This is a genomic window from Gelidibacter salicanalis (genome assembly GCF_016469035.1).
Classification (GTDB): Bacteria; Bacteroidota; Bacteroidia; order Flavobacteriales; family Flavobacteriaceae; genus Gelidibacter; species Gelidibacter salicanalis_A.
In genome coordinates this window covers 57,672-115,342 of the sequence record NZ_JAEHJZ010000029.1, presented here as the reverse complement: position 1 = coordinate 115,342, position 57,671 = coordinate 57,672, and the positions used below count along the sequence as shown (strand labels likewise).

Genomic DNA, 57,671 nt, shown 5'->3' with positions numbered 1-57,671 from the left:
ATCTTTGATACCACCTGAAGCTTTTATTTTGGCATTGTCCTTAACAATCTTTTTGATGATCTTAACCGCTGTAAGTGTGGCACCGCTTTTAGAAAAACCGGTAGATGTTTTGATAAAATCAACCTTAGCATCCATACAAATTTCACATGCTTTTACGATTTCGTTTTTAGAAAGTTCACTAATTTCGAGAATGACTTTAAGCGGTACGTTACCGATAGCCCTTTTAACTCCAGAAAGATCCTTAAATACGGCAACATGGTTTTGGCTTCTAAGCAACCCAATATTAATAACCATATCTATTTCATCTGCCCCGTCATAAATGGCATTCTTAGCTTCAAAAATTTTAGCTTCTGTAGCCATAGCCCCTAAAGGAAATCCAATTACCGACACAATTTTAACCCCTGTTTGTGAAAGCAACTGTTTTGCCAAAGAAATATAGCAACTATTAACACAGACCCCGTAGAATTTGTGTTTTTTGGCATCGTTGCATAAATCGATGATTTCTCTTTCAGTGGTGCTTGGTTTTAAAAGCGTATGCTCAATATAATTATTGATATCCATGACATTTTCTTAGGTTAAGTGTCGCGAAAATACGATAAGCGGTTGTTTTATTGAAGCTTATTTTCACTTTTTAGATGAATGGTAGTATATAGCATGCTGACGCCATTAACCATCTTTGAATGAGGTTTATAGCTTATTTGATTTTATCAAAATAAGATCTCGGCCACTGTATTTTGGCGCGATGAGAACAAAATGAACACTATCAATCGAGTGTCAGGCTACATTTTTTGATAGAGACCTAGAGCTTGTCCGATTGGAGTGTTGTACCGCATTTTCGAAGTTCTAAAGTGGTGGGGCAATCCATTTGGCATAGTCTGATTCAACATTGCCCTTATAGAGAATCCTAATTGGCTTTTCCTAACCTTAAAGTTGTGTCAAGAGACTGTGCGACCACTCTATAGCACTACTCAAATTATCAAAGATCTCGTAGGGTTTGTCATAAAATTCTCGTTCATATTCGGCGTTTTTTCGCATCATCTGCGTTTTCGGAATTAATGCGATGGCCACCAAATTAGGGATTTTTTCAGCTTCTGGATAAATAAGAGGGTTCACAGAGTAAGACTTCGCCCGGTTTGAAATATAGACCATTTTTTTTCCGATAAAATGTTTTTTTATACAATCGTTTAGCAAATCATTGTGCTGTGGTTCAATAACAACCCCTTCTTTAACCTGATTGATGATGAATTCATCAAAAACAAAAGCTTCACTATCTTTAAAATTATAATATTTTACAATGCCCATATGTTTTGTCGTTTTGATATCAAGGATTAAATTATCCTTTAGAAAGTATTCGTGTTAACCCGATCAATAATAACCCTATCACAAAAAGAAACAGCACACATCTTTTTCAAGATTTGTGCTGTTTCTTTCCATCCAAACTAACGATAAAATCCTCTCAGGTTTTTAAAAGACCTGAACATCTCAACATTTGTTATTTTTCTACGTCGTCTACCAATTGACCTTGGTTTCTAAACACCAACTTATCATTGAAAGAATCTAATAGTACAATACTGTCTGTACTAATTTTGCCAGAAAGTAGTTCTTTACTGAGTTCATTCAATACTTCCTTCTGAATGACTCTTTTTACAGGTCGTGCACCATACTCAGGATTATAACCTTTTTCAGCTAAATAAGCTGTTGCTTCATTGGTGGCATCGAAGGTGATGCCTTGTTTTGCGAGCATACGTGTCAATCCTTTTAATTGTAGACCGACAATCTCAATAATATTTTCTTTAGATAATGGTGTAAACATAATGATGTCGTCAATCCGGTTTAAAAACTCAGGTCTCACACTTTGTTTTAACAAGCCTAACACGTCTACTTTTGCAGATTCCAATGCCGATTCGATATCTTTTGTAGCTTCAAAACGCTCTTGAATAATTGCACTTCCCATATTGGACGTCATGATGATGATGGTGTTTTTAAAATCGGCAACACGACCTTTATTATCTGTTAAACGTCCTTCATCCAACACTTGTAGTAAAATGTTAAAGGTGTCCGGATGGGCTTTCTCTATTTCATCAAGCAACACCACTGAATAGGGTTTTCTTCTAACGGCTTCAGTTAACTGCCCACCTTCATCATATCCTACATATCCTGGAGGTGCTCCAACCAAACGGCTCACACTATGACGTTCTTGATACTCACTCATGTCAATACGCGTCATCGAGTTTTCATCGTCAAAAAGATATTCAGCCAAAGCTTTGGCCAATTCTGTTTTACCGACACCTGTAGTTCCTAAAAACAGGAACGTACCAATAGGTTTTTGGGCGTTTTGCAATCCTGCGCGACTTCTTCTCACCGCATCACTTACCGCAATAATAGCCTCTTCTTGTCCTACCACACGTTTGTGCAATTGGTCTTCTAGTTTTAAGAGTTTTTCTCTATCACTTTGAAGCATCTTGGTAATAGGGATCCCTGTCCATTTTGCTACAACTTCCGCTATGTCCTCATAGGTTACTTCCTCTTTGATTAAGGAATTTCCTGATTGATTTTGTTGCAATTCTTTTTGGAGCTTCTCAAGTTGCTCTTGGGCTTCCTTGATTTTTCCGTAGCGTATCTCAGCTACTTTACCGTAATCGCCATCGCGTTCCGCGCGTTCTGCTTCGAGTTTAAACTCTTCAATGCTCGATTTGGCGGTTTGGATATTGTCCACCACTTCTTTTTCGCTTTTCCATTTCGCATTGATTTCGTTGCGTTCTTCTTTGATATTGGCCAGTTCAGAACGTAAGGTTTTGAGTTTGGTTTCATCTTTTTCACGTTTTATGGCTTCAATCTCAATTTCCAACTGCATGACTTTTCTGTCCAAAACGTCCAATTCTTCTGGTTTAGAGTTGATTTCCATACGCAATTTGGAAGCGGCCTCATCCATTAAATCAATGGCTTTGTCCGGTAGGAACCTATTGGTAATATAACGCTCAGACAACTCTACGGCGCCAATAATGGCTTCATCTTTAATTCGAACTTTATGGTGGGTTTCATATTTTTCTTTAATTCCACGGAGTATGGAGATTGCGCTTTCTGTATCCGGCTCGTCCACCATCACTTTTTGGAAACGACGCTCTAAGGCTTTGTCTTTTTCAAAATACTTTTGATACTCATCAAGGGTTGTTGCGCCAATAGCACGGAGCTCACCTCTAGCCAATGCTGGTTTTAAAATGTTGGCCGCGTCCATTGCGCCCTGTCCGCCACCGGCACCAACAAGAGTGTGAATTTCATCAATGAACAATACAATATCACCTTCACTAGACGTTACTTCTTTAATGACCGCTTTTAGACGCTCTTCAAATTCTCCTTTGTATTTGGCGCCTGCAATAAGGGCGCCCATATCTAAGGCAAACACTTGTTTCTCTTTGAGGTTTTCAGGTACATCACCATCTACAATACGGTGTGCCAATCCTTCGGCAATGGCAGTTTTACCTGTGCCAGGCTCTCCTACCAAAATAGGGTTGTTTTTGGTACGACGCGATAAAATTTGAAGAATCCGTCTGATTTCTTCGTCGCGACCAATCACCGGATCCAGTTTGCCATCCTTGGCCATTTGGTTGAGGTTTTTGGCGTATTTGTTTAAGGAGTTATAGGTGTCTTCCTGACTTTGAGAGGTAACGCGATCACCTTGACGTAATTCATCAATGCCAGCAGTCAACGCTTTTTCCGTGACTCCTTGGTCTTTCAACATCTGTGCGATCTTACTATTGGATTTAAAAACAGCTAAGATCAAATGTTCAATAGACACATAATCATCCTTCATTTTTTTTGCAATAATCGCTGCTTCATTGAGCGCCTTATTTGCTTCTCTAGACAGCATGATATCGCCTCCTGAAACCTTTGGGTAACTTTCAAGTTGTTTATCTAGAGTTTGTTGTAATAAATTGATATTGACATTCAATTTTTTAAGAAGGAACGGCAATACGTTTTCGTCAACTTCAAAAATGGCTTTAAAAATATGCTCATTTTCTATTTGTTGGTGGCCAAGACTCTGAGCAAGTTGCTGTGCTTGCTGAATGGCCTCTTGTGATTTTATGGTATAATCGTTAAAATTCATAATTGTGCCCCAATTATGGGTATGTTTTTATGGGTTAATAACTAGTTTGTATCTTATCTTATCTTTTCTATTCTTTTCTATGATTAACCACAACGTTGCTGTACATGTGTATGTGATTATACTATACAAGTCAATTACCCTACCAATTGGAGTGGGTCGACAAAAAGTCAGCTGAACGCAGTGATAGCAAGACATTTAGTCAGTTTGTAAGATTTGAAAAACGTTGCGACTGATGTTATAAAGATAGTAATAATCGGAATGGCGTTCCGTTAATCTATTTATAAAATATAACTTTGAAATTAAGGAATTCCGACATTACGGAACAAAAAATAAAATACTATGGGATTATTGGATAAATTATTTAACACCTCATCACATACTGCTAAAAGTGGTGACTCGTCAAAAACTAATAGCGATTTACCTTGGATTACTCTAAATAACCTAGAGCAATTGGACCTCATTAAAGAGCGTTCCAAGACCAAAACACAGTTTATTTTTAAACACTCCACGCGCTGTGGGGTTAGTAGGATGGTGATCAGCCAGTTTAAAAAAGAGTATCAGTTGGACGAAAGCGAAGCAGATCTGTATTATTTAGATTTGTTAAGTCACCGAGACATTTCAAATGCTATTGCTGACCAATTTAAGGTGATGCACCAATCGCCTCAATTATTAGTCGTAAAAAATGGAGCCGTAGTAAAGCATGATAGTCATAGCGGCATCAATAGTTTGCAATTAGATACATTTATTTAAGCACTGTTTGCTGCTACTTAAATTCAACTAGGGTATAATAATTCCCAAGTATAGGCCAAATATGAATGAGGCTTCATTGCGAAATCCCTTGAGGGCCCTCCAAATAAAAAGCACGACGATCAGTATATACCAATCGTCGTGCCTCTAACTTTAAATATTTCAGAGTATTATTTTTTCTTTTTTGGATTATAGATCGGTAACAATTGGGTAGAAACCTCACCAAATCCTATTCTGGTACCGTCTTTTTCACAATGGCCTCTCATAATTACCGTATCGTAATCGTCGATAAATTTACGTTCAGTGCCGTCCTTCATGGTCAAAGGTTTTTCGCCTTTCCAGGTCAATTCTAACATAGACCCAAAAGAATCTTCTGTAGGGCCAGAGATGGTACCACTTCCCATCATGTCTCCTGAGTTTACAGGACAGCCGTTAACCGTGTGATGCGCCAATTGTTGCGCCATATTCCAATACATATATTTGAAATTGGACTTGCTGACAATGGCTTCCTTCGCGTTTTTTGGACGTATGGCTACTTCTAAATTAATATCATAGCCTTTTTTTCCTTTAGATTGAAGGTAGGGTAAAAGCGGTTTTAGAGGTTTTGGACTCTCAACCTTAAACGGTTCAAGGGCGTCTAGGGTTACGATCCAAGGCGACATAGACGAAGCAAAGTTTTTAGCCAAGAACGGTCCTAAAGGCACATATTCCCATTTTTGAATATCACGTGCTGACCAATCGTTAAACAAGACCAGTCCAAAAATATATTCTTCCGCTTCGTTAACTGGAATAGATTCGCCTAAATCGTTGGCATCTGTAGTAATAAATGCCATTTCCAACTCAAAATCCACCAACTTAGAAGGACCGAAAATTGGTTCAGTGGCACCATCGGGCAAGGTTTGTCCTTTTGGTCTGTGCACTGGAATTCCCGAAGGAATAATTGATGAACTCCTACCGTGGTATCCTACAGGAATGTGTAACCAGTTTGGCATTAACGCATTTTCAGGGTCCCTGAACATCGTGCCCACATTGGTGGCGTGTTCTATGCTCGAGTAGAAATCAGTGTAATCACCTACTTGAACAGGCAATTGCATTTCAATCTCGTCCAATCTAAAAAGAACGATTTCCTTATGTTTGGTATTGTTTTTTAAAGAGCTGTTATTGCTGTCAAAAATTTCAGTAATCCTGTCTCTAACGGCACGCCATGTTTTGCGACCATCAGCTATAAAATCGTTTAAGGTATCCTGAAGAAAGATATCGTCAGTAAGGGGTATACCTTCAAAATAACCCAGCTGATGCAATGCACCAAGGTCAATGGCGGTATCGCCAATACGTGTACCAATGGTAATGATGTCATCTCGTGTTAAGAAAACACCAAATGGAATGTTCTGTATTGGAAAATCAGAGTTCTTTCCCACGTGAAGCCACGATGTTCTATCGGGGTTATTTGCTGCTAAAGGCATAGTGTTATGATTAATTAGTTTGTGTTTAAATGTAGTCAAACCTACATATTTTTTTTAACTAAAAACCAAAAAAATACTTAAAATTACGTTGCTTCTACTCAAATACAATTCAGTTATGTTCAGATGAAAAATCCTTTTTTATGTCTGAAATACGTATTGTATTTAGTACTTTTGGCTAAATTTAAAACATTCATTAAACCTTCTTTTTAAGAGGACTAAAAAACACAACATTTATGCAACGCGACCAACAAATATTTGAGCTTATAGAAGCTGAAAAAGAGAGACAATTACACGGTTTAGAACTCATTGCTTCAGAGAATTTTGTGAGCGATCAGGTGATGGAAGCCGCAGGATCAGTTTTGACCAATAAATACGCTGAGGGCTACCCAGGAAAGCGCTATTATGGTGGTTGTGAAGTTGTAGATGAGGTGGAACAATTAGCCATTGATCGCGCTAAAGCGTTGTTTGGCGCTGCCTATGCAAACGTGCAACCACACTCTGGAAGTCAAGCCAATACTGCCGTATATTCTATGTGTTTAAAGCCTGGCGATAAAATTCTTGGTTTTGATTTGTCCCATGGTGGCCATTTGACCCACGGATCTCCGGTTAATTTCTCAGGAAAGCTTTACAATCCTTCGTTTTATGGAGTAGACAAAGCAACGGGGCTAATTGACTATAATAAATTAGAGGAAACTGCTAAAAAAGAAAAGCCAAAAATGATAATTGCCGGAGCATCGGCCTATTCTCGTGATATGGATTTTGAAGCTTTTAGACAGGTTGCTGACCAGGTAGGGGCAGTGTTAATGGCAGATATTTCCCATCCCGCAGGTTTGATAGCCAAGGGGATTCTGAATGACCCAATGCCGCATTGCCATATTGTAACCACTACTACTCATAAGACCTTAAGAGGACCACGAGGCGGAATGATTTTAATGGGCGAAGATTTTGAAAATCCATTCGGGATGAAAGCTCCAAAAGGCAATTTAAGAATGATGTCTTCTGTTTTAGATTCCGGTGTGTTCCCAGGAAACCAAGGGGGACCATTAGAACACATTATTGCTGCAAAAGCAATTGCGTTTGGTGAAGCATTGACCGATGAGTTTATGCACTATATGTTGCAAGTTAAAAACAATGCCGCTGCTATGGCAAAAGCGTTTGTTGATAGAGATTACCACATTATTTCTGGTGGTACTGATAACCATATGATGTTGATCGATTTAAGAAATAAGAATATTACTGGTAAAGACGCTGAACAAGCGTTGGTAAAAGCAGATATTACGGTAAATAAAAACATGGTGCCGTTTGATGATAAATCGCCATTTGTAACCTCTGGAATCCGCATTGGAACACCAGCAATTACTACCAGAGGCTTGAAAGAAACTGATATGGATGCTATTGTTGGACTGATTGATGAAGTCCTTAGCAATTACGATAACCAGGCTACGCTAGATGCTGTTGGAGAAAAAGTGAACGCAATGATGAAAGGCAAGCCGTTGTTTGTATAATTAATCGACAACTTATAACGCTTAAGGGCCTCACTGGTTATCAAAACAAGTGAGGCTTTTTTAGTTATGGTCGTTTCGATTCGGAAGTGTAGGCAAAAAATAATTACTCTTCAAAAATAATATGTTGGTAAGCTCCCAAATCTGGGGCAGCAGTTCTTGAAACCCTTAAAATATCAAACGGTACTCGGTTTGAAAATTCATTGTTCCCAATCACATTTATTGCTGCTGATTCTTCCCTAATCATCAGTTTGTTTTTTAAAGGTTCTTTGAAATCAGGGTCTTCATTAAATACTACATTATCATATAGTGCAGGATTATTAAAATCATAATTTGCATCTGCTCCAAACTTGTTATTAGGATCATCAAACTTGATCAGACAATTGGTGAATTTAAAATTGAAGTCAGCGCCTTGTTCTTGTTCTAGAAAAAACTCCGGGTTGTAATTTCCATAGATGATACAATTGTTGAAATTGGCAGCAGTAAGCGGATTGGTGGTGATGGTGTCATCTTCCGAAACCTCAAAATTATTAAGGTAAAGTGCAGGAAACTGTCTAAAACTATTGGTCCAATAGTTGGCTATGGTACAATGGGTAAAATTGTAAACGCCTCCGTAAATGCCTGCAAACGATGATTGCCCAGCATTATTAAAAACCACATTTTCTGCAGTTATGGAAGTGGCACGTCCTAAAATACCATAATTGCTCGAGTTGTAGACTTTTGAATTCTTAATGGTCAATTTTGGAATGCTCGTATTCGGATTGTTCTCTGATATAATTCCGATAGTAGCATTTTTAATCGTTGCAAAATTGATTTCATTTTCTTTGCTGCCCTGAAACAGCCAAATCGTTCCCCATTGACCAGGAATGTTTTCATACAATGGCTCCAACCGGTCACTTTCAAAAATGACTTCGTTTGCCATGGTGGTTTGGTTAGGACTGTATTGCCCCTGCACCTTTAGAGATGCATTATTGGTGATTAATAAGCCTGAATTAGAATGGAAATGCACCCGCGCACCCGCATTGATGGTCAGCGTTTTATTCTCGCCAACCGCTGCATAGCCATAAATTACGTAAGGTCTATCGTTTGTAAACGTAAGTTCAGCATCCGTTAAAAATCGGCCTTGAATATCTGTTCTGTCTTCCGAGCCATCGCCATCAACATCAAAATTTAAGGTCTCTATGATGCCTTCTGAATCTTTATTGGGGTAAATAAAAACGGCATCCTTCACTAAAGTGACCAAATCTACTTTTTGAAAATTCGCACCACTGTCAAATTCAATGGCATCTGTATATAAAAATTGATTTTCTGCGGTGACTACGCTTTGAATGTCAAAAGTTGTCTCAATGAAGATGTACAAACTGTCCTTTGCTAAAAGCTCTACATTCTGAAATTCCTTACCAGCAATCCCGTCTACATTGAGTCTATAGTTGGAGGCTTGCCCTTGGCTAAGACGCAGCGTAGGGATGGAGATGTCAGTATTAGTCCGATTATAGACCTTTAAATTATAGGTACTTGAGCCAATATTAGTAAAAACCGTATCTAGGTAGACCGTGTCTTTAGAAAAGGTCAATCCGCCTTGACTGGGTTGGAAGTCAAAATCCTTTCGGCAGGAACTCCATAAGATCAAAGTAATAACAGTAAGACTAAAGTAAAGGCTTCGTTTCATTGCGAGGGTGAATTCAGATCCGTTTCAAAAATATACCTTTTGAAATTATGAAGCCACTTGTGGCCTTTAATTAATTTGCTGGAAGTTGTATGATGGCTCATAGGTTTCGACATCCTATTATTTTTGACTTGCTTCGAGAATCCCTCTAAAGTCTTTACTGTACTCCAAAAATGTATCAATAAGGTAGATTTTATTGTCCGGAAGTAAAAGAAAAGACGATAGATCTTTCGTTTCGCAATACGTAAAAAAGAGGTGTTTATAATCTTTGGTGATGTTCAAGTCCAAGACTAAAAACGTGTCATTAAAAAAGGGATCTGTTTTGAAAAGAGTGTCAAGATGTGCGGCTGTAAGGGAGGTTTCGACCATTTTTTCTTCTTTCGGAGTTTTTCGCTTGAAAAGTTTTGCGACACGCCGTCCAATTTCCATAAAATCTATAGGCCCACTGTTTGCGTTGGGCCTTCTGTATAAGTGCGGATTTTTCTCAACATCCGTTTTAAATTGTTTATTTACGCGACTTGTTTCTTCTTTCTCGTTCATTTCCTTTACAGAAATGGGACCTTTAAGATCGACTTCATCCAATTCATTCAGGATTTTTTTGAGCTCGACTACTTGAGACTCTTCTAAATGCGCCTTTGTAATTACCAATTGTTTGGTATGATGAAACAGCGAGCTAAACACGAGTGTATCATGAAGTTTCGCATAGATTTCAAAATGGCCAGTTCCATCCGTTGAGGTGATGCTCTTTGACGTCATATTCATGATTTTTGCACCAGAGATAGGTGCTTCCGTATCATAAAGTGTCCCTGACATACGTTGCGAAAACATCAGTGTGGTACACAAGCAGAACAGAAGGGTAATTTTGATCACTAAGCTTATGGATTGGTTGCCATCAAATTAAAACAATTAAAACTTTGTGAAATGTTTTGTTAAGAGACTTTAACAGCAAATTTAATCTAACTTTAACTAAATAAAGTTTTGATTTCTTCAGTAATTCGAGTTGGTTTCATGTTGTGTTGGGAAATCAAGCACCATTTGGTTTCTGAAGAGGCCAATAATTTCTCGGTCTCTGTATTGTAGATTTCAACAATACGTATGCAGGTGACGCCGCCAGACTCTTTGATGTAGGTCTTAATCGTCAGTCCATCGCCCAAAACAGCTGGATTTTCATAAGCAATAGTATGGTTTAAAAGGACCCAAAAATAATCAGACAGGATTTTACCTGTTGCTTTGGCGTGCCAATGTTGCTCTGCAATATCTTGCACCCATTGTACATAGCGCACATTATTAACATGGTTGAGGTGGTCTAGATCTTCTTGTGCTACAATAATCTGTATATCGAAGGTTTGCATAGGGATTTTTAATTGTGGATTAATTAAGGGACGTGTAGTATGTGTTTAGGTGTAACAACAAATCTATTTGACAAATACTTCTACCTCAAACAACTTGTCCCAATCTTTACCCGTCACAAAAATGGTATTGGTAGCAGGGTTGTAGGCAATACCGTTCAATACATCCAATTCTGGATGTTGCTTGACGAGTTTTTGAAGTGGCGAAAAGTCGATGACACCTTCCACAGCGCCATTTTGAGGATTGATAATCAAGACCCCGTTGCGCTGATAGATATTGGCGTAAATTTTGCCATCAATATATTCCAGTTCGTTTAAACTATCAATTTTGCCCGTATTGGTGTAAATTTGGATATAATCTTCTTCAGCCAAGGTTTCTGGGTTGAGTTTCCATATTTTGTTGGTGCCTTCTGATTTATAAATCACTTTCCCGTCATTACATAAGCCCCAGCCTTCTTTACTTTTGCCATAATTAAAACTGCCAGTTTTTTCTAATGTTTCAGCATTATAGACAAACCCGATATTTTCTTTCCACGTAAGTTGGTAAACCTTGTTATTCAAAACGGTAAGTCCTTCACCAAAAAACTGACTGCCCAAATTGATGCTTTTTAAGACTTCACCTGTTTCATGGTTTACTTTTCGGAGTTTTGATTCTCCGTACTGTCCGGTACTTTCATAAAGTATCCCGTTATAAAATTCTAAGCCTTGAGTGTAGGAGGTAATGTCGTGAGGATATTCATTAAGGATCTTATAACTGTAAATTACGGGCGCCACATTGTTTAAAATGGTCAGTTTGGTAGAGGTCTCTTCAGTAACATCTTCATAAGCTACCTTGGCGGTCAATGTATGTATTCCTAACGGTAGATCTGTAGCTGTAAAATTTTCATCAATGGTGGTGGTGTTAAAGTGATAAGTAATGCTGTTGATGTTTTTGTTTTTTGGGTTGTTTATGGACAGTTTGATGGTTTCACCAAGTGCAATGGTGTTATTTTTGGCATCGGTAGTAATAGAAAAGTTGCTTTTTTTACCATTCGGATTATCACCACAGGTCCATAAGAAAAGACCTAAGACCATGATTATAAAAAGTTTAGTTGAAGACATAGCTGTTATATATTTTAGGGCAAGGTATTTAATTAAATTCAGTTTAAAAAATCATTGCAAAAGTAGTAAAAGATTGTATCTTTGCAGTTGGCAAGTCCTACACAACCAGCTCCTGCTGAATCCTCCAGGGCGGGAACGCAGCAAAGGTAAGTGGTCGTAGCGGTGTGATGTAGGTAGCTTGCCTTTTTTTATGCGCTATAGCGAAATCCTTTCTACAGGAAACTTCTTTTAAATATCTTCTTCCTATTTTAGCCTTCAGAAACGTATTTACGCTCAAATTTTTCATTTTTTAATTATTTATTGAACATGTCTAAAGTTGTATTAATTACAGGTGGTTCTTCAGGAATTGGTAAATCTGTTGGCGAATATTTGTCACAAAAAGGCTTTGCCGTTTATGGAACTAGCAGAAATCCTGAGCGTTATCCGGAAAGTAAATTTACCCTTGTAAAATTAGACGTGTCTGATGCCGTGTCTATAGCAGCAGCAATCAATACAGTAATGCGAGAAGCTGGTCGTTTGGATGTCCTGATCAATAATGCAGGCGCTGGTATTACTGGACCAATTGAAGAAATTCCTGATGCTGAAATACAGCGTAATTTTGATACTAATTTATTTGGGCCCATTCGCGTTATTAAAGCGGTGCTGCCACTAATGAGAATACAAAACTCAGGGCTGATCATTAATATAACCTCGATAGCAGGGTATATGGGCTTACCGTACAGAGGTGTTTACAGTGCCAGTAAAGGTGCTCTGGAATTAATTACGGAAGCTTTCAGAATGGAAATCAAAGATTTCAATATCCATATGACCAACGTGGCGCCGGGAGATTTTGCAACAAATATTGCGGCTGGACGCTACCATGCACCAATTTTGGAGCATTCTCCTTACAAAAAGCCTTACGGAGACACTCTAAAGCTCATGGATACGCATGTGAGCAGTGGAAAAGATCCGCAGCTTATGGCGGACGCCATCTACAAGGTCATTACTACCGAACATCCTAAGATTCATTATAAGGTAGGGGAGTTCATGCAAAAATTCTCTATTGTTTTAAAACGGATTTTACCAGATAAAGTCTATGAGAAAATGCTGATGAACCATTATAAACTATAGCATTTGCCAATTAAAACACCAATGAAAATCTTAAAGCTGCTCTTTTTAGTTGGTTTATTCGTCTTTATTAGTTGTGATACTATTGTAGAGTGTGTTATTAATAAACGACCTGAAATTGAGGATAAATCTTTTGATGTAGGCAATGTTAATGGTTATTATTATCAGAAACTGACTTCAGAAATTAAAAACGAAACTGGTGATGATAATTATATCTACAATTACGAAATTTACGGAGATTTACCTGGCGGATTGGAAATGTCTACCGACAATAGGATCCTTATAATTGAAGGTATGCCAAACGCTTCCGGGACCTTCTCCTTCACCATTTATCTCTATGTTGATGCACCAGAATATTATGATGAAGATTCTGGACAGTATAAAGATGGGATGTGTTCAAATTCTACATCTAAAAAAATCACCATCATCATTAATTGAGTATTGTTAATACATTCTGAAAAATTAGTCCTTTTAAAGCGCGTTAAATGTTGTAAATTCGCGCTAAATATAACACAACAGAACCCCTTTTACGAAGGGGATTTTAAAAACAGTATTTCTATGAAATTTTTTATCGATACCGCTAATTTAGAGCAAATTAAGGATGCCCAAGACATGGGTATTTTAGATGGTGTTACCACCAACCCGTCATTGATGGCCAAAGAAGGTATTACAGGCACGGATAATATCATGAAACATTATGTTAGCATCTGCAATTTGGTAGATGGCGATGTCAGTGCAGAAGTTATTTCTACTGATTTTGATGGCATGGTGAGAGAAGGAGAGGCCTTGGCTGAACTTCATGAGCAAATTGTGGTCAAATTACCAATGATTAAAGACGGTGTAAAGGCATGTAAATATTTTAGCGATAAAGGCATCAAAACAAATATGACTTTAGTGTTTTCTGCCGGTCAGGCCTTATTGGCTGCCAAAGCAGGAGCTACTTATGTTTCCCCTTTTATTGGTCGTTTGGATGATATTTCTACAGATGGTTTAAATCTAATTGCTGAAATCAGAATGATCTACGATAACTATGGTTTCGAAACAGAAATTTTAGCCGCTTCGGTACGCCACACCATGCACGTCATTGATTGTGCAAAATTAGGTGCTGATGTGATGACTGGTCCTTTGAGTTCTATTACAGGCTTATTGAATCACCCCTTAACGGATATTGGGTTGGCAAAATTTTTAGAAGATTATAAAAAAGGAAACTAATCCTTTTAACAGTTACAGTTATGAAAAAGGCTCCTTTATGGAGCCTTTTTCTATTGATTGAGTTCTTTTAATTTGTTTTGAAACGTGCTGTGAAACATGTTGTAGTAAGAATCCACAATGCGCATGTCTTTATCTATAACGATCATCTTATACACCGTGTTGAGTACCAGAGTCTGTTTGGCTGCAATAGGATCTTTAAATTGGTATTCGCTATCACTGGAAAACTTAAATTCATCTAAAGTCTTTTTCCAATATTTCTTGTCATTATCGTTGATGTTAATCGCAATGAAATTAATGTTTGGATACTTCTTTTTAAAATCCATTATTTTATAATGGCTATTTTTATAATGGATTTTTAAATTGGAGGACCAAAAATAAATAACTGTAGGTTTGTTGATGATGGTGCTCAGTTTATGTACCTCGTTATTGTAATCGACCAACTCTACTTCAGGAATGATTTTCCCCGGTTTTAACTTATTGATTGCGCTAGACAATCCTTTTATATAATTTTTATCTTCTGGATTGCTGCTTTTGTCAAGATAGGAGGCCACAATTTCTTTTACGGCTGTAGAGTCCTCACACATCGATATAAAATCGCGTGCCGTACTTTTTAAGAGTTTGTTTTTTATTGTATCGTTGGATATGCGATCATTCATCAATTTTAGCTTCTCCAAATTGTAAACAACCGAGTTTTTGTTGAAGATTGCATCCTCAGGGGAGTTAGCGTAAAACTCTTCTAAAGCCATATTGTTGAAATGGGAATATAAGAACCGGTTGTAAATAAAGAAATTGCTCAATGATCCAATATTGTAATCAATATCATTTCTATAATCATAAAATTGCGATGGCAACTCTTTGTAATTTCTTAGATTTCTATAACCATAGTAGGCAAAAGGATACATTTCCTTGGTGCTGTAATAGCTGTAGTTGATACTGGTTTCTGCAATTTTGTCAAACATATCAGACAGCTCTTTTTTATCCGAAAAATCAGCAAGTTCATTCAGACGTTCTGTTCGTACAGAATCGATATACTTTTCAAATCGTTCGGGTTGCAGTTGAGAAATGTTCATGAAATTGCTCTGATCGGCTTCGTTTTCTAAAAAAATCTTGACCAGAAAATTGTTCTTTTTCGCGCCAGACCCTGTAAATACAAGAGATTCGTCAAAATCTATAGTGTTCAATCGTAACATCACACTGTCTTGTGGTTCTAGAAGGACCATTTGGTACTGGCCGCCGTGAATAAATGTATAGAGTCCTGATTTTAATGGGTCTAACTTTTTGAAAAACCGATTGTTTTCATTTAAGTAAAGCGTGTCAGAAGTTTCTGTTTGCGCGTTCGGAGAGAACAACAGCACATAATCATTGGTAGGATTGATAATCTCACCTCCAAAATACGCACTTGAATCAGCTTCATTAGCATTTTGTTTGCAACACAAGAGCGTTGGCAAAAACAGTAATGACATAATGTAGATTCTCATAAACGTTAAGATTTTTGGTGCAGGGTGTCTTGCAAACAAAAATAAAACTTGTTTATGCATCATGTTGTTAAGGCGCTGTTAAATGTTTTTCCATACCGTAGTGTAAAGGTAGTTGATGTCAGATAAATACTGATGTTTTTAGAAATGTGATAGTCTTGTAGAGCAGCTTAAATATAGGTCTATAAGTTTCATAAAATGATAGTAATTTTTTACTTTTGCAGCTTATTTAAAACCTATAAAATGTTATCAGTTTCTAATCTTTCAGTTCAGTTTGGCAAACGCATCCTTTTTGATGAAGTAAACACTTCTTTCAACCAAGGCAATTGCTACGGTATTATTGGCGCCAATGGCGCAGGAAAGTCGACTTTCTTGAAAATTTTAGCGGGCAAAATGGACCCAACTTCTGGTCGTGTCCACTTAGAAGCTGGAAAACGTATGTCAGTTTTGGAGCAAGACCATAATTTGTATGATGAACATACGGTTTTGGAAACCATTATTATGGGTAACAAACCCTTGTTTGATCTGAAAAGTCAGATTGATGCACTTTATGCCGATTACACCGACGAAAATGCGGACAAAATTGGAGAGTTGCAAGTACAGTTTGAAGAGATGAACGGATGGAATGCTGACAGTAACGCTGCAGCAATGCTATCAAACTTAGGTATTAAAGAAGAGTATCACTATACCTTAATGAAGGATTTGGATGGTAAACAAAAAGTACGTGTATTATTGGCACAGGCTTTATTTGGAAATCCTGATGTGCTGATTATGGATGAGCCTACCAACGACCTGGATTATGAAACCATTTCTTGGTTGGAGAACTTTTTGGCGAATTATGAAAACTGCGTGATTGTAGTGTCTCACGATAGACACTTTTTGGATTCAGTGTGTACTCATATCTCTGATATTGATTTTTCAAAAATCAACCATTACTCAGGAAACTATACCTTTTGGTATGAGTCTTCTCAATTGGCCGCCAGACAGCGTTCTCAACAAAACAAGAAAGCGGAAGAGAAGAAAAAGGAATTGGAAGAATTTATCCGTCGTTTTTCAGCAAACGTTGCCAAATCGAAACAGGCGACCAGTAGAAAAAAAATGATTGAGAAATTGAATATTTCTGATATTAAACCGTCTAGCCGTCGTTATCCTGCCATCATTTTTGAGCGCGATAGAGAAGCTGGAGATCAAATATTGAATATTACAGGTCTTGCCGCATCTTTAGATGGTGATGTACTGTTCCAAAATGTAGATATCAATTTGGCCAAAGGCGATAAAGTAGTGGTCTATTCAAAAGACTCTAGAGCTACAACGGCTTTTTACCAAATTCTTAATGGCAAGGAAAAAGCAGATAAAGGTGAATATAACTGGGGTATTACAACAACCCAATCTTATTTGCCATTGGACAACAGTGAATTTTTTGACAATAATTTGACCTTGGTTGATTGGTTACGTCAATGGGCCACGACAGAAGAAGAGCGTGAAGAAGTGCATATTAGAGGGTTTTTGGGTAAAATGATCTTTAGTGGAGAAGAGGCTTTAAAAACTTCAAATGTACTTTCTGGAGGAGAAAAAGTGCGTTGTATGTTGAGTAGAATGATGATGATGAGAGCTAACGTGTTAATGTTGGACGAGCCTACCAACCATTTGGATCTTGAAAGCATTACAGCCTTTAACAATTCGTTAGCTAATTTTAAAGGAACTGTGTTGTTTACCACTCATGATCATGAGTTTGCACAAACTGTAGCAAACCGTGTCATTGAATTGACCCCAAATGGAGCTATTGATCGTTATATGACTTTTGATGAGTATATGGACGACAAAAAAATTAAGGAATTGAGAGATAAAATGTATGCGGTAAACGCATAATTGAAACACCCATAAAAAAAACCTGAATTTATTCAGGGTTTTTTTTTGCTTCCAATTCAGATTTTGCTCGTTCTATAATCGGGGCCGCTTTGATTAGTTCTTCTTCAGAAATATAAATGTCTTGAAATCCTTGAATGGGAGATCCAAATCCTGCCAATCTTGCAGATTCAGATTCATCCTTTACGATGGCATTAATTCCAACAGTTTCCAAACGGTTGACAATCATTTGCGCATAGATAAATGTTCCTGAGAATACTTTAATATAATTAGTGTCTGACATAGTTTAAAGCAGTTAAGTGTAGTGAATAGGGAAGATACAAAAAAAATAGAACTGTCATACAATGGGGTTGTTCATTGTTAAATGAGTGAAACTCAATTTTTAAAAATTGCGAAGCAATGAATTAAAATTGTTAGTTGAACTAATCCCGCTTTTTAGCGGGATNNTAAAAAAGGAACTTCTACTTGATACCTCGTACCCTTGGGTCGAGGTTGTTCATTTGAGTTTTGTTATTGTTTGCCCAAATACTTTTCCGTACTAAAGGTTACAGTAACAAATTTAAATGCTTTATTGACAACGCATCAAGTCTTAATAAAAAAACCACTTCGGATGAAGTGGTTTTTTTATTCTAAAATAGTGTTGTGTTATTTGTCTATAGATCCTAATACGCGAGACATGAAGTTGTTTAAAGCTTCCTTTTTAGGCGTGCCTTCCTTAACCATTTTATGGACTTCTAAAGCGCCATACATATTTGATATCAACTCTCCAATAACATCCAATTCTTCATCTTTTAAAGAAGGTACTTCTGTAAGATGCTCTAAAGTTTCAATAGTCTCTACTACAAAATCTTCATCATTGTCCTCAATAAATTGAGTCAGATGTTTAATTACTGATAACTTCATTGACTAAATCTTTTAAAACTTCATATTTGTTGGTTTGTACCTGATTTACAAAAGTTCCATTTCTAAAAATAGCAAATGTAGGTAAATTGTCTACGGTAGCTAATTTTCTAGATTCTGGAAATTTCTCAGCATCAGCCATTACAAAAGTCATGTTTTCGTTTTCTGTTGCCAGCTTTTTAAATTTTGGTTTCATAATTCTACAATTACCACACCAAGTAGCAGAATATTGAACAACTACTGTATCGTTGTCCGATACTAATTGTCCTAAATTATCTTGTTCTAATTCCTTCACCATAATACATGTTTTTTAAAAAGTTAATTGAGCAGAATGAAGCAATCTTAATCTTTATAAGATTGCCTCTCTGTACTTTCAATAACAAGTTATATTAGTTCAAATGTGCTTTTAAGTACTCAGCAGTACCTTTTGCATTGGCTTGCATAGCATCTTTACCTTCTTCCCAGTTTGCTGGACAAACTTCTCCTTTTTCTTGGACGTGTGTGTAAGCATCAATCAAGCGTAAAAACTCATTTACGTTTCTGCCCAATGGCATATGGTTGATGCTTTCGTGAACTACAGTTCCTTCTTCATCAATAATATAAGTAGCTCTGTAAGTCACATTATCTCCATCAACAGTAACAACTCCCGTATCTTCATTATACGTTTCATTGGTAATGTCTAAAATGTCTAATGTTGACGCCAGGTTTCTATTAGAGTCCGCTAAAATTGGATACGTTACACCTTCAATGCCACCGTTATCTTTAGCTGTGCTTAACCATGCAAAGTGAACTTCAGCAGTATCACAAGATGCACCAATAACAATCGTGTTACGTTTTTCAAATTCGCCTAAAGCTGCCTGAAATGCATGCAATTCTGTTGGGCATACAAATGTAAAATCTTTTGGATACCAGAATAAAACTACCTTTTTTTTGTTTTTTGTTGCTTCTTCAAGAATGTTAAGGCTGAATGTATCACCCATTTCATTCATTGCGTTTACGTTTAAATTTGGAAATTTTTTTCCTACAAATGCCATATTAAATATAATTTTTAGATTACTATTATTTCTAGTGCAAATCTATCCGTTTACTTCTTAAATAATCATAGTTATTTATTATATAAAATTATATTGACATAGGTTTTAGCTATAGCTTTAAGGCTTGAAGTATAAATTACTGAATTGCCTCTGAAGATGCCGTTTTGTTCTCGGTAGTGAGTTGTCTGATTTTTATTCTGAACGCCGCAAATAGAAGGGTCATGAATGGACTCAACCAGTTAAAAATAGCATACCCCGCATAATGCATCGTATCAACACCTAAAACACCACTGTGGTAGGCTCCACAAGTATTCCAAGGGACTAATACAGAAGTCACGGTACCACTATCTTCTAAAGTTCTCGAAAGGTTTTCAGGCGCTAGTCCTTTATCCTTATAAGCTTGTGAATACATTTTTCCAGGAACAACAATCGCCAAATATTGATCGCTCGCTGTTAGGTTTAATGCCAAACAACTGGCCACGGTGCTGGCGAAAAGTCCGAATGTCGTATGAAACATTTTTAAAAGCGCTTTACTGATTGCTGACAAAGCACCAATACCGTCCATAATACCTCCAAAAACCATGGCGCAAAGAATCAACCATACGGTTCCCAGCATGCTAGACATGCCTCCAGAAGAGAAAAGTCCTTTTAAAGCTTCATGGTCTGTTGGAATTGCAGTGTCTATTGTAATGGCATCCATAAGCCCCTTATACCCCGTGTAAAAGGTTAGGGAGTCTCCACCGCCAATTGCAGCAACAATATTGGGCTGAAAGATCAGTGCGGTTACTGCGGCCAATAGGGTACCTATTAAAAGCGCTACCAAGGGCGGCGTTTTCTTAATGATTAAAACAATGACTACTAGGGGTACAATAAATAGCCATGGGCTTACATTGACGGCTTCATCTACAGCTTTGATAATGCCTTCAGTATTTGCTGATCCCGTCGTGTCTAAATTTAAGCCTATAATAATAAAGACGATTAAGGTAACAATTAACGTAGGAACCGTAGTGTAGAGCATGTATCTGATATGGGTAAACAAATCAGTTCCTGCCATTGCTGGTGCTAAGTTGGTAGTATCACTCATTGGTGAAATTTTATCTCCAAAATAGGCACCTGAAAGAATGGCCCCAGCGGTCATCCCTAATGGAACACCTAAGGCTTCCGCAATACCTATGAGGGCAATACCCACAGTGGCTGAAGTGGTCCAGCTGCTTCCGGTAGCTACAGAGATAATAGCGCAAATGACAACAGAGGCCGCTAAAAATATGGTAGGGTTTAATATTTGTAAACCATAGTAAATCATTGTGGGAATAATCCCGCTGATAAGCCATGTACCCGCAAGCGCACCAACCATGAGGAGAATGAGTATGGCGCCTCCGGTTGATTTGATATTCTCTGAAACCTCTTCGAGCATCTGCTCAAATGAAACGTTGTTAAAAACTCCAACTATCGCCGCCACAGCGCCACCTAACAACAATATAAACTGATTGGAGCCACCTAAAGCATCACCGCCATAAACATATACATTATACGCCAGCATCGCTACCAGTACAAACACAGGAATTAGGGCTTCCCAAATATTAAGTTCTTTATTTTCAATTATAGGTTCATCCTGAGGTTCTCTGGGTTTAATGTTTTGGCTTTCCATTAAGAAGGGCGTTATGTGGTTTGGTTGTTATTCAAGTACGTAATGTTACGATTTTAGACAAACCTATGCAAATCAAATTAAGCCAGAACCAGATTGGGTTTGGGTTTTATCAATGCAATGCTTTTATTCTTAACCTCGGATGTATGCTATTATTTGAACAGGTTTTTTAGAAACAGAGGTCATACCTTAAGAAAAAGCGTCGGTTTTTTTGTGGAGTTCGATCCCTATAAACAAGAAAAACCAGTGCTTAAAACACTGGTTTGTTTTTAGCCATTCAGGGTGATGTATAATTAAGTTTTGATTGAGCCTACTTTCCTAAATGATTGAAGATTGCAAAAATTCCTATTATAGGATATCCAGTTCCTTCATGCAGGTATTCATCATTGTGTAGGTGCGTTCAATATCTGCATCCAATCCGATAGAAAAACGAATCAAACCATCACTCAGACCCATTTCTTTTTGTTCTTCTACTGGAATCTCTGAAGATGTTGAACTTCCAGGTGCGCTGAACAAGGTTTTATAAAATCCTAAACTTACCGCGAGGTAGCCAAGGTTTTGTTTTTGCATTAATTCCATTAATGCATTTGCTTTATCTAAAGAACCTATATCAACAGTTAGCATGCCTCCAAAACCGTATTTTTCATTCATCATTGATTTGAACAACTCGTGAGATGTATGAGACTCCAATCCCGGATAAACCGTTTTTAGACCGTCTTTTTCAAATCTTTCAGCCAAATACTTCGCGTTAAGACTGTGTTGTTGCATCCTGATGTGTAATGTGCGTAAGTTCTTTAAAATAGAAGCAGCTCTTAAACTGTCCATAGTAGAGCCCAATAACATACACGCACCGTCATTCACATTTCTTAAATTGTCAATAAACTCCTGTGTACCACAAACAACACCACCAACAGTGTCACTTGAGCCATTGATAAACTTTGTTAAACTATGGATCACAATATCAGCGCCCAATTGTGTTGGAGAGATGGATAGTGGCGAGAACGTATTGTCCACAACCAATTTGAGATTGTGTTTTTTAGCCAATTTTGAGAGTGCGGCAATATCAGCAACTTCCAATAGTGGATTGCTGACAGATTCACAATAAAGTACTTTTGTCTTTGGAGTAATGGCTGCTTCAACGGTTTCCAATTTTGTGATGTCTACAAAAGACGTCTCAATATTAAACCGTGGCGTAAAGTTTTTTAGAAAGGCATATGTGCCTCCATAAATAGTTCTGCTTGACACTATATGGTCTCCTGCACTGCAAAGCTGCATCAATACAGCGGTAATAGCACCCATTCCAGAAGCCGTTACGGTTGCAGTCTCAGTACCTTCCATGGCTGCTAACGCTTGTCCTAAGTAAAGATTGGAAGGTGTGGAGTGGCGGGAATATAAATAACACCCGTCTGCATTTCCTTCAAAAGTATCGAACATTGTTTTCGCTGATAGAAAGGTATACGTTGATGAATCAGAAATAGAAGGATTAACGCCTCCAAATTCTCCAAAATATTGTAAATCCTGTATATTATTTGCTGGTTTAAATGCCATAACTGTGGTTTAAATAAGTTAAAATATATTCAAATGTCCTATATTTTAGATGAATTATCAATAGATATGAGTAAAGTTAGATTATAAATCTAAATAGAGTTATTTTTGCAGATGTTAATTCTGTTTTTGATCATTTTATATTGTTTCTCTAGAAAATTTTTCATTTATGAATTTTGATGCCATCGATACAAAGCTCCTAAAACTACTTCAAGCCAATAGTAAACAGACTAACAAGGAACTGTCCAATAAGTTGAATCTTTCTGTTACGGCAGTTTATGAACGCATAAAGAAACTCGAGAAAGAAGGCGTAATTTCAAATTACGTGGCCTTAATTCAAAAGGAAAAAGCGAACAAAAATTTTGTAGCCTTCTGTCATATTAAATTAGTGCAACATACACAGGATTACGTCATTAAGTTTGAAAAAGAGGTCGCTAATCTTGCAGAAGTGATGGAATGTTACCATATTAGTGGAGATTATGACTATCTCTTAAAGGTTATTGTGTCAGATATGGAAGCTTTTAGAGAATTTATGGTCAATAAATTAACGTCTATCAATCATATTGGCAGCACCCATAGTATGTTTGTCATTAATGAAGTGAAGCATACTACGGCCATAAGTTTGTAAGGTCATGCAATCGGTCACCTATAAACTTACTGAATTTTTCTTGATTTTTATAATCTTGCCCGTGAGTTTTATATTGAATTATCCTTTTTTAGTAAAGGCACTTCTTGCTGTCAGCGGATTTGTCTATGTGGTGTATATCTTAGTAAAAGTAGAAGGGAATGAGTTTAAGGTTGCCCCAAACCTCCGTTGGAAATCCTTTTGTACGGGCGTTTTTGTAAAATTTATCATTATCGCCGTCCTGACTATTGCTTATATGCTGTTAACCGCCAAATCTGATTTATTCCATGTGCTTTATCAAAAACCAAAACTCTGGGTGATTATTTTGTTTGCATACGCCATGTTTTCAGTTTATCCACAAGAACTGATCTATCGCACCTTATATTTTCAACGATATGCCTCATTTTTTAAAAGTAAATCGCTTTTCGTATTTATAAATGCTTCTGTTTTTTCTATGGCACATCTATTTTATAGAAATCCCTTGGTGCTTTTAATGACCTTTTTGGGCGGTATTCTTTTCGCCATGACTTATGACAGAACAAAATCGACGCTGCTGGTCTCCATTGAGCATGCTATTTATGGTTTTTGGTTATTTACAGTGGGAATGGGGCACATGTTAGGATTTCCAGATTGAGGGTTCCACTTAGGATCAAAGTTTTTTAAAATCCTAGGAGGTAATTCGTAAATCGTAAATCAAAATCGTATTTTTGTGGTTGAATTTAACAAACATCAAAAAATAATTTTATGAATTCATATGATGTAGCCATTATTGGCTCTGGTCCTGGAGGATACGTAGCCGCAATTCGTTGCGCACAATTAGGCATGAAAACTGCAATTATTGAAAAATATACAACCCTTGGAGGTACCTGCCTTAATGTGGGGTGCATTCCTAGCAAGGCGCTTCTTGATTCATCACATCATTATGAAGATGCTGTAAAGCATTTTAAAGAGCACGGCATTGACATTCCTGGCGATATTAAGGTGAATATAAAACAAATGATTGCACGTAAACAATCAGTTGTAGATCAAACTACCGGTGGTATCGATTTCTTGATGAAGAAAAACAAAATTGATGTGTATCAAGGATTGGGAGCTTTTAAAGACGCGACCCATATCACTATTACTGGAGAGAAAACGGAAGAAATTGAAGCGAAAAACATCATCATCGCTACAGGTAGTAAACCGTCTAGCTTACCTTTTATTACTCTAGATAAAGAACGGGTCATTACATCAACTGAGGCATTAAAGCTCAAAGAAATTCCCAAACACCTTATCGTTATTGGTGGTGGTGTGATTGGGCTGGAGCTTGGTCAGGTTTACAGAAGATTAGGTTCTGAAGTGACCGTTATTGAATATATGGATCGCATCATCCCAACCATGGATGCAGGATTGTCCAAAGAGTTGACAAAAGTTTTCAAGAAAGCCAAATTCAACATGAACGTGTCCCACAAAGTAAAATCTGTGGAGCGTAATGGCGATGAGGTGATTGTTAAAGCAGACAATAAGAAAGGGGAGGAAGTTGAGTTTAAAGGGGACTATTGTTTAGTTTCTGTGGGTCGTCGTCCTTATACCGATGGATTGAATGCTGAAGCTGCGGGAGTAAAACTTACAGACAGAGGGCAAATTGAAGTGAATGAGCAGTTACAAACCAACGTTAAGAACATTTATGCTATTGGAGATGTTGTTAAAGGCCCAATGTTAGCACATAAAGCTTCTGAAGAAGGTACTTTAGTGGCTGAGGTTCTTGCAGGTCAGAAACCTCATATTGATTATAATTTAATTCCGGGTGTGGTTTACACATGGCCAGAAGTGGCAGCTGTAGGTAAAACAGAAGAAGAATTAAAAGAAGCTGGTGTTGCCTATAAAACCGGCCAATTCCCAATGCGTGCGTTGGGTAGAAGTAGAGCAAGTATGGATTTGGATGGCTTTGTAAAGATTCTTGCCGATAAAACAACAGATGAAATTCTTGGCGTCCATATGATCGGGGCCCGTGCAGCAGATATGATTGCTGAGGTTGTGGTTGCCATGGAATATAGAGCCTCTGCAGAAGATATTGCGCGTATGTCTCATGCACATCCTACGTTTGCTGAAGCCACAAAAGAAGCAGCTTTAGCCGCCACGGAAGATAGAGCGTTGCACATTTAAAGAGGAAAATATTTAAGAATATAGAAAAAGGCAAACATGAAAATGTTTGCTTTTTTTATTTAAAGCTCCTGTATTAAATCTTTAATACGGAGTTTCTTGGTATAATCAGAGTCATTCACATCTCTCACCAAGCAATAGGCGTTGACTGCCTTATTTTTGACCTTCTTTAAGAGGTCTTTCATAGTAAAGGGACCATACTCCTTAAATCGTTGGATATAATAAAACTGATGTTCTGAAATAAGGTCGGCTGCTTTTTTTAAATATTTATCCTTGAAATACGCTTGAAGATCTTCTTTTGTATCAATGGTAGTGTCATAAACACTGGAATTGATGAAGAAGGCATAGTCTTCTGATGCTTTTTGATTTAAGACCAACATATCCTTGTCCTTATAAAATGCTTTAATAAGTACAATCCCATCTTCAGTAGTAATGGAAAGGAAGTTGGAATTAATAAAACTCCAACGCGTCTTGGTGACCTGATGGTTTTCAGAAATCAACAATTCATTGTTAGGTTTAAAAAGATACATTGCCTTGGCATCTTCAATGCCGTTAATGAGTACCCATTCTTGGTTTATAAATTGCGTATCGTGATGCAATGAATAATCGAAGGGTTCTAATTTTGGGACAATATGATATAAAATATCTCTCAATTTAAAAAAATGCAGGTTAAGTATAACACCATAAATGAGCTTTATGCTTTCAACTTAAAACTACATCATTTATTTCATATAACCGCATTTGAACGACTTAGGGAAGTTTTTTTAGATGAAATGACTGTTTTTGTAGTTATGTTTAACTTTTATCACGTCAAATGTTTATAAATAACAAAGGGAACAACAATAGTTATATCGTTTGTTCCCTTTGCCTGTTGTATTCCTGTTACTAGCATTATCTAGCAAGTTCAATGGGTATGTTCTCAGCTCATTAAATGGGCACCCCAATACGTTTATTAAAGATAGTAAAAAACAGTATACAAACTATCTCGTGTTCAAAACTTTAACAATTATTTCACTTCCGCTTTATCTACGGTAATACGTTCTGCTCTATTGGCCAATTCCCAAGCCGTGTAAAATACGAGTTTCGCTCTGTTTTCCAACAAATCATATTCAATCTTGTCTGGTGTATCAGATGGCTTATGGTAATCATCATGGGTCCCATTAAAATAGAAGATAACAGGTATGTTGTTTTTTGCAAAGTTATAATGATCTGATCTGTAATAAAAACGGTTAGGATCATTTTCGTCATTGTACTTATAATCTAAAGTAACGTTTGTAAACTTTTTGTTTACTGCTTCTGAGATATTGTGAAGTTCCGTGCTTAACTTATCTGAACCAATTAAATAGATATAATTTCTATCGCCTTCACGCTTCGGATCTATTCTTCCAATCATATCAATATTAAGATTAGCAACCGTATTTTCTAAAGGAAATATTGGATCAATATCGGCGTAGTAGCTCGATCCTAAGAGACCTTTTTCTTCACCTGTAACATGTAAAAATAAAATAGAACGCTTTGGACTATGACCTGCTTCTTGGGCCATTTTAAAGGCTTCTGCAATTTCTAAAATAGCAACGGTACCTGAACCGTCGTCATCAGCACCATTATATATTTCACCGTTTTTAACACCTTCGTGATCTAAATGTGCTGAAATAACTATGATTTCATCTGGTTTTTCAGAACCTTTGATAAAGGCCACCACATTTTCTGAATTGACCTCTTCAGAATTACTGGTCACCTCAATTTTTAAATTTGAGGGTATGGTTTTAGACATGTCGTCAGAGTCAATAGATGCTAAAAGTGCTTTTCCTAAATTCTCACTGATTAAAATTTGAAGCATTGTTTCTTGTTTGTCCTTAAGGGCAATGCGTCCTTCGTTTCCTGCTTTTGCAGCGGCCTCCATATAGTTGGCGACCATATTTAAATAGGCGTCGTCCATAAAAAGAAGTGCCTTAGCTCCTTTTTTACGTGCCACATCTCTTTTAGACGCCAGCGCTTGTCTTCCTACTGACCATTTGGTATCCGCTTTTGTACCTGACGTTATATAAGTGCCATCTTCATTTTTTGGTTCACCTGATTTGATCAACACAATTTTACCTTCAACATTTAAGTTTTTATAGCTCGAATAATTTTCATCCTCTATGCCATATCCTGCATACACAATGTCAGATGCGGTAATTGTTTGTGTAGCGGCGGCGCCGGACATTACTAAGTCCACATAGTTTTTAAACGTTACACCATCGACAGTGATTTCAGTTTCTGCCGATTTTTGATTCAATAAAGGCACTTCCTGAAAATAATCTCCTTCAGAAATTGGAGATGGAATGCCCATGGCAATATAATGTTGTTTCAAATATTCCACAGCCATTTTCTGACCTTTGGCACCAGTGAGGCGTCCTTCAAACTCATCAGAAGCAAAAGTGTATAGCATTTCTTTCAATTCATCAGAAGTAATGCTATTTGCATACACCGTTGGGTCAACAGGTACTATTGTTTCTACTTTTGTGGTCTGTTGCGGTGAAGTACCACAACTAATTGTGGCCAAGGCAATACCTGCAATTATGAATAGCTTTTTCATTTATATAAGATTATCTGTTTTAATAGCTGCGATAATACAAAAAAACGACGCATACTATCTTTGGCAAGCTGTTCATTTAACAAACTTTAACAATTTGACGTAGCCCTTAGTGTGTATTGACTTTTAGACGGTTTTTGCTATTTGCCAGATACCAGGCGGTGGCGAAAATGAGTTGCGTGCGCTTTTTAAGTAGCGGATAGTTGATTTTATCTGGAGTATCTGTAGGTTGGTGATAATCTTCGTGTTCTCCATTAAAATAAAAGATCACAGGAATGCCACGGGAGGCAAAGTTGTAATGATCTGAGCGGTAGTAATACCTGTGGGAATCATCGTCATCATTGAAGGTGTAATCAAGTTTTAAATTTACAAACCACACATTGGCCGCCTCAGAGATATAATGGAGTTCTGTACTCAATCTGTCAGCGCCAATAATGTAAATATAATTTTCATCCTGTTGTGCTATATATTTCGGATCAACGCGGCCAATCATATCGATGTTTAAATTGACAACGGTGTTATTTAAAGTATAAAGAGGGTGTTTTACGTAATAATTTGAACCTAAAAGTCCCGCCTCCTCAGCAGTTAAGTGCAAAAATAAAATACTGCGTTTAGGGCCATGGCCATTATTTTTTGCAGTCATGAATGCTTCGGCTATTTCCATAAGGGCTGCCGTTCCTGAGGCATTGTCATCTGCGCCATAATAAATAGTGTCATCAGTTGTTCCCAAATGGTCTAAATGTGCGGACAGAATTATAACCTCTTCCGGATGCTCTACGCCTTCAATAAAAGCCACTACGTTTTGAGAGGCTGGACTGTCTTGCGTAAAATAAGATTTAGGAATGTGCTGATAATAGTTGTCTCCTCCTAAAGGTGAGGGTATTCCATTCTTGATATAAAATTCTTTTAGATATTCTGATGCTTTCTCAAATCCGTCGTGACCTGTTTCTCTGCCTTCAAATTCAGGGGAGGCCAAGGTGTAGACGTGGGAGCTAAGCTCATCAGCCGTAATTGTGTTACTGTAATTGATTACAACCTCTGGCTGTTCAAAAACAATGGTTTCTTCTAAGTTTTCAATTTTCTGTTGGTAACTACTGGTGGCGCAAGACCCTACAAGGGTTAATGCTGAAGCAATAAGCAGGGCTTTCATTTAGTATGGATTATAACGCTTAAATAATATTAACAACAGGAAATATAGAAACTGAACTCAAAACTTTACTCATCTCTTATGAGGTCTCGTTGGTTGTATTCTGATTCTTGAAAGGGTGGTGGAACATTGTCTGTCTGATTCTCTTCTATCACCTCAATGTTTTCAAGATCTATATTTTCAGGGGGAACAAACATTAACTTGTAACTGCTCAGTACCACTGCTATGATGGTTAATAGAAAAATAAGTTGAATTGTTTTTTTTGGGAATTCTTTTTGCCTCGATAAATAAAACGCGAACATACCAAAAATAAGCGCTGCAATAGCGGGCGTATACGCCACATTAAAGAATTTGGTAACCGATAAAATTAAGGCCAAAATAGCTGCAATAAGTCCTAAAACAATCCATAAACGTTTCATAGTTTAATTTTTAATTCAATCCTTCGCTTGAGGTTAATACCATTCTGTGTAGCCAATCTCTTATTTATAAAGGTCAAAGATATTTATATTCACAGAAATAATCCGAAATAATTTTACAAGTTAGTTAAGTATGGACAATCTCAGCCGCACCCTAATTTGTTAAACATATCCCAAATTAGCAATCGCATTAATGTTTTGGTCTTTTGCGTCATAGGAGTAACCCTTATAACTGTAATTTTATCAAAGAACTTTATATAAACCTAAAACTTAAATATTATGAATTCAGATCAATTTGAAGGAAAATGGAAACAAATTAAAGGTGATTTCAAAAAGAAATATGGTAAAATCACCAATGATGAATACACTGAAGCAGAAGGTGACTTTGATAAGTTAGCGGGCAAAGTGCAAGAACGCTACGGCAAATCTAAAGAAGATTTAAAAGATGAAATCGATAAGTGGTAGTATAACCAATTGATTTTAATAAAAAGTTCTCAAAACATGTGTTTGAGAACTTTTTTTATTAAGGGACTCCAAGTATCTTTACAATGAACACGATTTTTAAAACCGTTTAGTCAAGACCAATTTATTATGGTGTATACGCTACTAATTTTTAAAACGATGAAATTTACATCTGAATGGTCTAAAAATTTGAAATCAAACCTTTATGTGTGTTTCAGATTGTAGCGCAAATAACCCAGTAGAAATTTTATAATATCAGACCTTATGGAAAAGCCAGAAGATAAAAAACAGAACAATAGGAAAGAGGACGAAAAACGTCCTAGAGAATCGGATTCAGAAAATAATACCACCCCGAGTGAAAAAGAGTGGGACCCTAAGAGCGAAGGCAATAAAAAGGCTCAAAGCGATGACGACAAAATAAAAGCTTTAAAGGGTATCAGAAGCAATAAAGATTCTGAAAACGCCTAAGTATAACAACAAAAAAATATTGAAATGAAAAATAGCTTTAACACCATTATAAATTCAGAAACTCCGGTGCTTGTCGATTTTTATGCCGACTGGTGTGGTCCCTGCAAAACTTTGGCTCCCATATTGGAGAGCGTGAAATCAGAGATGGGAGAAGCCGTTAAAATAGTCAAAATAGATGTGGATAAAAATCAGTTGTTGGCCTCCAATTATCAGGTAAGAGGTGTGCCTACATTAGTGCTCTTTAAAAACGGAAAACAGGTGTGGCGCCAATCTGGCGTCCTTCAAAAAGACGACTTAATCAAGGTCATTAAATCCCATTGATCAATTGTAGGTGCTTAAGTTTTTATGAAGTGACATAATTAATGCCTGACCAAGGTCATAGTTGCCTATCTAAAATACTATTATCTTAGTGTACTAAAATAAGCAAATCATGTATATCACTCTCGACGCTACCGACAGTAAATCTGTGTTAGAAAACAACTATTTGGGGCATCTGTCTTACATTTATCAGAATAGACCATATGTAGTTCCGATTACTTATTTTTATGACAAAGACAGAAATGTCATTATTTGTTATTCTGGTGAAGGCCATAAAATGCACGCCATGCGCCAGAATAAACAAGTAGCGATGAACGCCATTGATGTAGATGCACTTACAAAATGGAGATCTGTAATGGTGCATGGCACCTTTGAACAGCTTTTTGCCAGCGAAGCAAAATCGTATTTACACGACTTTTCTTTAGGTGTTAAATCTTTGATAGTGGAAAAAGAGTTGAAAGAATTGAGCTTTATCAGTGAGTTTTCCAGCAAGGCGGTTAACGAAAATTTACCCATGATTTTCATTATTAAGATTGATGAAATCACGGGTAAAATGAGAAAAGACTAAATTAGAGCATCAATTCTTTGAATTTAAATTTACAACACTATTTCATGATGCGCGTCAGGTGAAAGAATTTCTTATAGCTTTCAGGAATAGTGTTGATGTCTAATAATGAGTTAGGCTCAAGAGAAGGATAAATCTCGTCAAAGGTTTTAACATCCAACAGTCCAATTCTTTTACTGATATGACCACGTGTCAATTCACTAGGGTCGTTTAATCCAGCAGCGGCAACAAGTTCTAAGAAACTATGTATCGTTGCCTCGTGGTATCTTTTTGCTCTAGGTGCTTTATCTTCCACAACCAATCCTTTTACCAAAGAAGGATTTTGTGTGGCTACACCCACCGGACATGTATTCGTGTTACACTGTAACGCTTGTATACAACCTATAGATAACATCATGGCGCGAGAACTGTTACAGCCATCGGCTCCAAATGCTATGGCACGGGCCATATGGAAACCAGTAATAATTTTTCCGGCAACAATTACTTTAATGTCATCCCGTAAACCGAAACCTACCAACGTATCGTGAACAAAAATTAATCCTTCACGCAATGGCATTCCCATAGAGTTTGAGAATTCTACCGGTGCAGCACCTGTACCACCTTCACCACCATCAATAGTGATAAAATCTGGACGAATTCCTGTATAGATCATGGCTTCACAAAAATCCATGAACTCCTGTTTTCTACCAATACACAATTTAAACCCAATTGGTTTACCGTCAGAGAGGTCCCTAAGGCGTTTAATGAAATACATAAATTGAATAGGGTCAGCAAAAGCAGAGTGGGATGGTGGAGAATGAACCGCAACGCCCGGTTTTATGTGTCTTATTTTTGCAATCTCTGGAGTGTTTTTAGAAGCCGGTAAAATACCACCATGTCCGGGTTTTGCACCTTGGGATAGTTTTATTTCGATCATTTTAACTTGTGGTCGTAAAGCGTTGTCTTTAAAAGTGACCTCGTTAAAAGTCCCGTCATCATTTCTACAACCAAAATATCCTGTACCAATTTGCCAGATCAAGTCTCCCCCATGTTCTAAATGGTAATCACTAATACCACCTTCACCTGTATTATGGGCAAAATTCCCCATTTTAGCACCTTTGTTTAACGCGAGGACAGCGTTTTTACTCAAAGAACCAAAACTCATGGCTGAAATGTTTAATAAACTTGAAGAATAAGGTTGTTTGCATTCCTTACCACCAATTAAAAGTCTTGGAAATTCTCCAATTTCTTTAGGATTGTGCTTTGCGTACATTGAATGTTCCAGCCACTCATAACCAGAGTGATATAAATCCATTTGGGTACCGAAAGGCTCCGTGTCATTTTCTCCTTTTGCTCTTCTATAAACCAGCGATCTTAGAATACGATTTAAAGGTCTTCCTTCAGTATCAGTTTCCACAAAATACTGCATGATTTCTGGTCGGATCGATTCCAATATATATCTAAAACGCCCAATTAAAGGGAAGTTTCTTCGGATAGTATGACTCTTTTGAAAGATATCAAAAACGCCCATAATTATGAGCGGAAAGACTATAATGAAAGCCCATAAAATAGGGCTCCAAACCAACGAGATTCCAACAATGGCTATGGTGACAATAACCGAAATTAAAATAAATTTTTCGCGAACTTTCATCTTATAATTTGATTTAAAGCGCAAATATACTACTACAAAATTGGATTGCATACTAAAACGATATAGTTTCAATTAATTTCTGTATTTATTTACTCTATTCGCTAATATTGACCTCTCAATATTCGTGTGATAGGTTCATTGTTTATCATCAGTTCAAACCGTAGCTCTTGTCTTTGGCATAAAATGGCAAAACGCCAAAATTGTAACTTGTTAAGACTGAAGTTGAATCATTGTTTTAAGCCATTTATGGACGTTAAACATATATTAAATTGTGATATCTATTTTAAAGGGGCATGGTAGTTGGATACTACTGGAATCAATCATGAGTGTCTGGAATCAATCATGAGTGTCATTGCAATTGCTTTTAATACCTAAACCAATAACTTAAAATACATCACAATGAAAATTAAAATAGCGACAATTGCTGGCTTAGCACTAACCATCATGAGCTGTACCTCGGGTAAATCAAGCACTGATTCTTCCGTAAATACTGATGAAAATAATACGACTATGACTTCCGTAGAAAATATCAAATGGGTTATTTCTACTCTAGAAGGGCAGGGAGTTTCCCATAAAGAGCAAAATGGTCAATCAATTCACTTTATGCTCGACTCAAAAAATAATCGCGTGACGGGTTTTTCTGGATGTAACACCTTTATGGGGACCTACAAGTTAGAAGAAGGCAATCGTATTTCATTTTCGCAAATGGCGTCTACGCGCATGGCTTGCCCAGATGCCGATTTTGATGAACAACAAATTTTAAGTATTTTCGAAACTGCTGATAATTTTGCAATTAGCGGTAATACATTAGCGCTTAACAAAGCGAAGCGAGCACCGTTGGCGATTTTTGAAAAAGGTGTTATGGATCAATCTCCAATTGTGGAAAAATATTGGAAATTAAAAACTTTAGAAGGTAAAGATGTTAAGATGGCCGACAATCAGGAACGTGAAATCTTTTTTACTTTAAAATCTCAAGACAATAGAATAACAGGATTTGCAGGTTGTAACAGCATCAGCGGCGAGTATACTTTAGAAGAAGGAAATAGAATCCGTTTTCATAACTTGGCAACAACCTTAATGAGTTGCCCAGATGTTGATGTAAAAGAATCTGAGTTTCTAAAGATTTTTGAAATTGCCGATAATTACACAATCATAGATGATGTGTTGAGTTTAAACGTTGGTAGAAGAGCGCCTTTGGCAGTTTTTGAAGCTGTATACTTTGATTAATTGTCATTACCCTATTTTAGTTTATGAATCAGAATATTCCTGATTTCAAATTGAACTTAACTTCAAATCTTTGATAATCTATTTTAGACAACCATATTATGGTAAAAGAAATAAATAGCATATGGACTTTAGGGCACTCTACCAGAACGTTGGAGGAGTTTCTTAATTTGCTTAAAGCTGACGCCATACAACACCTAATAGATGTGAGGCGCTTTCCAGGATCGCGGAAGTTTCCACAATTTAATTTGGAGAACCTTCAGTCATCGGCTATAGAAAACGGAATTGTCTATACGCATATAGAAGCTTTGGGAGGTCGAAGAAAGGCTTTCCAAGATTCTAAAAACGTGATATGGAATCATCCGTCTTTTAGAGGGTATGCTGATTATATGGAAACAAGAGGATTTCAAGAAGCGTACAGGAGTTTAGAAACCTTGGCATCCAAAGCACGCTGTGCAATTATGTGCTCTGAAGCTGTGTGGTGGCGTTGCCATCGTTCAATGATTGCCGATCAACTCAAAGTAGACGGTTGGGAAGTTATTCATATATTGGGAGACCATCAACATCAAGAGCATCCCTATACCAAACCGGCCAAGATTGATAATGGCCAGTTGTCCTATCATTAAGAAGACTATTAGAAACAATTCATAAACTTAAACACTATATTATATGACCACATTATTTCTTTATATAGCTCTCAGCCTCGGATTTATGACCACTGAAAACCCTAAATTAACCATAAATGTTACCAATATTGAATCCGTAAAGGGCAACCTTGTTATTGGGATATTTAATACTCATGAAAATTTTCTTGAGAATGGTTCAGCCATTAAAACCTACACTTTTAAAGTTGATAGTACCACAAAACAAATTGTCATTTCTGATTTGCCTAAAGGAGAGTATGCCATATCAATGTATCATGATGAAAATTCTGATGATGAATGCAACCGTAACTTTCTCGGAATTCCTAAGGAGGGTTACGCCTTTTCAAATAATGTCAAACCTAAATTTTCCGCACCAACATTTAAAGAATGTAAATTCACCTTGTCTGAAGACACTTCTTTAGCCATAAAAATGTTGAATTAAACCATAGATTTACAATAGAAACCTGCAATTCAAATTAAGTCACTCATGGTTAGTATTAGAAAAGCAACTTTAGAAGATATTGAAAGCATTCACCTCATTGAAACCTTGATTTTTAATAAAGGCAGTTATCCGCTGTTTGTTTTAAGACAGTTGTATGACATTTCGCAAGATTATTTTTATGTTGCTGAAGAGCACCAACAACTTATTGGTTATGTGCTAGGTAATGTTGTAAAAAACACAAATCAAGGATGGATTCTGTCTTTGGGCGTTCATCCTGACGCTCGTGGAAAAAATTTAGGAAGACAGCTTACAGAACAACTGCTGGAAACACTAGAGCATGAACTCAGCACAGAAATTTGCTTAACAGTTCATCCTGATAATACTTCGGCTATAAGAATCTATGAGTCGATCGGATTTATAAACTCAACAACCTACGATGCGTATTATGGCGCAAATGAACCGAGATTGCTAATGAAGAAGACTCTGATGTCTCAACCTTTCAATACCTAAGCAAAAAAAACTCCTAATTTCATTCCCTTAAATTTTAGAAAGAACAGTATCCAGATATTGTGGTCATTTTCTGAGATTAAATTAGGAAAATTACTTTCAATAGGTATATCCTTCGCATAAAAAATGTGCATTCAAAAATCATGTTTTGAACTCCTTTTCTAAGGGCACTACATTTCACAGTATTGAAACTATAGTTTCAATACTGTGAAGTCTTTTTATTATCTAGTTAAAGGTTAAAACCCTGCTCCCGAGCTATCGGGATCCAGTGCAGTTACTTTAGTTTATATAAACTTTTAAGAGAATGTTGTCATTTCGACAGAGCGAGGAACGAGTGACGAGAAATCTTATAATAATATGATTCCTCTTCGTGCCTCATTCGGAATGACAAACTGTTTTCAGAAAAGAATTTCATTCTTTTGTTTAAAACTATGGATTTCAAATCCATAGTGGTTTATTTATAAATGGCTCTCATTGTCACATCTATGTTTAGAAAAAAATTAGGATAGAATATGCTATCTTGGGTGCTGAAATGAGTGGTGATAAAAAACGCTTTTTGTCTCTCAAGTACTTGCTAAATAAAAATACCTCTATAAATGAACTGGCTGCTGCTCGCACAAATAGTATATGTTCTTTTTATCATTTTCGTGATTTTACGCGTCGTAAATGATACGCGAAGCAGTGTAAAAGCATTAGCCTACATACTGTTCGTCATCTTTGTTCCTTTTGTTGGGGTTGTTTTCTATTTCTCTTTCGGAATCAATTATCGGAAACGGAAATTGTATACTAAAAAGATTATTAAAGATGAACCGCTACGTCAAATCCTGAGGGGACGTATGAATGCTTATTCGCAAAGGGTTTGTGATTCTGGATTGGTGCCTAAAGAATATGAGAATTTAGTGTCCTATATCCGTGGCGCAGGCAGTAGCCCGTTAACGGCCAATAATACTGTGAAACTCTTAATTAACGGCGACGAAAAATTCCCTGAATTATTAAAGGCTTTAGAGAGTGCCACCTCGCACATCCATATGGAATACTATATTTTTGAAGATGATATCACCGGCAATTCGGTGGCAGATCTCCTCATAAAGAAGGCGAGAGAAGGGGTTCAAGTCCGGTTTATGTACGATGACTTTGGAAGTCATGGGCTCGGAAAACAATTTCTTAAAAAACTGGAAGATGGTGGCGTTCAAATTGCTCCTTTTTATAAGATTATCTGGTATGCTTTAGCCAACCGTCTCAATTATAGAAACCATCGCAAAATTATTATTATTGATGGAGAGATAGGGTTTGTTGGTGGCATCAACATGAGCGATCGGTATAGAAATGATCTCAATTCAGACAACCATTTGTTTTGGCGGGATACCCATTTAATGATAACAGGTAGGGCAACCGCCTATCTTCAGTATCTTTTTATAGGCGATTGGAATTTTTGTAGCCTAAACCAACTTGAGTATAACGAGACGTATTTCCCTGATCAAAAACCCCAAGTGTCTATTAAAAATGATGTGGTGCAAATGGTAGCGTCAGGACCAGATAGTCTTCAGCCCGTTATTTTTTATTCGATATTAGAAGCTATTGGATCTGCAAAAAAAAATATTTACATCACCAGTCCGTATTTCATTCCTGGAGAAAGCTTAATGGACGCTTTAATTATTGCAATTCAAAGTGGATTGGATGTTAAAATTATAGTTCCCGGAATTTCAGATTCACGAATGGTAAATGCCGCCGCAAGTGCTTATTACACAGAATTATTACAATTTGGAGCCGAAATTTATCAATATAATAAAGGTTTTGTCCATGCAAAAACTATGGTTATTGATGATAATTTAGCTATTATTGGCTCAGCAAATATGGATTACCGAAGTTTTGATTTAAATTTTGAAGTGAATGCCATGGTTTATAGTACAGACATCGCAAATCAATTAACCGATGCCTTTGTGAAGGACCTACAGGATTCTGTTAAAATAAATCCAAATTTATGGTTAAATAGACCAAAATTTGTTCTATTGTGGGAGAAAATCGTACGATTACTTTCACCTTTTCTTTAACTTTACCGAAAATGAATTATCAATGATTAGAAAAATATTCCTTACACCATTACAGAAGTTTATTAAGATTGAAAGTTTTAGTGGCATTTTGCTGATGCTCAGTACGATATTGGCGCTTATTTGGGCAAATTCACCTCTGGGCGATACATATCGAGAATTATGGCAATACGATATTGGAATTGTCACACAAAGTTTTGAGTTCAAAAAACCTTTGATCCTTTGGATAAATGATGGCTTAATGGCCATATTCTTTTTCTTGATAGGTCTCGAGATCAAACGGGAGCTTTTGATTGGAGAACTCAATTCGACCAGAAAAATGATGTTTCCTTTAGTAGGGGCATTAGGAGGGATGGTCGTACCAGTGGTTTTCTTTTTGGTGCTTAATCAAAACCCTGAGACTGTAAAAGGTTGGGGAATCCCGATGGCTACTGATATAGCGTTCTCTTTGGCTATTTTAAATGTATTGGGAAAACGGGTGCCATTAAGTCTTAAAATATTTTTAACCGCTTTTGCTATTGTAGATGACATTGGCGCGATATTGGTTATTGCGGTGTTTTATAGTGGTACTATTAATACAACATTATTATTCATTGCACTGGGCTTATTGGCTTTTTTATATTTTCTTTCATATAAAGGCTACTATTCAAAATTCGTCATGTTCTTTGTAGGTTTGATCATATGGGTGTTGTTTCTAAAATCGGGAATCCATCCTACGGTAGCAGGTATTTTATTGGCATTTTCTGTGCCTATCCGCCAAAAAATAGATACTTCAACGTTTCTTTCCCATTTGGATATTGTTTATAATAACATCAAGAAGTCCAGTGTTTTACAAACACCAATTTTATCTGATGAGCAAGTTAAAAATGTTTATGAACTACAGAGTTGGACTTATAAATTCAGATCGCCTTTACAACATTTAGAACATAGCTTGCATGGATGGGTGGCCTACTTTATCATTCCAATATTTGCCCTAGCCAATGCTGGGGTGTTAATTGATAGCTCCGTAGATTTAGATACTGTTTTGGTTATTAATATCATTGTCTGTTTAATTGTAGGTAAAGGTATTGGTGTGTCATCATTCGTCATATTGGCTAGAAAGATTGGCATTATTGAAGTTCCACGAGATATTAGTTTTAAACAGATTCTTGGTGTTTCTTTCTTGGCTGGTATTGGGTTTACGATGGCCATTTTCATTGCGAGTTTAGCCTTTGTTACACATCCAGAATATATAGATTCTGCTAAAATTGGTATTCTTATCGGGTCGTTTATATCTGCAATAATAGGATATACGATTTTGAGAATGGGTTCAGATAAAACAGACACTAACCAACAGTTAAAAAATTAAGATTGACAATCCTATGTTTTAAAAAGTGCTTATTGCTTCCGTAGATCAGTTAACGGAAGTTAATAAGCACTTTTTTCTTACGTGTACTTGTTTTGTAACTGATTTTATTAGTATCTTTTTAGAGCCCTTTAAAAGTTCTTAAAGACAACCAGATATAAAATTTTTACTTCAGATATTACACCTGAAAACCGCATCTGTATAACGTTAATAGTTACATTGAACACGATAATCCACATCAGTCAATACCTCTAATTTAAATGGGGTTTAAACAGCCCAATGTGAGCATATATTATTAATAAAATTAACACATGAAAGACCAACAGATTATTATTATAGGGGGTGGTTTTGCAGGAATTAACCTCGCAAAAAAGTTGAGTGGAGCAAAAGGTTTACAGGTAACTTTAGTAGACCGGAACAATTATAATTTCTTCCCCCCGCTATTGTATCAAGTAGCAACAGGAATGCTTGATATATCGAGTATCACCATTCCGTTTCGGACACTTTTTACCAAGAAAAAGAATTTGCACTTTAGGTTGGGCGAACTGGAAGCAATTGACACAGAAACCAACACAGTACAATTATCAACGGGGCCTTTACATTATGATTACTTGGTTATCGCGACCGGAACAGAGAGCAATTTTTTTGGTATGGAAACTATTGAGAAAAATGCGCTCCCCATGAAGAACGTTAACGATGCTATAAAGTTGAGAAACTACCTGATAATGGAAGGCGAAAAATATACCTTTTGCACCAATGAGGATGAAAAACGGAAGATGCGTAATATCGTGATCTCTGGTGCTGGGCCGTCAGGTGTTGAAATAGCTGGAATGATTGCCGAAATGCGTAAGCGAAAACTCATGGACATTTATCCGGAGCTCGATGGAGAGCAGTTGAATATCTATTTGGTAGATGCAGCGTCCACCGTGCTTCCACCCATGAGCGAAAAATCACAGAAATATACGCAAAAAACGTTGGAGAACTTGGGTATCATTGTGAAACTCAACAAAATGGTGTCTGACTATAAAGATGACAAAGTGTATTTTAAAGATGGAGAATCTATTGAAACTAAAACCTTAATCTGGACGGCTGGCGTCACCGGAATAAAAATTAAGGGCATTAGGGAAGATGCTTATGTAAAAGGCAACAGGCTCATCGTAGACGCCTTTAACAAAGTGGTTCACTACCGTAATATTTATGCAATTGGCGATGCCTGCATTCAAAAAACAGATCCCGAGTTTCCAGAAGGGCATCCACAATTGGGCAGTGTCGCACAACAACAGGGTAAAGTATTAGCCGAAAATTTTGTAGCCATGACCATGAACAAAAGCTGGGAGCCTTTTAAATATAATGACAAGGGTGCCATGGCCATTATTGGAGACCAAAAGGCCGTTGCTGATATGACCTTTCCAAAAACAACGCTCACAGGTTGGATTGCTTGGTTTTCGTGGCTATTTGTACACTTGTTTTTATTGGTAAGTTATAGAAATAAATTCAGAACGTTTTGGAATTGGTTCAATGCCTACGTAGGTAAAGGACATTCTCAAGGAGTAATGGTTGGACAGACAGTTACAGATCCAACCGCGTTGGAATAAAGTAAAAAGTAATGCAACTGCTATTGAAACGTCGTGAAGTTATTATTTACGATTTGCAAACTGTGATTTTGTATTCCATCCCTTCCGAAACTTTTTCACAAATAGAAGCAATTTAAGACCTCTTGAATGATTAAAAAATCCCATTGAATCCCATTCAATTTTTCACTTAAAAATGATGGGTGTCAATTTTCTAATTCTATACTAGTGTCCCAACTTGAAACAGTCAAAAAGATTAGCGTTAAAGCACGGTTAGGTCAATAAAATTGGGTAATTTGTGTATTGTTGAATTAGGATTCAGTCGTATTGAAAACCAAGCAAATAATAAATAATAAAATTTAAAAACTAGTATGAAAACGAACATTGGAATTACCAAAGCAAATAGAGAAAAAGTAACAGAAGTACTGTCTAAATTATTAGCAGATGAGTTTGTGCTGTACACAAAAACATTAAGGGCACATTGGAATTTAGAAGGTCATGATTTCCATACCAAGCATCTATTTTTTGAAGATCATTACAATGCGATTAAAAAATTTACAGATACTGTTGCCGAACGTATCAGAAAAGTTGGGCATTATGCACCAGGAACCTTAAAGGAGTTTTTGGAGTTGACCCATCTTTCAGAAAAATATACAGGGGACAACTCAAGCCATGATTATTCTGCAGCGTTGTTAGAGGATCACGATACCATTATCCAATACATCCGTGAAAACATCTCAAAGGTGGAAGATGATTTTAAAGATGCAGGAACCGCTGATTTCTTAACAGGAATTATGATGGAACATGAAGAAATGGCTTGGATGCTTAGAGCTACTATTGCGAAGTAATAATCATTTCACATAGATATCTAAAAGGCCTAATTCAATTTTTGAATTAGGCTTTTTTAATGGGTCGAGTTGGTAAGGGAGAATCCAATTATTATTTTCAATAGTCCCATGAATTTTAAATTATATTAAAAATGAAAAATGTACGACTTCTAAAATCTATATCTTTGAACATTCATTGAAATACGATGATGGTGTCTTGTCAGCAATAGGACCTTAAGAGGAAAACAGATAAAGAGGCCTACTTGTTAAATTACTATGTTTTGTTAACTATCAGTATGTTAATTGAAAATAGGTAGCGATAATAATAAATTAAAAATATAAATGACTGAGTTTTTTGATACTTACAGAGCCCATATCATCTACGGGGTGGTGGTAATTGTGATTGTATCCGTGCTATTTCTTCTTACAAATTTTATCAATAAATGGTTATTGAAAAAGGAAGCAGAAAAGCATCCTGGCGTCCCGATAAAACCATTAAAAATTTTAAAACAGACGCTTAATGCGCTGTGGTTGATTTTAGGAGTTATTGCATTGAGCTTTATTTTTGTTGATGGTGATAAGTCTGACACCTTAAAAGCATATTTTTGGTTGGCGGTGCATTTAGGGTTAGTTGCTATAACAACAATTGTTTTAGCTACTATTGCCAACTTGTGGTTTAAACGCAAGATTGAAGAAAAGATAGTATACCAATATGATCCCACGAGCTACAAATTCTTGCGCTATGTTGTGGTCTTCACGATTTGTTTTGTCGGCATCCTTTTTGGCCTATTAGCGTTTCCATCGCTTAAAGGTGTTGCGCAAACTGCTCTGGGTGGCGCTGGTGTGATCGCCATTATTGCTGGGGTGGCCTCTCAAGAAGCTCTGGCCAATTTGGTGGGAGGTGTATTTATCATCTCTTTTAAACCCTTTAAAATTGGCGATGTCATTAAGTTGAGTGATACCATGGTAGGCACCGTTACGGATATTACCTTACGTCATACCGTGATTAGAAATTTTGAAAATAAGATGATTGTAATCCCCAATGCAGTCATAAATAAAGAAAAATTGATCAATTATGATTTGGGCGAACTGAAATGCTGTGAGCATATAGAAGTAGGTATTTCGTATGATAGCAATATTGATGTCGCAAAAAAGATCTTACAAGAAGAGTGTGAAAAACATCCCTTAATTTACGACAACCGCTCAGAGATTGACAAAAAGAACGGGAAACCTATTGTCAGAACGGCGCTTACCAAAATCAATGACTCCTCCTATACCATAAGAGCATGGGCTTGGGGCCGAAACTTTACAGATACGTTTAATATGAAGTGTGATGTTTTTGAAAGCATTATAAAACGCTTTGATGAATCGAATATTGAAATGGCTTACCCAACCCGAACAATTTATACGATTAGTGATACCAACAATAAGGTTACGGTAGCGGAGAAGCCAAAAGAGGAATAGGTGTGAAAAGAAAATGTGCTACTAAAATTGATTTTTATCCATTCTAGTAGCACATCATTTTATAAAATCTATACACCTAATTATAATTTGAGAAACCACCTTCTAGGTCATAAATTTCTTCAAACCCCAATTCTGACAGAATTTTTGCAGCTTTACCACTCCTGTTACCACTTTTACAGTAAATATAGATGGGCTGATCCTTGTCCATAGTTGTAAATGCAGTTTTAAAATCGTCTCTAAAGAAATCAATATTTACAGCATTTTCAATATGGCCTGCTTCAAATTCTTCAGGCGTTCTTACATCTACTAATTGAACTTGCTTGTTGGAAATGACTTCCTTATATTCAGTCGCAGTTAAAACTTCAGATTGCGCATTGGCTTGATTGCCTTGCTCTTTACATGAGAGGCTGACCAAAAGGAGTAGTAGAATCAATTTTTTCATAGAAATTATATTTAGGGACATTATAAACAAAAAGCGCTATATAAAGGGTTTTTTTATCAAAATTAAATAGCATTTTAAACTTAGATGTTCAAAAGTATCAAATTTTAATGAACCCTCCTTTATATCATGGATAGAATTCCCAAGGGGCAAAGTGTAATCTATGCGATTGCTTTAACAAATTTTGACACTATGACTACAAGGTAATTATTAAACGGAGTATCATTAAGGAAATACTAAGGTTTATGTGTGCTATCTTTTTTATCACAAAAAAACTAAAAAAATAATAAGCCCGGTGGTCGAGATTGCCATTTTTTAGCTGTCAAATATGATTAGAACGATATCTTACTTAATGAATAATTCGTAAAGTTGCAATTATTAGTTGCGTAATTAACTTTTCTTAGAAGGAACAGAGCAGGAAACACCTGTATTTTTAATTCCTAATTTTTGTAAAATAGTCTCTAGCAAACACCATTTTGTAAAGGCTGATTGGATTAAATTGACCCCAATAAATACGGTAAACCACATCCAATTTGGATGGACATAAACGGTAAGTATTACACTCAATAGCACCATTGTGCCGACGATCACTCTAAAATATGTATTTAACATTGTAAGGATTTTTAAGTTTATATAGATTTTTCAATAGGAACAACCACTGCTTTGATAGGATTGTTCGTTTCTAAATTTAAATTGTATGCGATAATTAAGTCGAATAAGGCCTCAATATGTTCATCTTCTGTAAACGAGAAGAACAATCGCGATTCATTGCCTGCTTTTGCACCTGCAAACCAGCTTGATGCCATCAAGATTGACGTTCCGTTTTTATGGCCATCAATATCAGAGCTGCTAAAATTTTCGATATTAGCTTTTTTGAAGAGCGTCAAAACATCTTTTTGAAATTCCTCTACTGCGGTTACTATGACTAATTTCATGTGTTTTTGTTTTTAGTTATTATCGTCAGTTCGAGTGATTCCGAACACCTTCGGAATTGTATCGAGAACCATAAAAACTTCTCGATACAATTTTTTCGTCCCTCAAAAACCACTCGAAGAGACAGAGCTTTATTTATAATTCTTCTTTTCTATCATATAATAAACCAATGGTACAACCAGCAAGGTCAATACTGTTGACACAATGGTTCCGCCCATTAGTGAAATGGCTAACCCTTGAAATATGGGGTCAAATAAGATCACAAAGGCACCAATGACCACCGTTCCTGCCGTTAACAGAATAGGTGTGGTTCTCACAGCTCCTGCTTCAATACAGGCTTGTTTTAATGGGATGCCATCGGCAGTACGGAGATTGATAAAGTCAATTAACAATACCGAGTTCCGCACCATAATTCCCGCCAGTGCAATCATCCCAATAAATGAGGTTGCGGTAAAGAATGCGCCCATAATCCAGTGGCCCAAAATAATTCCGATCAAGGATAATGGAATGGCTACCATCATCACAATTGGGGCCTTAAAGTTTTGGAACCAACCTACGATTAATATGTATATCAAGATAATGGCCCCTAAAAATGCGATTCCTAAATCTCTAAAGACTTCCAAGGTAATTTGCCATTCACCATCCCATTTTACGGTATAGTTGTCTTCATAATCGGGCTGACCCAAATACAATTCATTCAGCTCATAACCCTCAGGTAAAGGGATTTCCTTTAGTTTATCTTCCATTCCTAAAATAGCATATGCTGGACTTTCCAACTCACCTGCCATATCCGCTAACACATATACCACACGCTTTTGGTTTTTACGGTAAATACTCTTTGCGGCAGTACCTTTAGTAATAGTCACCAAATCTGCAATGGGTACCATATTGCCTTGTTTAGAGGTTACTTTAAGTTGGGAAATATCTGAAATAGTCGATTTTTCCTTTTCATCCAAAGTTAACACCAAGCTTACCTGTTTGCTGGCATCCTCATCATATAAGGTGGTGATGGCGTTGTTTGATAGAGCCATATTCATGGTGTAGGCAATTTGCTGGGGCGCTACGCCGTATAACATGGCTTTCTCTTTATTGATTTCAAATTGATATTCAACTTGATCATCTTCAACCATCCAATCAATATCAACCACGTCGTCCGTGTTTCTCAAAATGTCTTGAATGTGGTCTGCAATCTTTATTTGCTGATTGTAATCTGGTCCATAAACTTCAGCAACAATGGTCGATAATACAGGAGGTCCTGGTGGGACTTCTACTAATTTGACGTTCGCATTGTATTTTGCAGCAATTTTCTGAATGTCAGGACGCAACAGTTTCGCAATGTCATGACTCTGCGCTGAACGGTCATTTTTACTAATGAGATTCACTTGAATATCCGCCATATTGCTACCACCACGTAAATCGTAATGACGCACCAAACCATTAAAAGTAATAGGAGCAGAGGTGCCAATATAATTTTGGTAGTTCACCACTTCAGGACGTGTCGATAAATATTGAGAAATCTCTTGGGCAACAACTCCTGTACGTTCTAACGTTGTGCCTTCTGGCATATCAATAACCACCTGGAATTCATTCTTGTTGTCAAACGGTAACATTTTTACGGCTACAGAATTGGTAAAGAACAATACCATTGTAGCCATCAACACCACAAAGGTACCGCCTAAAAACAACCAACGTTTGCCGCTATTTTCCAATAAAGGACGCTCAACCTTGTTGTAAATTCTGTAAATAAACGTGTCTTCTAAAGGTTTTTCTTGTTTTGGAGTCACTCCTTTTCTATTCTTTTCTCTCAAGAAAATATACCCTAAATACGGTGTAATGGTTAAGGCGACAAATAGTGATAATATCATGGCAATAGATGCTCCAATTGGCATTGGTGCCATATAGGGTCCCATTAATCCGGAAACAAAAGCCATAGGCAATACGGACGCAATGACTGTAAACGTTGCTAGTATGGTAGGATTTCCTACTTCATTAATGGCATATAAAGCGGCTTGCTTAAACGGTAAACGTTTCATTTTAAAATGCCTATGCATATTTTCTGCGATAATAATGGAGTCATCTACCACTATTCCCGTAACGAAAACCAATGCAAAAAGCGTAATTCGGTTGAGGGTGTAATCCATCATATAATAGCTCAACAAAGTCAATGCGAATGTAATTGGTACGGATAAAAACACGACCAATCCACCACGCCATCCCATAGCGAGCATCACAACAAGAGTCACTGCAAAGATAGATCCTATGAGGTGCCAAAGCAGTTCCGACACTTTATCAGAAGCTGTTTCACCATAGTTTCTAGTAATTTCTACATGGACATCATCAGGAATTAAGGTGCTGCGCAAACGCTCCACTTTATCAATAATAATTTCAGAGAGTTTCATGGCATCAGCACCTTTTCGTTTGGCAACTGAAATGGTTACTGCGGGATAATCTGATTTGTAATCGAATGCTTTGTCACTGCCTTGTCCAAACCCTAAACTCACATAATTCAGTGGAATTTCAGGACCGTCAATTATGCTGGCAACTTGCTTTAAATAAATTGGTCTGTTCTGTTGCACACCTACTACAAGATTTTCTACATCTGTAGCCGATTCTAAAAACTTGCCTGTATTTACTAAAAATTCAGTATCGTTTTTATCAAAACTGCCGGAGCTTAACTGACTGTTATTCGCCTTGATCATTTCTGAAACAGACAAGAAATCCAAGCCGCTAGCTGCCAATTTATCCTTATCTAAAACCACACGTACTTGACGCTCTCTACCACCAATTTTATGGGTTATGGCCACGTCATTTACTTTCTTTATTTCGTCTTCCAATTCTTGCGCCATTTGGCTTAATTGGAAATCGTCATAATTTTCACTCCATAAGGTTAAACCTAGCATGGGTACATCGTCAATAGCACGTGTTTTAACAAGCGGAAACGTCACCCCTGCCGGCATCTGGTCCATGTGTTTATTGATTTCGTTGTATAGTTTTACAAACGAACGTTCAATATCCTCACCCACATAAAACTGGACGATAACCATCCCTTGTTCTTTCATGGAGGTAGAATACACATATTCCACACCTTTAATATTGGATATTAATTGCTCTAATGGCTTAATGACGCGCGATTCTACTTCCGTCGGACTTGCACCAGGATAGCCCACAAAAATATCAGCCATTGGCACATCAATTTGTGGCTCTTCCTCACGCGGAATTAAAAACGAGCTGTACACACCAACAACCATAAATACAATCATCAGAAGCACTGTGAGCTTTGATTGTATAAATACTTTGGCAATTTTTCCTGCGATTCCTTCTTTCATTTTAGGTTATGTTTTGGGCGTTTTAAAAGGCTATCCGTTTCAATCTTTTTTTTGCCACTTAAGGCAGCAAAAAAAGGATTTTCACTACAAATGTTTTTACATTCACGAGTTCATTAATTTGAAATAATAAACAACGAATAATCTTTAACGCGACTTTTTAGTTATTGAATTGTAATTTTAGCACCATTGTAAAGTTTACCTTCTGCAGAAACAATATAGGCCTCGTCAGAATTTAAACCTGATAAGACTTCTACTTGATCTCCAAAAGTTCTTCCTAAACGCAACCAACGTAAAATGGCCGTATTGCTTTGGCTTACCGTATACACACCGGTTAGTTGACCGTTGGTGATGACGGCTTCCGCTGGAATTAAAATCAATTCGGTTGCAGATTGTTTTTCAACCGGAAACTGTACACTTACAAACATGCCAGAAAGTATATTCGCGTCCGTTTTATCTAGATCAATCTTTACTAAATATTGTCCGCCTGTATTTTTAGCTGAAGTACTTACTTCAACTACTTTCCCTTTCAAGGTTTGGTTGATCGATTTAACCAACACACTCACTTCAGAGCCTTTTTTAATTTGTGAAATTTCTGTTTCAGGCACCATGGCCATCACTTCAAAATTTCCAGGGGTTTCAATGCTTATTAATGGAACCCCAGGATTCGCCATGTCTCCAGTTTCAATGCTTTTACTGGTTACTGTGCCGTTAAAAGGAGCAGTAATATTGCTATAGGCAAATTGGGCGTTGATTTCATTTTTCATTTGTTTGGCAGATTCTAAACGCGCTTTTGCCATTTCAAAATTGGCCGTCCTATCATCTAATTCTTTTTGAGAGGCACTATTGTCTGCAAATAAACTTTGAAAGCGGTTATAATCTTTCTTCGCATTATTATAGGCTACTGTTGCTTCAGTAATACCAGCATTAACTTGCCCTTGTTTGGCCTGTAAATCTGTATTGTTGATAGATACCAATAATTGTCCTTTTTTTACTTTATCGCCAACATTAACGTGCACTTTATTGACATAGCCCATTATTCTGGTGCTTAAATCGGCACTGTTAGTGGCCTGGATCTTTCCACTTACTGATAAAAACGGACTGGTGTTATTTGCTGTAATTTGACTAACAGTTACAGGAATTGCTGGGGTAGTATCAGCAACTGCTTTTTTGTCTTCACTACCGCAACTCGTCATAAATAAAGAAGCTGTAGTTAAGGATAATAGGTAGATATATTTTTTCATTTTATTGGATGTTTATTTGGTTGCCATGAACACACGATTATTTCTCTTGATTCTATAGTCTTTTCTCTTTCTAGTCTTTAGTTAGAAACTCTAAGTACGCTTGTGCGTAATTGAATTCAAAAATGGTTTGGTAATATTCCAATTGCTTTTGGGCGAATTGGGTTTCGGCGATTAGTAAATCGGATGTTTTTTCTAACCCTTCTTTAAACCTGTTGGTTCTGATTCTTAAGGATTCTTCAGATTGCTCTAAAGCTAAAGTAGTCAGCCTTAATTTATTTTCAGCATCTAAAAACGCTCGCTTTGCTTTGTTTAATTCTAAATTGGTTTGTGATACGTATTGGGTGTATTCCAATTTTGATTTTTCAAATTCTGCTCTACTTTTTTGCGTCTTCCCAAAGCGTTTTGAACCTTGAAAAATATCCCAGGTCAATTGTGCTCCAAATAAATAGCCATTGGCATCGGCCTGAAAAATTTGATCATCATATAATTCAAAACTTCCAAAGGCATTTAATCTTGGTAAGAAAGCCATTTTATCTGCTTTGTTCATCGCTTCGTAGGCGTTTGTTGCCAATTGCATGGCTTTAATGTCTGAACGATTTTCTGAAATACTATGGTTTTCCATCGTGGTAACAGAAACGGTTAAACTGTCCGTAGGCATATAGGCTACATAAGTTTCATCATTCATTAAAAATGATAGGTAATTGGAAGCATTTTGCACATTACTTTTTGCCGTTTGTAATTGGTTTTGGACTTCAGTAACACGAACTTCCACATTTAAAACATCGGCACGTTGAAGATAACCTTGCTTAAAACTGTTGTCGGCTAATTCTTTATTGGCCAGTGCAGCATTATAGGCTTTTTCCAATACGTCAACCCCTTTATAGGCCAATTGCAATTGCATATAAGCTTTTTCTACTTCAAATTTCAAATAGTCAGAGGTGCGTTCTGTTTTTAGAGCCATAGCCTCCATTTTTGACTTGGCGGCTTTACGTTGGAACAAACCGTCTAAATTGATTAGCGGTTGCTGAATTTCAAATTTCGTAGTGAAACTTTCAATTTGGGACGGATCATTGAGCGTTGCAGGATTAAAATCGCTTTGGGTTAAAATCTCCTGATTCAACTTAGACCCGAAAGCCATAAGCGGATTAGTCGTTGCAATGCCCGTGTGACTTGCAGTGATATTGGGCAGAAAAACCGCGTTTGTTTGTCTGTAATCGGCTCTGGCCTCAAAAAACTCCTGTTCCGATATTTTTAACGAGATATTATCCTGGCTAACCTTGTCTAAAACTTCATTTTTAGAAATTGGTATCACCTCTTGCGCCTGAATCATTGTGGTGAATCCAAAGGATGCAAAGGTTAAAATAAGTAGCTTCTTTTTCATGTGTATAATCATATATGCCGCAAAGGTACGTGAGATACCGATGCTGGTCAGTAACCTATGTTACCTACAAAAAAAAACACGCTCTTTCAAGGGTGTTTTTAGGTGGGGTAGTGCTCATAATGATTATAAAAAGGTGCGGGGAGGACACCGTTTTTTTACGGAAAAGAATGATTGACTTTAATAATCGTGTTAGTTGCAGTCCAAACGGCACAATTGCTTCACTTCATCCAAAACACGTTGGATCTTTGTATCTGATAATCCAATGGTTTTTAATTTATCCGCAGCGTTGAACAGTTCTTTTACCAAAATGATATCTGTCTCAATAAGTTGATGCTTTTCTCTCTTGTTCAGGGTTGTTAAGGTAGTTACTGGATATAATGCTAAGGAATCTATATTTGCTTTTAGGCCATTGTTTTTTGGGTAATCCCAACTCAACAAAGTTAACCCAACACATTTTCCATAATTTACGGCATCTTCGGTAAATCGGGTATTGGTCACCAACCACCCTTGTTTTAAATGTGATTTGTTGTTTGGATTGGTATTCCACTGTTTTTGAATGTCTAAAAACCGCGAATTAATGTATAAGGGCACTCTGACATTGCTGGTTGCTCTGGCATCTGCGTGGAATTTACATTCTATGGCATATACATTGCCATCTTTTTCTGCCAGTACATCAATTTCGTGCGTCACACATTCACCATGTAAGGTCACACTCACTTTAGTGTCATAGCCTTTTTCCTTTAGTAAGGCTCCAATCAATCTTTCAAAAGGGTAGCCGGTGGGACCCAATTCAAGAATGGCGCGTTTTAAACTGTAGCGAGATGCAGAGATTTTATTTTTGCCTTTTAATAAGCTAAACGCCTTTCTATATATCGCGTTAGAGGACATGCCGTCATAGATCTGGCCTTGTATTTTGTGGACAATGGTCTCTACCATATCTTTATTGGCACCTGCTGACTGTAACGATCTCCGTAGCTTTTCAAATGAAAAAAGCTCAGTTTCTCCATTGCTCTTCTTAATATATACGTGGTGTTCCATAAGTTATAATTAGATCAAAATCTTAAAATTTCTGTCATTATACCGAAGCGAATCATTGATAATTGGTGATTAAAGTAAATGTTGTAATAATCCATGCCATGATAGAACTGTACAAATAATCCTATATCCTCTAAAAACTTTGGATGATAATAAAAGGTCAAACTTGCATTAATTCTGTCTAAATCAAAAACTTCCAAATTATTATAATTATCCAACATAAAAAAAGTTTCAGCTTTTAACGAAAAATTGGCTCTTTTAAGAGTGTCGTCTTTTTGAGGAAACTTATAGGATGTAAACGAATTGTGCCATCTCAAACCGCTATAGTGGCCTTGCAACTCCGTTAACATCCAACCTTTCGGGTGAATTTCAATGGCGCTTTTAATCGTTTTTATGGCTCTTAATCTGTTGCTGTATCCTGTTTTGAGAATACCAAACTCAATAAAATTAGTGGCAAAATTACCTGATTCGAGATTAATACTACTGTGGTCTTCATTATAAAATGAACCACCTTGGCCGTTGGAATGATGTGCTATTTTTCCATATATAACTAAATACTCTAATGCTGCTCTCTTTTTGGCTTTATAATATACTGAAATTTGTGGAATATAGCTTGGTGTACGGACAGGATACGAGTCTTCACGATACATCCTAATTGTAATTTGAGGCGTGAGCACAGCCATTAGTTTTGAGTCTTTACGTTTTCTGACAATAAAGGCTGGATTGACATTTGCTTCAAACATTAAGGGTTCAATGTTTCCAATATCTGTGGGAAATGTTATATAGCTATCGGTTTGGTTCATCAACGCTATTTTGTGTAAATCCAATTGAAGATTTGTGTCAACATCTATTTGCGAATAGACAAAAGGTGTCGTACATAAAAACCAAAATAAGATATTCGTTTTTATTTTCATTGGAAATTCAATTGATTATCGACCATCAATAATTGATCTGTCTGTGCTATTTTTGTGTTTATTGTTTTTCTTCTTTGCACCACTTACAATACTTGAAATAATGCCTTTATGTTCTGTAAATTCAGCTATTAAAACTCCAGAAATGTGTATGGCAATAAAGGCTAGCAAATAGTAAATACTGAGAACATGAATGGCTTCCATCGGTTTTTTCAATTCTTTTGGTCCTAACTCTATGATCAATCCGGTGACTAATGACACAATCACACAGATATAAAAAATGATATAAGTCCATTTCTGAAATTTCTCTTTTGTGGATAGATTTTTGGTTAATGGACTTTGAATCTTCATTTGTCCGAATGCAGGCAGAAAAAACCGAATACTAAATAGTCCGACCAATACATAGCCGATGTAAATGTGCCAGTCCCACATGGGTTGTCTTAATTTTTTAGCTAAGACTATGAGTTGATCTTCGGATAAAACCTGACCGTTGTCTATTAGATACTCCTGTATGATTGCTGCCATATTAAATTTATTCATCCAGGTTAAACGCAGGAAAATAGTGATTAATAAGAGCAGGAATGCAAGAGCTATTGCCCAATGTATGAGGCGATATGTTTTAGAATAGGGTGCTTTTTTCATGATAATTTGTTTTAATATTGAGCATAATTTCATGTATGAATATCACTTTTCTGCAATTGTTATCAAATTAAAGTATTAGCAAAATAAAATACATCTTCTAAACCCAGAATTGGAAGCTCGGTTTTTGAACAGGAAGCAGCATGATAAATTTCGATTTCACTTTATTTATAAATTACTTTTACTACAATGGTGGTGTCTTTATTGAGTTTAAAACTGGCATTTTCAAAGTTCGGTCGGTTACTTAATCCAAAATCATCATAATTTGAAAACCCAACACCTTCAACTGGTAATGGCAGCATGAATTTTGTGTCTATTTTTCCATTGTTATTTTCATCGTGGACAACTGTTACAGCGTAAAATCCTTGCGACAAATTATTAAATTTGATTTCTGATTTAGTATTAATAATACGTACACTTTCTTTTCTGTAATAGTTTCTAAATTTTTGATCTGGTATAGACCCTTTCTTATTGTATAAAGCAAATACCATAGTACCTTCAGAGTTTTCTAAACCCTCGATTTTTATAGTTAATGAATAGGAATTTGGTTGGATATTACCCATTAACAGACCCAATATCAGTAAACTTAAAACGACTAATTTCTCCATGATAATAAATTAAAGTTACGTAAAGCAATAAGCAAAAAAATCAATGTCACCAACATTCGAAAAATCATGGCGCCAATAGTTTTTTCTTCATAAAGCCCTCCATTGTCAATATGTAAAAGAAATCTAGTAAAGGCTATGATCAATACTGCCAAAGCTGCAAGTAACACCCAAAACGTCCATTTTCGGCTTTTGAAGAAGCCATACACGGCAATGAGATACAAAAGACTACACGTAAAATTAGCCCACACTATGAACAAGACATAATTGCCTTCTTTGGCTCTTATACCAAACCAATCAAAAATTACTGCGCTACTTAAAAACAACGTCAGCACTGCAAATACTGCTAGAATAATGGCAGATACGGTAGTGGTCATCTTTCTCTTTTTCATCTGATTTAGGAATTAATGGGTTCACCAAGCCACCATTTTGGTTTATCCTGTTTTTTGATTAATCCGTATTTTTTGATGGTATGCGATTCGATATGAGTCATTAAATCTTCCACAGAATCAGTTACAAAGAGCAGTTCCATATCATCTGGACTTATGCTTTCATTTTCGGCCATTAATTGAATGTGTTCACATAATTCTTTATGGTATATCGAATCAAAAATCACGACAGGGAAGTCTTGGATAACTTTAGTTTGAATCAGTGTTAAAGCCTCAAACAATTCGTCTAAAGTGCCAATGCCACCCGGCATGACCACAAAAGCGTAAGAATATTTTATAAGAATCACTTTTCTTAAAAAAAAATACGGAATGTTGATGCATTTATGAAGGTACAAATTGGGCTTCTGCTCAAATGGCAGAATAATATTGCATCCCACGGAGTGCCCTCCAGCTTCAAAAGCACCTTTATTGGCGGCTTCCATAATACCTGGGCCGCCACCCGTCATGACTGTAAATCCGGTTTTTGCTAAAGCGGCGCCAATTTTTTCGGCATTTTTATAGTGGCTGGAATCTTGTACGAATCTTGCAGACCCAAAAACAGTTACACATGGCCCAATAAAATGCATTTTTCGAAAGGCTTTTATAAAGTTGAAAAAGACTTTAAAAGCAGAACTCAATTCTTTAAAACGCGATAGGGGACCTCTAACAAATAAAGATTCATCTTTAGATAACATTATTTTTTTTTCAGTCTCCATTCAGCATTGTTTTAAGTAGTTTTCTTGTAACTCCAAACTGCTAAGCCATTCATCACAATGGCATACACGAGCGTTTTGATTAGTTGTGGAAGAATATCCATTACACCAGAACCTTTGAGCATGACCATCCGCATCACTTCAACATAATATTTTATAGGGTTGAACTCAGTAATTAGTTGTGCCCATTCTGGCATACTTTCAATGGGTGTAAATAAACCACTCATCAAAATAAAAATCACCACAAAAAACCAAGCAATAAACATGGCCTGCTGTTGGGTGTCCGTAAAATTTGAAATGAACAACCCAATACCCAGAACCACCAAGATATAAATGGAGGTGTAGACATACATGAGCAATAAGCTGCCCACCATAGGGACATCAAAAATGATTTTCGCTATGATTAATCCGATACTTAATAAGGCCATTCCGATCACCCAAAACGGAAAGAGTTTCCCGATAATGAATTGACTTTTCTTGATAGGGGTGACGTTGATCTGTTCTAAAGTGCCTATTTCTTTTTCTCGCACAATATTCATTCCCGAAAGAAAAAGGGTGATCATGGTGACTAACAACACCAAAATTCCAGGTACCATAAAGGTTTTATAGTTTAAAGTTTCATTATACCAGAATAAGGGGATGGTCTCAATGATGACGGGTTGAATTTGAGCATCAGAAATTTGGGATAAATCTATTCTAATATGCTTGTTATAGCTTTGGATGATTTGTGTGATATAAACATTTTCTACACCCGCAGCAGCGCCGTCAATAGCATTAATGGTAACGCCTAAGTTGTTATGTTTTTCTGTTTGTAAGTCGCGCGCAAAATGTCTGGGAATTTCCAATACGACGTCAACTTCACCTCGCAGCATTGCTGCACTGGATAAAGTCTCCGAAGGAAAATCTGTCAACACATCAAAATACGTCGACGCATTAAATTTTTCGATCAAAGCTCTAGATGTTGAGGTACGGTCATTATCGATATACCCAAATTTGATATTCTTTACCTCAAAAGTGGCGGCATTGGAAAGAATAACTAATTGGAGTAGGGGCAGCACAAAAATAATGGGAAGCATGCCCTTATTTCTAAAGATTTGCTTGAACTCTTTTTGTATGATGTAAAGGATTGTTTTCATCTTTTTAATAGAATAAAGAGGAGAGAATAGAGAACCAAGACTTTCTTTATTGGTCATTCCTCTCTTTTCTCTTATCTCATTTCTCTTTTCTGTAATAGTTTATTACTCTAATCTTATTTTATACTTCTTCACACTCAATGCAATAAAAAACACCGTCATTCCCAATAAAATCAAGGTTTCTTTCCATATAAATTCCAAGCCTACACCTTTCAACATAATGGCTTTTAAAATGATGATAAACCATTTGGCAGGAATGATATGACTAATAATTTGGAGCGGCATGGGCATGCTCGAAATAGGGAAAATAAATCCGGATAATAAGATGACGGGCAGCATCAATCCCATTAATGAAATCATCATTGCGGTTTGCTGTGTGGCGGAAATTGTTGATATTAAAATACCTAAAGCTAGTGAGGTGATGATGAATAGCACACTTTCCAATCCTAATAGAAAAAGACTGCCTTGTACGGGCATATTGAAAATGAATATACTCAACATGACAATCACGATGGCATTGATGATGGATAGAAAAATATAAGGAATCACTTTTCCTATGATCACTTGGAATGGCTTTAATGGCGACACCAACAGGATTTCCATGGTACCCAATTCCTTTTCTCTGGTAATCGAAATGGAAGTCATCATGGCCGAAACCAGCATCAAAATAATGGTCATCACTCCAGGAACAAACATATATACACTTTTCAGTTCTGGATTATAGACCATACGGGTTTGTGGGATTATTTGATACGCAATGTTGATGTCTTTGTTCAATTCTTTTTGATAGTGCTGAAGGATGGCATTAACGTAATTGGTAATCGTATTTGCCGTATTAGGGTCCGTGGCATCCGTAATGATTTGGATGGTTGCTTTGTGGTCTTTGATCAGGTTTTTGCTAAAATCTTTCTCAAATTTCAACACGGCTTTTACGTGTCCTTTTTCAAATACAGAAGCGATATCCGCTTCACGAGTGACTATCTGTTTGATGCTAAAATACTTTGAAGCCGCTATTTTATTGATGATTTCCTCTGTAGTGGCATCTTTGGAGTTGTCCAGTATGGCAATATCCACATTGTTGATTTCATTGGTAATGGCAAATCCAAACAGTAAAATTTGGGCAATAGGCATCCCGAAGAGAATAAACAATGAGCGTCTATCCCTAAAAATGTGGTAGAATTCCTTTTTTATGAAGCCTATAAATCTTTTCATCGTATGTCTCTGCGAAGGCAGGGATATCTTTTTAAGTAGTTAATTTTATTTTTCCCCGCGGATTTCGCTAATTTTCGCAGAAGGGTTAGTGTTTGATTTTGATCTTTTTTTTGTGGGTATTTGCGTAATCTGCAGGCTATTTCTTATAGTCCATTTACTTTTCTAAAAATCCCTTCAGTGATATTATCAACATTGAAGTTTACTAAAATCCCCAGTTTTAAACCAGTTAACTTTAAATAGGTTAAAATTTGTTTATGATGTACTTTCTCCAAATTCTCGACCGATTTGATTTCGATTATAATTTTATCATTAACCAATACATCTAATCTGAAACCAATTTCTAATTCAACATCTTCATAAATAACTGGTAGAGGAACTTGTCGCTTAACCAATAATCCTTGTTTCTGTAACTCGAAACATAGAACAGCTTCATAGACAGATTCTAATAGACCCGGACCTAATTCATTATATACTTTGAAAATTGCTCCTCTAATTATATATGAAATATCGTTTTCTGATTTTGATTCCATAGTTATTA

57 protein-coding genes and 1 other RNA gene (1 of these 58 only partly in view) are annotated in these 57,671 nt (G+C 36.7%); 23 read left to right on the top strand and 35 right to left on the bottom strand.

What is annotated here, in order from left to right; all coding sequences use genetic code 11:
- The 3 genes from deoC to clpB all read right to left on the bottom strand — a co-directional run.
- On the bottom strand, positions 1–561 hold the 5' portion of the coding sequence (gene deoC, locus JEM65_RS12450) for a deoxyribose-phosphate aldolase (protein WP_199599983.1). 102 nt of this gene lie to the left of the window's left edge; only the first 561 of its 663 coding nucleotides appear in the window; the start codon lies at positions 559–561; the stop codon falls past the left edge of the window.
- A gap of 363 nt (positions 562–924) precedes the next feature.
- Complete coding sequence (locus tag JEM65_RS12445) at positions 925–1,302, bottom strand: hypothetical protein (RefSeq protein WP_199599981.1); 378 nt, start codon at positions 1,300–1,302, stop codon at positions 925–927.
- A 190-nt stretch (positions 1,303–1,492) separates the two neighbouring features.
- A complete protein-coding gene (gene clpB, locus JEM65_RS12440; RefSeq protein WP_199599979.1) occupies positions 1,493–4,105 on the bottom strand; it encodes an ATP-dependent chaperone ClpB in 2,613 nt (870 codons plus the stop codon).
- Between the two features lie 339 nt (positions 4,106–4,444).
- On the opposite strand from clpB, the gene ytxJ reads away from it, so the two are divergent.
- Positions 4,445–4,855, top strand: coding sequence for a bacillithiol system redox-active protein YtxJ (gene ytxJ, locus JEM65_RS12435; RefSeq protein WP_199599977.1), 411 nt, complete (start codon positions 4,445–4,447; stop codon positions 4,853–4,855).
- 167 nt (positions 4,856–5,022) lie between these two features.
- On the opposite strand, the gene fahA is transcribed toward ytxJ, so the two are convergent.
- Positions 5,023–6,315 carry a fumarylacetoacetase gene (gene fahA / locus JEM65_RS12430; RefSeq protein ID WP_199599975.1) on the bottom strand — a complete coding sequence of 431 codons (1,293 nt, stop codon included), beginning with the start codon at positions 6,313–6,315 and terminating at the stop codon, positions 5,023–5,025.
- Between the two features lie 233 nt (positions 6,316–6,548).
- Here fahA and glyA point away from each other — a divergent pair, with 233 nt between their 5' ends.
- Positions 6,549–7,820, top strand: a complete 1,272-nt coding sequence (glyA, locus tag JEM65_RS12425) for a serine hydroxymethyltransferase (RefSeq protein WP_199599973.1) — start codon at positions 6,549–6,551, stop codon at positions 7,818–7,820.
- A gap of 103 nt (positions 7,821–7,923) precedes the next feature.
- On the opposite strand, the gene JEM65_RS12420 is transcribed toward glyA, so the two are convergent.
- The 4 genes from JEM65_RS12420 to JEM65_RS12405 all read right to left on the bottom strand — a co-directional run bounded on the left by JEM65_RS12420 (position 7,924) and on the right by JEM65_RS12405 (position 11,933).
- Positions 7,924–9,486, bottom strand: a complete 1,563-nt coding sequence (locus JEM65_RS12420; RefSeq protein WP_199599971.1) for a right-handed parallel beta-helix repeat-containing protein — start codon at positions 9,484–9,486, stop codon at positions 7,924–7,926.
- 117 nt (positions 9,487–9,603) lie between these two features.
- Positions 9,604–10,353, bottom strand: a complete 750-nt coding sequence (locus JEM65_RS12415; protein ID WP_199599969.1) for a carboxypeptidase-like regulatory domain-containing protein — start codon at positions 10,351–10,353, stop codon at positions 9,604–9,606.
- 92 nt (positions 10,354–10,445) lie between these two features.
- Positions 10,446–10,835, bottom strand: a complete 390-nt coding sequence (locus JEM65_RS12410) for an acyl-CoA thioesterase (protein WP_199599967.1) — start codon at positions 10,833–10,835, stop codon at positions 10,446–10,448.
- Positions 10,836–10,898: 63 nt separating this feature from the next.
- On the bottom strand, positions 10,899–11,933 hold the full coding sequence (locus tag JEM65_RS12405; protein WP_199599965.1) for a glutaminyl-peptide cyclotransferase: 1,035 nt from the start codon (positions 11,931–11,933) through the stop codon (positions 10,899–10,901).
- 88 nt (positions 11,934–12,021) lie between these two features.
- Here JEM65_RS12405 and ffs point away from each other — a divergent pair.
- The 4 genes from ffs (at position 12,022) to fsa (ending at position 14,252) form a co-directional block, all read left to right on the top strand.
- Positions 12,022–12,120: signal recognition particle sRNA small type (ffs, locus tag JEM65_RS12400), an RNA gene on the top strand.
- Between the two features lie 119 nt (positions 12,121–12,239).
- Positions 12,240–13,043 (top strand): SDR family oxidoreductase, encoded by an 804-nt coding sequence (locus tag JEM65_RS12395; RefSeq protein ID WP_199599963.1) that lies wholly within the window; start codon positions 12,240–12,242, stop codon positions 13,041–13,043.
- Between the two features lie 21 nt (positions 13,044–13,064).
- Positions 13,065–13,478, top strand: a complete 414-nt coding sequence (locus tag JEM65_RS12390; RefSeq protein WP_199599961.1) for a hypothetical protein — start codon at positions 13,065–13,067, stop codon at positions 13,476–13,478.
- Positions 13,479–13,598: 120 nt separating this feature from the next.
- The gene (gene fsa, locus JEM65_RS12385) at positions 13,599–14,252 is read left to right on the top strand and encodes a fructose-6-phosphate aldolase (RefSeq protein WP_199599959.1); all 654 of its coding nucleotides are present in this window, start codon (positions 13,599–13,601) and stop codon (positions 14,250–14,252) included.
- Positions 14,253–14,302: 50 nt separating this feature from the next.
- Here the strand turns inward: fsa and JEM65_RS12380 are convergent, their stop codons facing one another.
- Positions 14,303–15,730, bottom strand: coding sequence for a thioredoxin-like domain-containing protein (locus tag JEM65_RS12380; RefSeq protein ID WP_199599957.1), 1,428 nt, complete (start codon positions 15,728–15,730; stop codon positions 14,303–14,305).
- Positions 15,731–15,970: 240 nt separating this feature from the next.
- On the opposite strand from JEM65_RS12380, the gene JEM65_RS12375 reads away from it, so the two are divergent.
- Positions 15,971–17,596 (top strand): ABC-F family ATP-binding cassette domain-containing protein, encoded by a 1,626-nt coding sequence (locus JEM65_RS12375; protein WP_199599955.1) that lies wholly within the window; start codon positions 15,971–15,973, stop codon positions 17,594–17,596.
- 28 nt (positions 17,597–17,624) lie between these two features.
- Here JEM65_RS12375 and JEM65_RS12370 read toward each other — a convergent pair whose 3' ends face one another.
- From JEM65_RS12370 to JEM65_RS12345, 6 genes are all read right to left on the bottom strand, one after another.
- Positions 17,625–17,876, bottom strand: coding sequence for a putative signal transducing protein (locus JEM65_RS12370; protein ID WP_199599951.1), 252 nt, complete (start codon positions 17,874–17,876; stop codon positions 17,625–17,627).
- Between the two features lie 362 nt (positions 17,877–18,238).
- Positions 18,239–18,496 (bottom strand): DUF6952 family protein, encoded by a 258-nt coding sequence (locus tag JEM65_RS12365; RefSeq protein WP_199599949.1) that lies wholly within the window; start codon positions 18,494–18,496, stop codon positions 18,239–18,241.
- Positions 18,477–18,791 (bottom strand): thioredoxin family protein, encoded by a 315-nt coding sequence (locus tag JEM65_RS12360; protein ID WP_199599947.1) that lies wholly within the window; start codon positions 18,789–18,791, stop codon positions 18,477–18,479. The genes JEM65_RS12365 and JEM65_RS12360 overlap by 20 nt, the downstream gene beginning before the upstream one ends.
- Positions 18,792–18,882: 91 nt before the next feature.
- The gene (locus JEM65_RS12355; RefSeq protein WP_199599945.1) at positions 18,883–19,527 is read right to left on the bottom strand and encodes a peroxiredoxin; all 645 of its coding nucleotides are present in this window, start codon (positions 19,525–19,527) and stop codon (positions 18,883–18,885) included.
- Positions 19,528–19,663: 136 nt separating this feature from the next.
- Positions 19,664–21,175 (bottom strand): Na+/H+ antiporter NhaC, encoded by a 1,512-nt coding sequence (gene nhaC / locus JEM65_RS12350; protein ID WP_199599943.1) that lies wholly within the window; start codon positions 21,173–21,175, stop codon positions 19,664–19,666.
- A gap of 345 nt (positions 21,176–21,520) precedes the next feature.
- Positions 21,521–22,720: an aminotransferase class I/II-fold pyridoxal phosphate-dependent enzyme gene (locus JEM65_RS12345; protein WP_199599941.1), complete on the bottom strand. Its 1,200-nt coding sequence runs from the start codon at positions 22,718–22,720 to the stop codon at positions 21,521–21,523.
- Between the two features lie 166 nt (positions 22,721–22,886).
- Between JEM65_RS12345 and JEM65_RS12340 the strand changes: the two genes are divergently transcribed.
- The 3 genes from JEM65_RS12340 to lpdA all read left to right on the top strand — a co-directional run bounded on the left by JEM65_RS12340 (position 22,887) and on the right by lpdA (position 25,487).
- Positions 22,887–23,345, top strand: a complete 459-nt coding sequence (locus JEM65_RS12340; protein ID WP_199599939.1) for an Lrp/AsnC family transcriptional regulator — start codon at positions 22,887–22,889, stop codon at positions 23,343–23,345.
- 40 nt (positions 23,346–23,385) lie between these two features.
- A complete protein-coding gene (locus JEM65_RS12335; RefSeq protein WP_233530637.1) occupies positions 23,386–23,976 on the top strand; it encodes a CPBP family glutamic-type intramembrane protease in 591 nt (196 codons plus the stop codon).
- A gap of 110 nt (positions 23,977–24,086) precedes the next feature.
- Positions 24,087–25,487 (top strand): dihydrolipoyl dehydrogenase, encoded by a 1,401-nt coding sequence (lpdA, locus tag JEM65_RS12330; protein ID WP_199599935.1) that lies wholly within the window; start codon positions 24,087–24,089, stop codon positions 25,485–25,487.
- 59 nt (positions 25,488–25,546) lie between these two features.
- On the opposite strand, the gene JEM65_RS12325 is transcribed toward lpdA, so the two are convergent.
- From JEM65_RS12325 to JEM65_RS12310, 4 genes are all read right to left on the bottom strand, one after another.
- A complete protein-coding gene (locus tag JEM65_RS12325; RefSeq protein WP_199599933.1) occupies positions 25,547–26,137 on the bottom strand; it encodes a hypothetical protein in 591 nt (196 codons plus the stop codon).
- Positions 26,138–26,490: 353 nt separating this feature from the next.
- Positions 26,491–28,062 carry a M28 family metallopeptidase gene (locus JEM65_RS12320; protein ID WP_199599931.1) on the bottom strand — a complete coding sequence of 524 codons (1,572 nt, stop codon included), beginning with the start codon at positions 28,060–28,062 and terminating at the stop codon, positions 26,491–26,493.
- 106 nt (positions 28,063–28,168) lie between these two features.
- Positions 28,169–29,209, bottom strand: a complete 1,041-nt coding sequence (locus tag JEM65_RS12315; protein WP_199599929.1) for a M28 family metallopeptidase — start codon at positions 29,207–29,209, stop codon at positions 28,169–28,171.
- A gap of 65 nt (positions 29,210–29,274) precedes the next feature.
- Positions 29,275–29,625 carry an FUSC family protein gene (locus tag JEM65_RS12310; RefSeq protein WP_199599927.1) on the bottom strand — a complete coding sequence of 117 codons (351 nt, stop codon included), beginning with the start codon at positions 29,623–29,625 and terminating at the stop codon, positions 29,275–29,277.
- A 276-nt stretch (positions 29,626–29,901) separates the two neighbouring features.
- On the opposite strand from JEM65_RS12310, the gene JEM65_RS12305 reads away from it, so the two are divergent.
- From JEM65_RS12305 to JEM65_RS12290, 4 genes are all read left to right on the top strand, one after another.
- On the top strand, positions 29,902–30,087 hold the full coding sequence (locus JEM65_RS12305; RefSeq protein ID WP_199599925.1) for a CsbD family protein: 186 nt from the start codon (positions 29,902–29,904) through the stop codon (positions 30,085–30,087).
- A gap of 261 nt (positions 30,088–30,348) precedes the next feature.
- On the top strand, positions 30,349–30,552 hold the full coding sequence (locus JEM65_RS12300; protein WP_199599923.1) for a hypothetical protein: 204 nt from the start codon (positions 30,349–30,351) through the stop codon (positions 30,550–30,552).
- 24 nt (positions 30,553–30,576) lie between these two features.
- Entirely contained in the window at positions 30,577–30,873 is a 297-nt protein-coding gene (gene trxA / locus JEM65_RS12295; protein WP_199599921.1) for a thioredoxin, read from the top strand.
- Between the two features lie 109 nt (positions 30,874–30,982).
- A complete protein-coding gene (locus tag JEM65_RS12290) occupies positions 30,983–31,438 on the top strand; it encodes a pyridoxamine 5'-phosphate oxidase family protein (protein WP_199599919.1) in 456 nt (151 codons plus the stop codon).
- 37 nt (positions 31,439–31,475) lie between these two features.
- Here the strand turns inward: JEM65_RS12290 and JEM65_RS12285 are convergent, their stop codons facing one another.
- Positions 31,476–33,065: an FMN-binding glutamate synthase family protein gene (locus tag JEM65_RS12285; RefSeq protein WP_199599917.1), complete on the bottom strand. Its 1,590-nt coding sequence runs from the start codon at positions 33,063–33,065 to the stop codon at positions 31,476–31,478.
- Between the two features lie 399 nt (positions 33,066–33,464).
- Here JEM65_RS12285 and JEM65_RS12280 point away from each other — a divergent pair, with 399 nt between their 5' ends.
- From JEM65_RS12280 to JEM65_RS12240, 9 genes are all read left to right on the top strand, one after another.
- A complete protein-coding gene (locus tag JEM65_RS12280) occupies positions 33,465–34,292 on the top strand; it encodes an META domain-containing protein (protein WP_199599915.1) in 828 nt (275 codons plus the stop codon).
- 98 nt (positions 34,293–34,390) lie between these two features.
- On the top strand, positions 34,391–34,915 hold the full coding sequence (locus JEM65_RS12275) for a DUF488 domain-containing protein (protein WP_233530636.1): 525 nt from the start codon (positions 34,391–34,393) through the stop codon (positions 34,913–34,915).
- A gap of 43 nt (positions 34,916–34,958) precedes the next feature.
- Positions 34,959–35,375 carry a DUF2141 domain-containing protein gene (locus JEM65_RS12270; protein WP_199599913.1) on the top strand — a complete coding sequence of 139 codons (417 nt, stop codon included), beginning with the start codon at positions 34,959–34,961 and terminating at the stop codon, positions 35,373–35,375.
- A gap of 45 nt (positions 35,376–35,420) precedes the next feature.
- Positions 35,421–35,885, top strand: coding sequence for a GNAT family N-acetyltransferase (locus JEM65_RS12265; protein WP_199599911.1), 465 nt, complete (start codon positions 35,421–35,423; stop codon positions 35,883–35,885).
- Positions 35,886–36,478: 593 nt separating this feature from the next.
- Entirely contained in the window at positions 36,479–37,933 is a 1,455-nt protein-coding gene (gene cls / locus JEM65_RS12260) for a cardiolipin synthase (RefSeq protein WP_199599909.1), read from the top strand.
- A gap of 22 nt (positions 37,934–37,955) precedes the next feature.
- Positions 37,956–39,278, top strand: coding sequence for a Na+/H+ antiporter NhaA (nhaA, locus tag JEM65_RS12255; RefSeq protein WP_199599907.1), 1,323 nt, complete (start codon positions 37,956–37,958; stop codon positions 39,276–39,278).
- A 308-nt stretch (positions 39,279–39,586) separates the two neighbouring features.
- A complete protein-coding gene (locus JEM65_RS12250; RefSeq protein ID WP_199599905.1) occupies positions 39,587–40,870 on the top strand; it encodes an NAD(P)/FAD-dependent oxidoreductase in 1,284 nt (427 codons plus the stop codon).
- A gap of 347 nt (positions 40,871–41,217) precedes the next feature.
- The gene (locus JEM65_RS12245) at positions 41,218–41,694 is read left to right on the top strand and encodes a Dps family protein (protein ID WP_199599903.1); all 477 of its coding nucleotides are present in this window, start codon (positions 41,218–41,220) and stop codon (positions 41,692–41,694) included.
- 321 nt (positions 41,695–42,015) lie between these two features.
- Positions 42,016–43,137 (top strand): mechanosensitive ion channel family protein, encoded by a 1,122-nt coding sequence (locus JEM65_RS12240; RefSeq protein WP_199599901.1) that lies wholly within the window; start codon positions 42,016–42,018, stop codon positions 43,135–43,137.
- Between the two features lie 76 nt (positions 43,138–43,213).
- Here the strand turns inward: JEM65_RS12240 and JEM65_RS12235 are convergent, their stop codons facing one another.
- The 15 genes from JEM65_RS12235 to JEM65_RS12165 all read right to left on the bottom strand — a co-directional run bounded on the left by JEM65_RS12235 (position 43,214) and on the right by JEM65_RS12165 (position 57,663).
- Complete coding sequence (locus JEM65_RS12235) at positions 43,214–43,579, bottom strand: rhodanese-like domain-containing protein (RefSeq protein ID WP_199599899.1); 366 nt, start codon at positions 43,577–43,579, stop codon at positions 43,214–43,216.
- A 387-nt stretch (positions 43,580–43,966) separates the two neighbouring features.
- A complete protein-coding gene (locus JEM65_RS12230; RefSeq protein ID WP_199599897.1) occupies positions 43,967–44,188 on the bottom strand; it encodes a YgaP family membrane protein in 222 nt (73 codons plus the stop codon).
- Between the two features lie 17 nt (positions 44,189–44,205).
- Positions 44,206–44,511 carry a hypothetical protein gene (locus JEM65_RS12225; RefSeq protein WP_199599895.1) on the bottom strand — a complete coding sequence of 102 codons (306 nt, stop codon included), beginning with the start codon at positions 44,509–44,511 and terminating at the stop codon, positions 44,206–44,208.
- Positions 44,512–44,640: 129 nt separating this feature from the next.
- Positions 44,641–47,835 (bottom strand): efflux RND transporter permease subunit, encoded by a 3,195-nt coding sequence (locus JEM65_RS12220; RefSeq protein ID WP_199599893.1) that lies wholly within the window; start codon positions 47,833–47,835, stop codon positions 44,641–44,643.
- Positions 47,836–47,996: 161 nt separating this feature from the next.
- Positions 47,997–49,076, bottom strand: a complete 1,080-nt coding sequence (locus tag JEM65_RS12215) for an efflux RND transporter periplasmic adaptor subunit (RefSeq protein WP_199599891.1) — start codon at positions 49,074–49,076, stop codon at positions 47,997–47,999.
- Positions 49,077–49,146: 70 nt separating this feature from the next.
- A complete protein-coding gene (locus tag JEM65_RS12210; RefSeq protein ID WP_199599889.1) occupies positions 49,147–50,457 on the bottom strand; it encodes a TolC family protein in 1,311 nt (436 codons plus the stop codon).
- 189 nt (positions 50,458–50,646) lie between these two features.
- Entirely contained in the window at positions 50,647–51,495 is an 849-nt protein-coding gene (locus JEM65_RS12205; protein ID WP_199599887.1) for a restriction endonuclease, read from the bottom strand.
- Positions 51,496–51,509: 14 nt separating this feature from the next.
- Positions 51,510–52,406, bottom strand: a complete 897-nt coding sequence (locus JEM65_RS12200; protein WP_199599885.1) for a hypothetical protein — start codon at positions 52,404–52,406, stop codon at positions 51,510–51,512.
- Between the two features lie 15 nt (positions 52,407–52,421).
- Positions 52,422–53,045 carry a cytochrome b/b6 domain-containing protein gene (locus JEM65_RS12195; RefSeq protein ID WP_199599883.1) on the bottom strand — a complete coding sequence of 208 codons (624 nt, stop codon included), beginning with the start codon at positions 53,043–53,045 and terminating at the stop codon, positions 52,422–52,424.
- Positions 53,046–53,206: 161 nt separating this feature from the next.
- Positions 53,207–53,650: a DUF2141 domain-containing protein gene (locus JEM65_RS12190; protein ID WP_199599881.1), complete on the bottom strand. Its 444-nt coding sequence runs from the start codon at positions 53,648–53,650 to the stop codon at positions 53,207–53,209.
- Positions 53,638–54,039: a hypothetical protein gene (locus JEM65_RS12185; protein WP_199599879.1), complete on the bottom strand. Its 402-nt coding sequence runs from the start codon at positions 54,037–54,039 to the stop codon at positions 53,638–53,640. Before JEM65_RS12185 ends, JEM65_RS12190 begins: the two co-directional genes overlap by 13 nt.
- Before the next feature lie 5 nt (positions 54,040–54,044).
- Positions 54,045–54,791 (bottom strand): TIGR00730 family Rossman fold protein, encoded by a 747-nt coding sequence (locus JEM65_RS12180; protein ID WP_199599877.1) that lies wholly within the window; start codon positions 54,789–54,791, stop codon positions 54,045–54,047.
- Positions 54,792–54,802: 11 nt separating this feature from the next.
- Positions 54,803–55,924: an ABC transporter permease gene (locus JEM65_RS12175; RefSeq protein WP_199599875.1), complete on the bottom strand. Its 1,122-nt coding sequence runs from the start codon at positions 55,922–55,924 to the stop codon at positions 54,803–54,805.
- A 102-nt stretch (positions 55,925–56,026) separates the two neighbouring features.
- The gene (locus JEM65_RS12170; protein WP_199599873.1) at positions 56,027–57,133 is read right to left on the bottom strand and encodes an ABC transporter permease; all 1,107 of its coding nucleotides are present in this window, start codon (positions 57,131–57,133) and stop codon (positions 56,027–56,029) included.
- Between the two features lie 143 nt (positions 57,134–57,276).
- Positions 57,277–57,663, bottom strand: coding sequence for a GxxExxY protein (locus JEM65_RS12165; protein ID WP_199599871.1), 387 nt, complete (start codon positions 57,661–57,663; stop codon positions 57,277–57,279).
- Between the last annotated feature and the right edge of the window lie 8 nt (positions 57,664–57,671).

What these genes read in the sequence shown, in the direction of transcription:
- JEM65_RS12315 (WP_199599929.1), bottom strand. Translation starts at nt 29,209, where the DNA reads ATGAAAGCCCTGCTTATTGCTTCAGCATTAACCCTTGTAGGGTCTTGC.
- JEM65_RS12220 (WP_199599893.1), bottom strand. Translation starts at nt 47,835, where the DNA reads ATGAAAGAAGGAATCGCAGGAAAAATTGCCAAAGTATTTATACAATCA.
- JEM65_RS12215 (WP_199599891.1), bottom strand. Translation starts at nt 49,076, where the DNA reads ATGAAAAAATATATCTACCTATTATCCTTAACTACAGCTTCTTTATTT.
- JEM65_RS12380 (WP_199599957.1), bottom strand. Translation starts at nt 15,730, where the DNA reads ATGAGAATCTACATTATGTCATTACTGTTTTTGCCAACGCTCTTGTGT.
- glyA (WP_199599973.1), top strand. Translation starts at nt 6,549, where the DNA reads ATGCAACGCGACCAACAAATATTTGAGCTTATAGAAGCTGAAAAAGAG.
- fahA (WP_199599975.1), bottom strand. Translation starts at nt 6,315, where the DNA reads ATGCCTTTAGCAGCAAATAACCCCGATAGAACATCGTGGCTTCACGTG.
- JEM65_RS12165 (WP_199599871.1), bottom strand. Translation starts at nt 57,663, where the DNA reads ATGGAATCAAAATCAGAAAACGATATTTCATATATAATTAGAGGAGCA.
- JEM65_RS12190 (WP_199599881.1), bottom strand. Translation starts at nt 53,650, where the DNA reads ATGGAGAAATTAGTCGTTTTAAGTTTACTGATATTGGGTCTGTTAATG.
- JEM65_RS12420 (WP_199599971.1), bottom strand. Translation starts at nt 9,486, where the DNA reads ATGAAACGAAGCCTTTACTTTAGTCTTACTGTTATTACTTTGATCTTA.
- ytxJ (WP_199599977.1), top strand. Translation starts at nt 4,445, where the DNA reads ATGGGATTATTGGATAAATTATTTAACACCTCATCACATACTGCTAAA.
- JEM65_RS12240 (WP_199599901.1), top strand. Translation starts at nt 42,016, where the DNA reads ATGACTGAGTTTTTTGATACTTACAGAGCCCATATCATCTACGGGGTG.
- JEM65_RS12225 (WP_199599895.1), bottom strand. Translation starts at nt 44,511, where the DNA reads ATGAAATTAGTCATAGTAACCGCAGTAGAGGAATTTCAAAAAGATGTT.
- JEM65_RS12365 (WP_199599949.1), bottom strand. Translation starts at nt 18,496, where the DNA reads ATGAAGTTATCAGTAATTAAACATCTGACTCAATTTATTGAGGACAAT.
- JEM65_RS12265 (WP_199599911.1), top strand. Translation starts at nt 35,421, where the DNA reads ATGGTTAGTATTAGAAAAGCAACTTTAGAAGATATTGAAAGCATTCAC.
- JEM65_RS12375 (WP_199599955.1), top strand. Translation starts at nt 15,971, where the DNA reads ATGTTATCAGTTTCTAATCTTTCAGTTCAGTTTGGCAAACGCATCCTT.
- JEM65_RS12250 (WP_199599905.1), top strand. Translation starts at nt 39,587, where the DNA reads ATGAAAGACCAACAGATTATTATTATAGGGGGTGGTTTTGCAGGAATT.
- JEM65_RS12245 (WP_199599903.1), top strand. Translation starts at nt 41,218, where the DNA reads ATGAAAACGAACATTGGAATTACCAAAGCAAATAGAGAAAAAGTAACA.
- JEM65_RS12210 (WP_199599889.1), bottom strand. Translation starts at nt 50,457, where the DNA reads ATGAAAAAGAAGCTACTTATTTTAACCTTTGCATCCTTTGGATTCACC.
- JEM65_RS12275 (WP_233530636.1), top strand. Translation starts at nt 34,391, where the DNA reads ATGGTAAAAGAAATAAATAGCATATGGACTTTAGGGCACTCTACCAGA.
- JEM65_RS12280 (WP_199599915.1), top strand. Translation starts at nt 33,465, where the DNA reads ATGAAAATTAAAATAGCGACAATTGCTGGCTTAGCACTAACCATCATG.
- JEM65_RS12170 (WP_199599873.1), bottom strand. Translation starts at nt 57,133, where the DNA reads ATGAAAAGATTTATAGGCTTCATAAAAAAGGAATTCTACCACATTTTT.
- JEM65_RS12185 (WP_199599879.1), bottom strand. Translation starts at nt 54,039, where the DNA reads ATGAAAAAGAGAAAGATGACCACTACCGTATCTGCCATTATTCTAGCA.
- JEM65_RS12305 (WP_199599925.1), top strand. Translation starts at nt 29,902, where the DNA reads ATGAATTCAGATCAATTTGAAGGAAAATGGAAACAAATTAAAGGTGAT.
- JEM65_RS12310 (WP_199599927.1), bottom strand. Translation starts at nt 29,625, where the DNA reads ATGAAACGTTTATGGATTGTTTTAGGACTTATTGCAGCTATTTTGGCC.
- JEM65_RS12355 (WP_199599945.1), bottom strand. Translation starts at nt 19,527, where the DNA reads ATGGCATTTGTAGGAAAAAAATTTCCAAATTTAAACGTAAACGCAATG.
- JEM65_RS12370 (WP_199599951.1), bottom strand. Translation starts at nt 17,876, where the DNA reads ATGTCAGACACTAATTATATTAAAGTATTCTCAGGAACATTTATCTAT.
- JEM65_RS12360 (WP_199599947.1), bottom strand. Translation starts at nt 18,791, where the DNA reads ATGGTGAAGGAATTAGAACAAGATAATTTAGGACAATTAGTATCGGAC.
- JEM65_RS12320 (WP_199599931.1), bottom strand. Translation starts at nt 28,062, where the DNA reads ATGAAAAAGCTATTCATAATTGCAGGTATTGCCTTGGCCACAATTAGT.
- JEM65_RS12270 (WP_199599913.1), top strand. Translation starts at nt 34,959, where the DNA reads ATGACCACATTATTTCTTTATATAGCTCTCAGCCTCGGATTTATGACC.
- JEM65_RS12175 (WP_199599875.1), bottom strand. Translation starts at nt 55,924, where the DNA reads ATGAAAACAATCCTTTACATCATACAAAAAGAGTTCAAGCAAATCTTT.
- JEM65_RS12285 (WP_199599917.1), bottom strand. Translation starts at nt 33,065, where the DNA reads ATGAAAGTTCGCGAAAAATTTATTTTAATTTCGGTTATTGTCACCATA.
- nhaC (WP_199599943.1), bottom strand. Translation starts at nt 21,175, where the DNA reads ATGGAAAGCCAAAACATTAAACCCAGAGAACCTCAGGATGAACCTATA.
- JEM65_RS12410 (WP_199599967.1), bottom strand. Translation starts at nt 10,835, where the DNA reads ATGCAAACCTTCGATATACAGATTATTGTAGCACAAGAAGATCTAGAC.
- JEM65_RS12200 (WP_199599885.1), bottom strand. Translation starts at nt 52,406, where the DNA reads ATGAAAATAAAAACGAATATCTTATTTTGGTTTTTATGTACGACACCT.
- JEM65_RS12290 (WP_199599919.1), top strand. Translation starts at nt 30,983, where the DNA reads ATGTATATCACTCTCGACGCTACCGACAGTAAATCTGTGTTAGAAAAC.
- JEM65_RS12205 (WP_199599887.1), bottom strand. Translation starts at nt 51,495, where the DNA reads ATGGAACACCACGTATATATTAAGAAGAGCAATGGAGAAACTGAGCTT.
- JEM65_RS12300 (WP_199599923.1), top strand. Translation starts at nt 30,349, where the DNA reads ATGGAAAAGCCAGAAGATAAAAAACAGAACAATAGGAAAGAGGACGAA.
- JEM65_RS12340 (WP_199599939.1), top strand. Translation starts at nt 22,887, where the DNA reads ATGAATTTTGATGCCATCGATACAAAGCTCCTAAAACTACTTCAAGCC.
- JEM65_RS12235 (WP_199599899.1), bottom strand. Translation starts at nt 43,579, where the DNA reads ATGAAAAAATTGATTCTACTACTCCTTTTGGTCAGCCTCTCATGTAAA.
- JEM65_RS12195 (WP_199599883.1), bottom strand. Translation starts at nt 53,045, where the DNA reads ATGAAAAAAGCACCCTATTCTAAAACATATCGCCTCATACATTGGGCA.
- JEM65_RS12445 (WP_199599981.1), bottom strand. Translation starts at nt 1,302, where the DNA reads ATGGGCATTGTAAAATATTATAATTTTAAAGATAGTGAAGCTTTTGTT.
- JEM65_RS12405 (WP_199599965.1), bottom strand. Translation starts at nt 11,933, where the DNA reads ATGTCTTCAACTAAACTTTTTATAATCATGGTCTTAGGTCTTTTCTTA.
- lpdA (WP_199599935.1), top strand. Translation starts at nt 24,087, where the DNA reads ATGAATTCATATGATGTAGCCATTATTGGCTCTGGTCCTGGAGGATAC.
- JEM65_RS12345 (WP_199599941.1), bottom strand. Translation starts at nt 22,720, where the DNA reads ATGGCATTTAAACCAGCAAATAATATACAGGATTTACAATATTTTGGA.
- cls (WP_199599909.1), top strand. Translation starts at nt 36,479, where the DNA reads ATGAACTGGCTGCTGCTCGCACAAATAGTATATGTTCTTTTTATCATT.
- nhaA (WP_199599907.1), top strand. Translation starts at nt 37,956, where the DNA reads ATGATTAGAAAAATATTCCTTACACCATTACAGAAGTTTATTAAGATT.
- JEM65_RS12230 (WP_199599897.1), bottom strand. Translation starts at nt 44,188, where the DNA reads ATGTTAAATACATATTTTAGAGTGATCGTCGGCACAATGGTGCTATTG.
- fsa (WP_199599959.1), top strand. Translation starts at nt 13,599, where the DNA reads ATGAAATTTTTTATCGATACCGCTAATTTAGAGCAAATTAAGGATGCC.
- JEM65_RS12390 (WP_199599961.1), top strand. Translation starts at nt 13,065, where the DNA reads ATGAAAATCTTAAAGCTGCTCTTTTTAGTTGGTTTATTCGTCTTTATT.
- clpB (WP_199599979.1), bottom strand. Translation starts at nt 4,105, where the DNA reads ATGAATTTTAACGATTATACCATAAAATCACAAGAGGCCATTCAGCAA.
- trxA (WP_199599921.1), top strand. Translation starts at nt 30,577, where the DNA reads ATGAAAAATAGCTTTAACACCATTATAAATTCAGAAACTCCGGTGCTT.
- JEM65_RS12180 (WP_199599877.1), bottom strand. Translation starts at nt 54,791, where the DNA reads ATGGAGACTGAAAAAAAAATAATGTTATCTAAAGATGAATCTTTATTT.
- JEM65_RS12395 (WP_199599963.1), top strand. Translation starts at nt 12,240, where the DNA reads ATGTCTAAAGTTGTATTAATTACAGGTGGTTCTTCAGGAATTGGTAAA.